General features: G+C 52.0%; 45 protein-coding genes (1 of these 45 cut by a window edge). 15 read left to right on the top strand and 30 right to left on the bottom strand.

Annotated features, from left to right (window positions below):
* The coding region (locus BFW38_RS18115; RefSeq protein ID WP_245686080.1) for a DASS family sodium-coupled anion symporter at positions 1–942 on the top strand (942 nt) is incomplete at its 5' end.
* A 96-nt stretch (positions 943–1,038) separates the two neighbouring features.
* Here BFW38_RS18115 and tal read toward each other — a convergent pair.
* Positions 1,039–1,977, bottom strand: coding sequence for a transaldolase (gene tal, locus BFW38_RS05560; RefSeq protein ID WP_068997487.1), 939 nt, complete (start codon positions 1,975–1,977; stop codon positions 1,039–1,041).
* A gap of 374 nt (positions 1,978–2,351) precedes the next feature.
* Positions 2,352–3,374: a tRNA dihydrouridine(20/20a) synthase DusA gene (gene dusA / locus BFW38_RS05565; RefSeq protein ID WP_084004475.1), complete on the bottom strand. Its 1,023-nt coding sequence runs from the start codon at positions 3,372–3,374 to the stop codon at positions 2,352–2,354.
* A 333-nt stretch (positions 3,375–3,707) separates the two neighbouring features.
* Between dusA and BFW38_RS05575 the strand changes: the two genes are divergently transcribed.
* Complete coding sequence (locus tag BFW38_RS05575; protein WP_068997489.1) at positions 3,708–4,436, top strand: hypothetical protein; 729 nt, start codon at positions 3,708–3,710, stop codon at positions 4,434–4,436.
* A 129-nt stretch (positions 4,437–4,565) separates the two neighbouring features.
* Here the strand turns inward: BFW38_RS05575 and eutC are convergent, their stop codons facing one another.
* The 5 genes from eutC to BFW38_RS05600 form a co-directional block, all read right to left on the bottom strand.
* Positions 4,566–5,408, bottom strand: a complete 843-nt coding sequence (gene eutC / locus BFW38_RS05580) for an ethanolamine ammonia-lyase subunit EutC (RefSeq protein WP_068997490.1) — start codon at positions 5,406–5,408, stop codon at positions 4,566–4,568.
* A 108-nt stretch (positions 5,409–5,516) separates the two neighbouring features.
* Positions 5,517–6,899, bottom strand: a complete 1,383-nt coding sequence (locus BFW38_RS05585; RefSeq protein ID WP_068997491.1) for an ethanolamine ammonia-lyase subunit EutB — start codon at positions 6,897–6,899, stop codon at positions 5,517–5,519.
* Between the two features lie 202 nt (positions 6,900–7,101).
* On the bottom strand, positions 7,102–7,740 hold the full coding sequence (locus BFW38_RS05590) for a LysE family translocator (protein ID WP_068997492.1): 639 nt from the start codon (positions 7,738–7,740) through the stop codon (positions 7,102–7,104).
* Positions 7,741–7,848: 108 nt separating this feature from the next.
* Complete coding sequence (locus tag BFW38_RS05595) at positions 7,849–8,697, bottom strand: AraC family transcriptional regulator (RefSeq protein WP_068997493.1); 849 nt, start codon at positions 8,695–8,697, stop codon at positions 7,849–7,851.
* Between the two features lie 217 nt (positions 8,698–8,914).
* Positions 8,915–9,964 carry an ion transporter gene (locus BFW38_RS05600; protein WP_245686081.1) on the bottom strand — a complete coding sequence of 350 codons (1,050 nt, stop codon included), beginning with the start codon at positions 9,962–9,964 and terminating at the stop codon, positions 8,915–8,917.
* 118 nt (positions 9,965–10,082) lie between these two features.
* Here BFW38_RS05600 and BFW38_RS05605 point away from each other — a divergent pair, with 118 nt between their 5' ends.
* The 4 genes from BFW38_RS05605 (at position 10,083) to BFW38_RS05620 (ending at position 14,090) form a co-directional block, all read left to right on the top strand.
* The gene (locus BFW38_RS05605; protein ID WP_068997494.1) at positions 10,083–11,087 is read left to right on the top strand and encodes an LLM class flavin-dependent oxidoreductase; all 1,005 of its coding nucleotides are present in this window, start codon (positions 10,083–10,085) and stop codon (positions 11,085–11,087) included.
* Between the two features lie 174 nt (positions 11,088–11,261).
* Positions 11,262–12,299, top strand: coding sequence for a protein-methionine-sulfoxide reductase catalytic subunit MsrP (msrP, locus tag BFW38_RS05610; protein WP_069000239.1), 1,038 nt, complete (start codon positions 11,262–11,264; stop codon positions 12,297–12,299).
* A gap of 110 nt (positions 12,300–12,409) precedes the next feature.
* Complete coding sequence (msrQ, locus tag BFW38_RS05615; protein ID WP_068997495.1) at positions 12,410–13,048, top strand: protein-methionine-sulfoxide reductase heme-binding subunit MsrQ; 639 nt, start codon at positions 12,410–12,412, stop codon at positions 13,046–13,048.
* 91 nt (positions 13,049–13,139) lie between these two features.
* Positions 13,140–14,090 (top strand): aldo/keto reductase, encoded by a 951-nt coding sequence (locus BFW38_RS05620; RefSeq protein WP_068997496.1) that lies wholly within the window; start codon positions 13,140–13,142, stop codon positions 14,088–14,090.
* Positions 14,091–14,173: 83 nt separating this feature from the next.
* Here BFW38_RS05620 and BFW38_RS05625 read toward each other — a convergent pair whose 3' ends face one another.
* The 6 genes from BFW38_RS05625 to BFW38_RS05650 form a co-directional block, all read right to left on the bottom strand.
* Entirely contained in the window at positions 14,174–15,598 is a 1,425-nt protein-coding gene (locus BFW38_RS05625) for a sensor histidine kinase (protein ID WP_084004476.1), read from the bottom strand.
* Positions 15,595–16,284, bottom strand: coding sequence for a response regulator transcription factor (locus BFW38_RS05630; protein ID WP_068997497.1), 690 nt, complete (start codon positions 16,282–16,284; stop codon positions 15,595–15,597). Before BFW38_RS05630 ends, BFW38_RS05625 begins: the two co-directional genes overlap by 4 nt.
* On the bottom strand, positions 16,281–19,481 hold the full coding sequence (locus tag BFW38_RS05635; protein WP_068997498.1) for an efflux RND transporter permease subunit: 3,201 nt from the start codon (positions 19,479–19,481) through the stop codon (positions 16,281–16,283). Before BFW38_RS05635 ends, BFW38_RS05630 begins: the two co-directional genes overlap by 4 nt.
* On the bottom strand, positions 19,478–20,707 hold the full coding sequence (locus BFW38_RS05640; RefSeq protein WP_068997499.1) for an efflux RND transporter periplasmic adaptor subunit: 1,230 nt from the start codon (positions 20,705–20,707) through the stop codon (positions 19,478–19,480). The genes BFW38_RS05635 and BFW38_RS05640 overlap by 4 nt, the downstream gene beginning before the upstream one ends.
* Positions 20,704–22,161, bottom strand: a complete 1,458-nt coding sequence (locus tag BFW38_RS05645; RefSeq protein ID WP_175400942.1) for a TolC family protein — start codon at positions 22,159–22,161, stop codon at positions 20,704–20,706. Before BFW38_RS05645 ends, BFW38_RS05640 begins: the two co-directional genes overlap by 4 nt.
* A gap of 207 nt (positions 22,162–22,368) precedes the next feature.
* On the bottom strand, positions 22,369–23,001 hold the full coding sequence (locus tag BFW38_RS05650) for a LysE family translocator (RefSeq protein ID WP_068997500.1): 633 nt from the start codon (positions 22,999–23,001) through the stop codon (positions 22,369–22,371).
* 276 nt (positions 23,002–23,277) lie between these two features.
* On the opposite strand from BFW38_RS05650, the gene BFW38_RS05655 reads away from it, so the two are divergent.
* Entirely contained in the window at positions 23,278–23,889 is a 612-nt protein-coding gene (locus BFW38_RS05655) for a PDC sensor domain-containing protein (RefSeq protein WP_139116564.1), read from the top strand.
* 72 nt (positions 23,890–23,961) lie between these two features.
* Positions 23,962–25,611: a methyl-accepting chemotaxis protein gene (locus BFW38_RS05660; RefSeq protein ID WP_068997501.1), complete on the top strand. Its 1,650-nt coding sequence runs from the start codon at positions 23,962–23,964 to the stop codon at positions 25,609–25,611.
* Positions 25,612–25,657: 46 nt separating this feature from the next.
* On the opposite strand, the gene BFW38_RS05665 is transcribed toward BFW38_RS05660, so the two are convergent.
* The 3 genes from BFW38_RS05665 to BFW38_RS05675 all read right to left on the bottom strand — a co-directional run bounded on the left by BFW38_RS05665 (position 25,658) and on the right by BFW38_RS05675 (position 28,204).
* A complete protein-coding gene (locus tag BFW38_RS05665; RefSeq protein WP_068997502.1) occupies positions 25,658–26,524 on the bottom strand; it encodes a YrhK family protein in 867 nt (288 codons plus the stop codon).
* 427 nt (positions 26,525–26,951) lie between these two features.
* A complete protein-coding gene (locus BFW38_RS05670) occupies positions 26,952–27,293 on the bottom strand; it encodes a hypothetical protein (RefSeq protein ID WP_068997503.1) in 342 nt (113 codons plus the stop codon).
* A 62-nt stretch (positions 27,294–27,355) separates the two neighbouring features.
* The gene (locus BFW38_RS05675) at positions 27,356–28,204 is read right to left on the bottom strand and encodes a hypothetical protein (RefSeq protein WP_068997504.1); all 849 of its coding nucleotides are present in this window, start codon (positions 28,202–28,204) and stop codon (positions 27,356–27,358) included.
* 68 nt (positions 28,205–28,272) lie between these two features.
* Here BFW38_RS05675 and BFW38_RS05680 point away from each other — a divergent pair, with 68 nt between their 5' ends.
* The gene (locus BFW38_RS05680; protein ID WP_068997505.1) at positions 28,273–28,554 is read left to right on the top strand and encodes a hypothetical protein; all 282 of its coding nucleotides are present in this window, start codon (positions 28,273–28,275) and stop codon (positions 28,552–28,554) included.
* Positions 28,555–28,773: 219 nt separating this feature from the next.
* On the opposite strand, the gene BFW38_RS05685 is transcribed toward BFW38_RS05680, so the two are convergent.
* From BFW38_RS05685 to BFW38_RS18010, 4 genes are all read right to left on the bottom strand, one after another.
* Positions 28,774–29,514, bottom strand: coding sequence for a hypothetical protein (locus BFW38_RS05685; protein WP_068997506.1), 741 nt, complete (start codon positions 29,512–29,514; stop codon positions 28,774–28,776).
* A 17-nt stretch (positions 29,515–29,531) separates the two neighbouring features.
* Positions 29,532–30,506 (bottom strand): hypothetical protein, encoded by a 975-nt coding sequence (locus tag BFW38_RS05690; RefSeq protein WP_068997507.1) that lies wholly within the window; start codon positions 30,504–30,506, stop codon positions 29,532–29,534.
* Between the two features lie 297 nt (positions 30,507–30,803).
* A complete protein-coding gene (locus BFW38_RS05695; RefSeq protein ID WP_068997508.1) occupies positions 30,804–31,232 on the bottom strand; it encodes a hypothetical protein in 429 nt (142 codons plus the stop codon).
* Positions 31,232–34,558 carry a DUF2345 domain-containing protein gene (locus tag BFW38_RS18010; protein WP_068997509.1) on the bottom strand — a complete coding sequence of 1,109 codons (3,327 nt, stop codon included), beginning with the start codon at positions 34,556–34,558 and terminating at the stop codon, positions 31,232–31,234. Before BFW38_RS18010 ends, BFW38_RS05695 begins: the two co-directional genes overlap by 1 nt.
* A 52-nt stretch (positions 34,559–34,610) precedes the next feature.
* Here BFW38_RS18010 and BFW38_RS05705 point away from each other — a divergent pair, with 52 nt between their 5' ends.
* Positions 34,611–34,910: a hypothetical protein gene (locus tag BFW38_RS05705; protein ID WP_068997510.1), complete on the top strand. Its 300-nt coding sequence runs from the start codon at positions 34,611–34,613 to the stop codon at positions 34,908–34,910.
* Between the two features lie 26 nt (positions 34,911–34,936).
* On the opposite strand, the gene BFW38_RS05710 is transcribed toward BFW38_RS05705, so the two are convergent.
* The 10 genes from BFW38_RS05710 to BFW38_RS05755 form a co-directional block, all read right to left on the bottom strand.
* A complete protein-coding gene (locus BFW38_RS05710) occupies positions 34,937–35,254 on the bottom strand; it encodes a hypothetical protein (RefSeq protein ID WP_068997511.1) in 318 nt (105 codons plus the stop codon).
* Position 35,255: 1 nt separating this feature from the next.
* Positions 35,256–39,095, bottom strand: a complete 3,840-nt coding sequence (gene tssI, locus BFW38_RS05715; RefSeq protein ID WP_068997512.1) for a type VI secretion system tip protein TssI/VgrG — start codon at positions 39,093–39,095, stop codon at positions 35,256–35,258.
* A 41-nt stretch (positions 39,096–39,136) separates the two neighbouring features.
* Entirely contained in the window at positions 39,137–41,845 is a 2,709-nt protein-coding gene (tssH, locus tag BFW38_RS05720; RefSeq protein ID WP_068997513.1) for a type VI secretion system ATPase TssH, read from the bottom strand.
* Positions 41,842–42,915, bottom strand: coding sequence for a type VI secretion system baseplate subunit TssG (tssG, locus tag BFW38_RS05725; RefSeq protein WP_068997514.1), 1,074 nt, complete (start codon positions 42,913–42,915; stop codon positions 41,842–41,844). The genes tssH and tssG overlap by 4 nt, the downstream gene beginning before the upstream one ends.
* A complete protein-coding gene (tssF, locus tag BFW38_RS05730; RefSeq protein ID WP_068997515.1) occupies positions 42,879–44,708 on the bottom strand; it encodes a type VI secretion system baseplate subunit TssF in 1,830 nt (609 codons plus the stop codon). The genes tssG and tssF overlap by 37 nt, the downstream gene beginning before the upstream one ends.
* Entirely contained in the window at positions 44,708–45,193 is a 486-nt protein-coding gene (gene tssE, locus BFW38_RS05735) for a type VI secretion system baseplate subunit TssE (RefSeq protein WP_068997516.1), read from the bottom strand. The genes tssF and tssE overlap by 1 nt, the downstream gene beginning before the upstream one ends.
* 107 nt (positions 45,194–45,300) lie before the next feature.
* Positions 45,301–46,815, bottom strand: coding sequence for a type VI secretion system contractile sheath large subunit (tssC, locus tag BFW38_RS05740; RefSeq protein WP_068997517.1), 1,515 nt, complete (start codon positions 46,813–46,815; stop codon positions 45,301–45,303).
* Positions 46,816–46,842: 27 nt separating this feature from the next.
* Complete coding sequence (gene tssB / locus BFW38_RS05745; RefSeq protein WP_068997518.1) at positions 46,843–47,376, bottom strand: type VI secretion system contractile sheath small subunit; 534 nt, start codon at positions 47,374–47,376, stop codon at positions 46,843–46,845.
* A gap of 113 nt (positions 47,377–47,489) precedes the next feature.
* Positions 47,490–48,308: a hypothetical protein gene (locus BFW38_RS05750; RefSeq protein WP_069000243.1), complete on the bottom strand. Its 819-nt coding sequence runs from the start codon at positions 48,306–48,308 to the stop codon at positions 47,490–47,492.
* A gap of 89 nt (positions 48,309–48,397) precedes the next feature.
* Positions 48,398–49,063 carry a copper resistance protein NlpE N-terminal domain-containing protein gene (locus tag BFW38_RS05755; protein ID WP_068997519.1) on the bottom strand — a complete coding sequence of 222 codons (666 nt, stop codon included), beginning with the start codon at positions 49,061–49,063 and terminating at the stop codon, positions 48,398–48,400.
* An 887-nt stretch (positions 49,064–49,950) separates the two neighbouring features.
* Between BFW38_RS05755 and tssJ the strand changes: the two genes are divergently transcribed.
* The 5 genes in view from tssJ to tagF are tightly spaced (at most 33 nt apart) and all read left to right on the top strand, a layout consistent with a single transcriptional unit that may run on beyond the window.
* Positions 49,951–50,550, top strand: a complete 600-nt coding sequence (tssJ, locus tag BFW38_RS05760; protein ID WP_084004477.1) for a type VI secretion system lipoprotein TssJ — start codon at positions 49,951–49,953, stop codon at positions 50,548–50,550.
* A 33-nt stretch (positions 50,551–50,583) separates the two neighbouring features.
* Entirely contained in the window at positions 50,584–51,933 is a 1,350-nt protein-coding gene (tssK, locus tag BFW38_RS05765; RefSeq protein WP_068997520.1) for a type VI secretion system baseplate subunit TssK, read from the top strand.
* The gene (icmH, locus tag BFW38_RS05770) at positions 51,930–52,730 is read left to right on the top strand and encodes a type IVB secretion system protein IcmH/DotU (protein WP_084004478.1); all 801 of its coding nucleotides are present in this window, start codon (positions 51,930–51,932) and stop codon (positions 52,728–52,730) included. The genes tssK and icmH overlap by 4 nt, the downstream gene beginning before the upstream one ends.
* Positions 52,731–52,749: 19 nt before the next feature.
* Positions 52,750–56,838, top strand: coding sequence for a type VI secretion protein IcmF/TssM N-terminal domain-containing protein (locus BFW38_RS05775; RefSeq protein WP_084004479.1), 4,089 nt, complete (start codon positions 52,750–52,752; stop codon positions 56,836–56,838).
* On the top strand, positions 56,835–57,671 hold the 5' portion of the coding sequence (tagF, locus tag BFW38_RS05780; protein WP_218186368.1) for a type VI secretion system-associated protein TagF. The gene runs 204 nt beyond the window's last position; only the first 837 of its 1,041 coding nucleotides appear in the window; its start codon is at positions 56,835–56,837; the stop codon falls past the right edge of the window. Before BFW38_RS05775 ends, tagF begins: the two co-directional genes overlap by 4 nt.

A 57,671-nucleotide genomic window follows, 5' to 3' on the forward strand; every position in this document is an offset into this window, starting at 1 on the left:
ACACCTTTGTATGATTCAAATCCGGGTGATGAGAGCCGCAAACGAATGGGGACTTTCCTCATGTGGACAGCGATTGCTTCCACTTGTGTGACCAGCTCATTGTTTTTGACTGCGTTAGCCCCGAACCTGTTGGCGATCGCTTTAACTGAAAGTGCTGTCGGTTTAAAAGTGACTTGGGGGCAGTGGTTCGTGGCGGCAGCGCCTGTTTGTATTTTGCTGTTGCTGGTGGTGCCGTTGATGAGTTATTGGTTGTGCCCGCCAGAGGTGAAATCAGGTTCTGCTGTCAGTGAATGGGCAACTAAAGAACTAGCTGAGCAAGGTCCTTTAACTCGTAATGAAGGGTTGCTGCTGGTGCTTGTTTTGATGGCACTGCTGATGTGGATTTTTGCGGGTGCGTTTATTTCCTCTGCGCTTGTGGGGCTATTGGTGATCAGTGCCATGCTGATCTTCAAGATTGTCACTTGGGATGACATCCTCAGTAATAAATCGGCATGGAATACACTGGTTTGGTTTGCGACTTTGGTGGCTCTGGCGGGTGGCTTGAGCAAAGTCGGCTTCGTTGGCTGGTTTGGTGATTTGGTCGGTGAACGGATTAGTCACTTCGGTCCGACTGTGGCTATGATTGTGCTGGCTCTGATTTTCTTCTTCTTGCACTACCTATTTGCCAGTGTGACTGCTCATGTGACTGCGTTGTTGCCGGTGATGCTGGCGGCCGCTTCAGGTGTTCCTGGCCTCGATATGACTACTTTTGTACTGCTTTTACTGCCGATGCTGGGCTTGATGGGGATTATCACTCCTTATGGGACTGGTCCAAGCCCTGTTTATTATGGCAGCGGTTATATTCCAGGGCCGCTCTGGTGGCGCTTGGGCGCTATCTTTGGGTTGGTCTATCTCGCGGCTTGGCTGTTAATTGGCCTGCCGTGGTTACAAATGATTGCCTGATCGCTCAGGTGGTATGACTCAATGGTGGTATGAGACAAAAAAACCGGCAGGGATATTCCCGCCGGTTTTTTGTTGAGAGCGTGTCAGCCTTGGGGCTTAAGCGGCTTGGCGCTCTGCGAGCTGAGATTCTAATTGTTCCAAATCAGCGATAAAACGACGAATACCTTCGGCCAGCTTTTCTGTCGCCATGGCATCAGCATTTAAGGCCAAACGAAAGCATGCCTCACTCATGGGGGATGGCGCGGTTTGATGTTCTGTGGTTGGATGAAGCTTTTGTGGGAGCGGGCGTTGATCTTGTTCCAGTTCGGCAAGTAATTTAGGCGCAATGGTCAGACGATCACAGCCTGCTAATGCCGCAATTTCGTCGCTGTTGCGAAAGCTCGCCCCCATGACAATTGTTCGGTAACCATGGCGTTTGTAATGCTGATAGATCTGTTGGACTGAAAGAACGCCTGGGTCATCTTCGCCATTGAAGGTGCGCTCTGGTTCGCGTGCTTGATGCCAGTCGAGGATGCGCCCGACAAAAGGTGAGATCAAAGTCACATTCGCATCAGCACAGGCCTGCGCTTGTACAAAGCTAAATAAAAGCGTGAGATTACATGCAATGCCTTCACGTTCTAATACTTCTGCGGCTTTAATGCCTTCCCAAGTTGCCGCCAGTTTGATCAGGACACGTTGGCGATCTCCGCCCAGTTGTTCGACCTGTGCGATCAGATCGCGAGCACATAAAATACTGGCGCGGATATCAAAAGAAGCACGCGCGTCAACTTCAATGGAGACATAGCCCGGTACGGTTTGGAGTAACTGACAAGCCATGCGTGCTGCAAAGGCCGTATATAAGTGTTCAGAATGGCCATTGGCCGCGGTAATGGCTTCATTCAGCATCTTTTGGCAATGGGGGAGCGCCAGTGCCTGTAATAAAAGCGAAGGATTAGTGGTGGCATCGGTCGGGCGGAACTCGCGGATGGCTTCAAAGTCACCGCTATCGGCAACGACAACCGTCATCTTACGTAGCTGTTCCAGGCGGCTGGACATGGATAACCTCAAGGTATTAGTTAAAATCGTAATGGTTTTATCAGGCGACTTTAATCTCAGTGTTCAGTCTGTCGATATTCAATGACAACAGCATGAAGAAGTAGAACATCAAAGCTTTTTCACGACATAAAACGTTTTTAGATAGAAATACGCTAAAAATTAAAATGCCACACAACACAAATTGGCGCTTCAAAACTATTAACGTGTTATGAATTGAAGTGCGACATTAATGCAACATCCTCTCAATGAATCGCACATCACAAGATCAGGATATAGAGCCAGATTTGAGTCAAGCTTGCAATGAGCCTTCTGTCTATATCTGTTCCTGCTTGACTTCATATCGTATTTAAAGCTATCAATCTCTCCGCTATCTGTTACGACCGTTCAATATGAAACTCGGGCACTTTGGCGAGGGCATGATCCAATACTTCCAGGCCCGCTCCCGTGAGATGAGCGTTTTCACTTAAGTGACGACGAAAAGCTCGAGCGCCAGGAACCCCCTGGAATACGCCTAATAGGGGTTTTAAGAGGGCATTTAAGCGTGTGCCTTGTGCGAGTTCTTGTGCAACATAAGCGCGGTATTGACGAATTGCCTCATGGCGGGAGGGGCGTTCGGTCGCATCGTTAAAGAAGGCTTGATCAATCGAGAGCAGTAGACCTGGGTTTTGATAGGCTTCACGGCCCACCATGATGCCGTCGACATGATCCAGCTGAGCTTGCATATCGGGCAATTGCTTAAGTCCACCGTTCAAGGCAACTGTGAGCTCGGGGTGTGCCTGTTTTAAGCGATAAACACGATCATAGTCTAAGGGTGGAATATCACGGTTTTCTTTGGGTGATAGCCCCTGAAGCCAGGCTTTTCTCGCGTGTACAATAAATATACGCCCACCGGCTGCAGCCACCGTCTCAATAAAATGAGTTAAATCCGCTTCGCTATCTTGATCATCAATACCGATGCGGCATTTTATAGTGACTGGGATCTTCACTTCGGCCTGCATGGCAGCGATGCAAGCAGCCACTTTGTCGGGGTGGGCCATCAAACAGGCCCCGATCAGATTGTTTTGTACTCGATCGCTAGGGCAGCCGACGTTCAAGTTGACTTCGTCATAGCCTGCAGCCTCTGCCATACGTGCACAAATTGCCAGTTCTTCCGGGACACTGCCGCCTAGCTGTAAAGCCAGTGGGTGCTCATCCGCGTGGTGGGCCAGAAATCGTTCAGGATCTTGGCCATGCAGTAGCGCACCTGTGGTGACCATCTCGGTATACAGCAAAGCATGACGGGACAATAAGCGCGCAAAATACCTGTAGTGTCGCGTAGTCCACTCCATCATCGGGGCCACGGAAAAACGAGGGTAGGGGGCTTCTCCCCAATGCGTATTGGGTAACGGCTGAGTCATAAGGACCTAAAGTTTACACGGCCAGTGACGATAACATGAGCAATGATAACGCCAGTGGCGATAAAAAAAGAAAAGCGATTATACCGGCTTACTGTGGGGGGTTCGAGTCTTTAGTGGCCGGTGCATCATCGAAACGATCTCAATGCTTAGCTGAACGGGATATGGTCAAAGTGTGTCACATTTTTGTTCAATACTTGGGTATGATTTTTCTTTAATATATTAAAATGAGGTTTATGTGGCTGAGTATTTTCCATTGACTGGCCCGAACAGTTTGATCTGACCGATTCATACTTAAAATGAACTAACTTTGGTTTTTTTAAAGAGATAACGATTATGGATATTAAAGGACTGAACTGGGGGGGCATGGTGTCCCCGTCACGTGGCTCGATCAAAGACATCTCGAATATGCCGCAACGCAATCAAAGTGACGAGTTACCCATTTCTAACGCTGATGTTGAAAAAGCCCCTTCTATTGAACCGCATTTCTCCTCGGAAAAAGATTTACAACCTGATCCCAATGATCCTTTTGGTGACTGGTTTGAAGGCCAGGGGTATATTCGTTTGGCGCTTCCAGCTTTGACCGCAGGTTTACAAGATTCAATGGAAAGTGTCGAAGCACAAGCTCGGCAGATTGTTGGCGATAAAGAATGGGATGTGTCGATTGATGAGAACAATGATCTGGTGATCTATGGCGATGATCTCACAGATGATGAACGTGAGCAGTTAGGTGCATTAGTTCACGAAGCAGGTGTCGATCAAAAGATGATCCAAATACGGGATCGTCTGATCGAGGCATTTGATGGGGTTCAACGCCATCCAGCCAATAACTTTCGTGTCGATATTTTCGATAATTTCACGATGGATAAGACTTCTTTTCAACAGGTCTTTCGTTTGCGTGAACACATAGAAAACTCTGATAAAAACCCATTTCACTATGCGGAAGTTATCAAGGGAGTCCAACATCTTTGGGGGGCTAGCGATTCTTTGTTTGATCAAATCAAGAAGCGAGGCGATGGTTTTGATCAATCATCGGAAGGCTATGTGGTTGATGTTCATGCCTAATGCCTGAGACACTAGGTTTGAGGGGGCATGTTCAATGAAGTTTGTCTCACTATCATTATTTAAATGCCCGCTATCGCGGGCGTTATTCTTTCTAGCTTTCTAGTCGTCTGACTCATTAACCTGATGGTTTTAATGCGGCAGCAGTAGGTTGCCCTGACGTCCATCCCCGAGTTGGGAGTCGACAATAGAGTCATCTTTGAGTTGAACACCTGAGAGTTGGCGTCGTTCGGCTTCTAACATTAAGTAGATCAATAGGTCTGTCGCTGCTGCGTAGGATTGCCCGGCCGGGCGTATGTTGGAAATACAGTTGCGTTCGCTGTCACGACGACCGCTATGGGGTGCCCAGGTGAAGTAAATACCGAGGCTGTCCGGTGAGCTGAGCCCTGGGCGTTCGCCAATCATGATGATGCTCATACGGGCTTTAAGCTTTTCGCCTATGGGGTCGCCAATCGCCACGCGCCCTTGCTCGACCACGGTGATGGGGCCTAGCTTCCAGCCCTGTTCGCTAATACGAGGGAGTAAAGTGTCCAGCATGGGGGCGATGTTGTCATGAATAGCGCGAGCCGAGAGACCATCGGCGATAATCAAGGCAATATCGCAATCTTCGCGATGCGTGTCTCGATATTGATCTAAATGTTGAATGGCCTCATCACTTAAACGCCGGCCCAAGTCAGGGCGTTTGAGGTATTCGGCACGGTCCCTGGCTGCACTGTGAAGGGGAATAGCGCGGTGTTGACGTTCATTGATGAGTGTCGAGAGCGCTTCAATATCGAGCGGTTGATGAACCGCATCTCGGGCACGGGCATGATCCAACTGAAAGGTTAAGTGAGCTTCAGTCGGTAAGCTATGCCCAGCCCGGCCTAGGCCAATACGGGCATCGGTATAATGTTTTAAACGGCTCCAGGGATTCGGCGTCACTGGGCTCGCATGGTCGGCTTTTGCTGAAGGTTGAGCTGTGATGTGCTTAGTCATGGTGCAGGCTCGCTTGATTAAGGTGCGGCATCAAAAACATGTGTACTGATCAGTGCAATATAAAGGCTGAAGGCAAGCGGTCAGAGCAATCAGTTCAGATCCAACGGCTCAGGGTGAAAGCGCTTGTTGGAATGCGGCGGGGAGTTGTTGCCCGACCAGTAATCGTTGCTGTGGGTCCATAATCGACATCGCCTCTAACCACTGTTGAAACTCTGGCGCCGGAGATCGCTGGAGGACGTCGCGCACGTATAATGCATCATGAAATGACGTGGTTTGATAGTTCAGCATGATGTCATCTGAGCCAGGAATGCCCATGATGAAGTTACAGCCTGCTGTGCCCAGTAACGTCAACAGCATGTCCATATCATCCTGATCGGCTTCAGCGTGATTCGTATAGCAGATATCGCACCCCATAGGGACGCCTAGTAGCTTGCCGCAGAAATGGTCTTCTAACCCGGCGCGGATGATCTGTTTACCATCAAAGAGATATTCCGGGCCAATAAAGCCGACCACTGTATTGACCAGAAGCGGCGAGAATTCTCGGGCTACGGCATAAGCGCGTGCTTCCAGCGTCTGCTGATCAATACCATGATGACCATTGGCTGATAATGCACTGCCCTGTCCGGTTTCAAAATACATCACATTCTGGCCAACTGTGCCGCGTTGCAGTGACTGGGCGGCATCGTGACCTTCCTTCAATAGGGCCAGATTAATCCCAAAGCCTTCATTGGCCGCTTGGGTGCCCGCAATGGACTGAAATACTAGATCGGTTGGGGCGCCACGCTGAATGGCTTCAATCGCTGTGGTGACATGGGTCAGAATGCAGCTTTGGGTTGGGATCTCATAATGCTGAATCACTTCATCCAGCATTTTGAGCAAAGTGGTGACTGCGCTGGTGTTATCCGTCGCCGGGTTGATGCCGATGACCGCATCACCGTTACCGTACATCAGGCCATCTAGAATGCTGGCGGCAATGCCGGTTGGATTATCGGTGGGATGATTGGGTTGTAAACGCGTCGATAAGTGGCCTTTTAAACCAATCGTATTGCGAAAGCGTGTGACCACTTCGCATTTGCTGGCGACCAGTATCAGATCCTGCAAACGCATGATTTTACTGACGGCAGCCACCATTTCGGGGGTTAGCCCTGGCGCGAGCGCTTGGAGTGTTGCCGTGTCGGCTTGATGAGATAATAACCAGTTGCGAAAGTCGCCGACTGTCATATGGGCAACAGGGGCGAAGGCATTGCGGTCATGCCGATCCATAATCAACCGGGTGACTTCGTCATCCTCATATGGAATTAAGGCTTCATTTAAGAAATCAGCCAAGGGCACATCTGCCAGCGCCCATTGGGCAATCGCACGCGCTTCAGCGTTTTGAGCCGCGACCCCCGCTAATTCATCACCTGAACGTAATGGTGTCGCCTGTGCCATTAAGGCGCCCAAATTACGGTAGCGATAACGCTGCCCGCCCATATCAATGATACGTTCCATTGCCGGCCTCCCTCTGAATATCCGCTGTGACTGGTGTGGGTCTGTACGTCATGACCGATCAGTACGGCATCTCTTCCTTAAGATGACACAATAGTCGTGACAGGTCAGTGTCTTAAAGCCCCACTTTGGGCGAATGGATATGCAAGCTTTGTACCGGCTATGTATTTTTACAGCGATGGCCCTTATCGCTACGCCCGTCAAGTTAAATCCATAAAGGAGACCACTGGTTCCAAAGTAACGCGAGTGCGGCATAGGCCAGAAACACGGCCATGACGAGATTAAATCCTTTCATTAAACGTGTATGCGTAGGGCCAGAGGATGATGTCGTGGTGAGAGCATTAAGACGTTGTCTCACCCAGTGGCCGGCCCAGGTATTGGCCGCAGGTGCACCAGCCCCCAATGTCGCCAGCAAAATGCAAGTGATGACGACCCCGTTGGCAGAGAGGTGCAAGGTGGGCATATATAGCGTCGTGATCGGTAGGCAAGCGATCATGCCTTTGGGATTCAGCAATTGCATCAGTAAACCATCGCGAAAACGTAACCGGGTGACGGGTTGAGCGGCGGCAGTGGGGACGGTGATATTGGCGCGGGCGATCTTCCAGGCCAGATAAATGATGTAGCCGCAACCCAGCAAGGTGAGCCAGCGTAATCTTTCAGGGGTGACCAGCTGTGTACCCATTAGGCTCAATACCGTCAGTGGAATGAACAGTCCTAACCCAACACCGATATGAAATCCCCAAATTCGATGGGATTGCCCCTGTAAACCGGCATTCAATGCCAGCAAATTAACCGGACCTGGGGTATACATAATGCCAAAGGCATAAGCAAAGAGTTGTAGCATCAAGCGATTCTCCTGGTGAGCGACAGGGGTCTGAAACGATGGCGTCAGATGTTACGAACAGATGTTTAGAAGCAGGGGCTGTTCACAGGGGGCCTGTTGAAAGTGATCTCAGCCTGTATTGAGATAAAGGTGCTTCTGATATTGAGCGGGTGTCATCCCATAGACTTTTTTAAAGCGTCGATTAAAGTGACTCAGATCGGCAAACCCAAAGCTATGGGCAATCGCGGTGAGCCCTTCGCCATGTTCAACCGCATGACGGGCAGCGCCTAACCGACAGCTGAATAAGTATTGGTGCGGGGTCATGCCGGTATGTTGTTTAAATAGCCGTAAAAAATGAAACTTGGAGAGGTGCACTTGGTCACTGATCTCTTCAAGTGTCAGGTTTTGGCGCAGGTTATCGCGGATAAACTCACGTGCGCGTTCAATCATGGCATCGTGTCGACTGGTCTGTGAGATACCGCTTTGAATGGGGGCTTGGTCAGTGTTCAGGCGGATAAAGAGTGACGCCACCTCAATCAGCTTTTGTTCCAGCGCCATGCCTGACCCGATGCCCTGTTGCAACATTTGACACAACTGTCGGAGGTTGCGATGCATTTGGGAATGCTGGATCAGTGTCTGGCGCGCATAAACCGACTGGCCGGAAGGGGCGCCTAATGCTTGAGCTAATGATTGCAAATAGTCTTCGTTGATATACAGCATGTGGTAATACAGAGGCGCCTGTGTACCGGCGTGGCCATCATGATCTTGATCTGGATTGAACTGGATAATGTGACCCGGCCGACTGCGGAAAAAGGTGCCCTGGCTGGCAAAGTGTTGCTCCCCGGCCAGGGTTAAACCTAAACCAAATTCTTCGTGAGCATGCTTGTCATATGAGAAGTCAGCCATACTGGCTTCCAGTACCCGTACGCCTGGTAGCGCTTGGTTCTGGCTGAACTGAAAATGATTGCCTGAGTGCATGGTTACACCTATCGCCTCTGACGGGCATATTCAATGTGATGCTCGCCGTTTTCTATCGAGTCTGATGTCGAAACCGTCTCTAATATCGACTGAATAAGCTTACTGTAATGGGTGGCATCGGTAGATGCTTGTACCAAATTGCGCTTCACTCGATCGAATTTGATAAGAGGCTTCATTGGCTGTTCATTTCATTGGTATCAGCCTGTTGCCATAGGTATTAATCGTCTGGGTGGGGTGAAGGGCTCTGCTTCCAGCGCTGGGTCGCGACTTGCTCTTTGAGTAAGGCCAGCATTTCCACCATCACCTCTTCGGTCACGCGATCACTGCGTTCATCAGTATGCAATAAACTATCCAGCCCACCCTCAATAGCGTGTTTCATCAACTGTGTGCACTCTGGTGAGCGCATGCTGCTGAGCAGTTCATGCGCCGATTGAGCTGCCAGTCGGCTGAGGGTTTGATCAAGCCCTCGGGTCAGTTGTTGGCCCATCGGTAATTTGTGCAGGCGTTTAATCTCTGGACTCTCGTAAAGCGTGCGGGTAACCAGGGCATTAATATAACGCGTCAACAGATCTCGGTTTTGAACGTGGAGTTGACTGACACCATGATGAAGGCGTTGGACGATTTCATCGACTAGCTGTGTTTTTCGTGGGGCCAGAATCTCTTTGCTAATACGGCTTGAGAGATGGTTACTGTGGCGGATTTCCTCCTGCAGGCTGCCGAGTAAACGAATGGCAACGCGATCGGAAACTTCTTCCAACAATACGCCGTAATATTTGTAGAGCCCGCGCACCAGATACCAGCGCCTCATATCAATCAGTGAAAGTCGCTGTAAACGATAGAGCAGCGAAATAATACGCAGTGCTCTGAGCCAGCGCAGCCCGCCTAACGGAATGCAACCCAGCACGTCATACCAGTGCACAAAGGGATAGAAGAACCAGCGATGGTAGCGTTTCTCAACAATCGCCATGACCCAGCCCAACAACACATCCAGTACGAAGATACTGACAAAAACAAGGTCAATGGTATAAAAGCGGGCGTGGATTGTTGTCGCGTAGAAGTGATCAAAACTAGGGCTGAGCGATGCGAGTGTCTGTTGAAAAGGCTCAATGAGATAAAGCGTATCAAACAATAATAAGCCGAGGTTGATCACCACCAACATGACAATCAACCCATCCCAAGCGAGCTGCCAACGCTCCCGAGATAAAGCTCGGGGTGCGAGGGCTTGGGTCTCATGCATTTGAGCCCCTTGTGTTTGAGAGCCTGGCATAGCATCTCCTTGTGATATGACGATAGCGCCCTAATCTTCTCTTCAAATCAACGAAGTCATACGGTACCGCTGTGCGTTTGCGTTGCGTATGGCTTCAATCATCAGGTTTGGAGGCAAAATGTCTAAATTGCAAGAGATTCCGCTGTCGGTGCTGGATTTAGTCCCGATTCGCGATCAAGGTAGCATTGCTGAAGCGCTTGATCAGAGCCGACAGCTGGCGCGTCAGGTGGATCAATTAGGGTTTAATCGTTTTTGGCTGGCTGAGCACCATAATATTGATGGAATCGCCAGTGCGGCCACATCGGTGTTGATCGGTCATATCGCGGGCAGTACTGAGCGCATTCGTGTTGGCAGTGGCGGCATTATGCTGCCGAATCACTCGCCGTTAGTGATTGCTGAGCAGTTTGGCACCTTAGAAACGCTATATCCTCATCGGATCGATTTAGGCTTGGGCCGTGCGCCGGGCAGTGATCATGCCACGATGCGCGCCATTGGGCGGCATATGGATGCTGGGGTGACGGATTTTCCTGAGAGGTTGGCCGATCTTCGCCGTTATCTGGATGATGCCCAGCCGGGGCAGCGGGTTAAAGCGATTCCAGGGCAAGGGACACATGTGCCCATCTGGTTACTGGGGTCGAGTGGCTATAGTGCTCAGCTCGCCGCTCAGTTAGGTCTGCCTTTTGCCTTTGCTGCTCAATTTGCCCCAGGTTATCTGGATGAGGCCCTACATCTTTATCGCCAACAGTTCCAACCCTCCGAAGTGTTAGATGAGCCTTATGCCATGGTGGGTATGCCGGTGATTGTGGCTGATACGGATGAGCAAGCGCGCTATTTGGGGACGACTGCGCAGCAGAAGTTTCTCAACCTCATTCGAGGGCAACGGACTCGCTCACTTCCGCCTGTGACACGCGTTGAAGCGAGCCCCCATGAAATGGCGATGGTGAACCAGCATCTTGGGGCTGCGGTTGTGGGCAGTGCCGAAACGGTGCGTGAGGGCCTGGAGGCCTTCCTTGATCGTACCCAGGCGGATGAGTTGATGGTCGTGACGGATGTGTATGATTCCGAGGCCCGGGCTCACAGTTTTGAGTTGTTAGCCCAACTGTGGCAGTCACCTGAGCGCTAAAAGTAAAGTTCAAGATGGCGTGTGAGTGTCTATTATCGAACGATTGTGGGCCGAATGACTCAAAAGAGGTTGTACTGATTCTAGTCTAATGCCTCTGGTCTAGTGACTCTGGTCTAATTGATGAGGGGTTATGCTTGATGAGTGGATCAACGCTTTTTTATTGGGAGCGGCCCGATGCTGATTAAAATAAGACGACGTAGCGAAGTGAAGCCCTCAGAGATTACGCCAGAGTCGGTGTACTGGAATCGACGACGTTTTATGCAAGGGGTGGCCGGGGTTGGTGCTGGTTTGGCGCTGCCCGGCCTGTCCCATGCGGCGGCGGTGTCTTCAGCGGCGAACCCTTATCCCGATGTTCCACAAGGGCGGGTGCCTCCCGCGTGGTTTGACGCTCAACGCGCTGAGATTAAGTGGCGCTCGGTGGTACCGGAAGATCCTAAACGAGATGAGGTGGCGCCTTTTGCGGCGGCGACCCAGTACAACAATTTTTACGAGTTTGGTGGCAGTAAAGATGATCCTGCGCGTTACGCGCACACGCTAAAGCCTGAACCGTGGGAAGTGGTGGTCGATGGTGAAGTCAACCACGGAGGCCGTATTGCGTTGGAAGACTTAGTCAGCCCTTCTCAGCTGGAGGAGCGTATTTATCGATTGCGTTGTGTTGAGGCGTGGTCGATGGTGATTCCTTGGTTGGGGATTCCATTAGCGGATGTGATTCGCCGCGCCGATCCCACTCGTAAGGCCAAGTACGTGCGCTTTGAGACGTTATATGACCCGCAACAAATGCGTGCTCAAGATTCCGCCTTTGGCTTAATTGACTGGCCTTATGTCGAAGGGCTGCGTTTGGATGAAGCCATGAACCCCCTGACCCTCTTGGCGGTGGGCATGTATGGTCGTGTCTTGCCCAATCAGAATGGAGCCCCTATTCGTTTGGTCGTCCCTTGGAAATACGGCTTCAAAAGTATTAAGTCGATCGTGCGTATCTCGTTGGTGGAAACGCAACCCGTGAATTCTTGGCAAAAACTACAGCCCAGTGAATATGGTTTTTATGCCAACGTGAATCCCCAGGTGGATCATCCTCGTTGGAGCCAAGCTCGGGAGCGCCGCTTACCCAACAGCCTTTTCAGCCCTAACCGTATTGATACGCTGATGTTCAATGGTTACGAAGATGAAGTCGCCAGCCTCTATCAGGGGATGGATCTGCGCCAGCATTATTAATCGTCCTGCGCTTGGCTTGGTTTAGATTGCGTGAAGCCAAGATGAGGGGTGGGCCGCATATCATGAGTGACGCTTGAATGCCCTGCGTTGAATATCAGAAAGGGTGCTGAATGTCAGAAATCCGCTTTTACCTGAATCCCCGCTTTATTTTAGGCTGGCGCTGGTTGGTGTTTGGGCTGGCGCTGGTGCCGTGGGCCTTGTGGGTTGGACAGGTGATGCAAGGGCAGGCAGGCCCTGAACCTGGACGTTATTTATTGCTGAACCTAGGGCATGGCGCCTTGTGGTGCTTGCTATTGACCTTAAGCCTGACACCGTTGACTCGGCTGACAGGATGGAAAGGTTTTCGTGTGATTCGTCGTCAGTTAGGGTTGTGGTCGTTGGCTTATGCCCTGATGCATTTGCTCTGTTATGTGCTCTTTATTTTGGGTCTGGAGTGGTCGCAGCTCGGTAAAGAACTGGTCGAGCGGCCTTATATCATTGTGGGCGCTTTGGCCCTAACCGGTTTGGTGGTGTTGGGTATCACCTCTAATCGTTGGGCGATGCAACGTCTTGGGCGACGCTGGAAGCCGTTGCATAAAAGTGTCTATGTCATTTTGATGTTGGTCATGCTGCATTTTTTATGGGTGGTGCGCGCCGATTTAAGTACCTGGAGTGCTTATGCACTCGTTGCGGCCGGTTTAATGCTACTGCGCTGGCCGCCTCTGGCGCGTCGTCTTTCTCGTCGGCCAAGACGTATGGCGAGCTCTTAATATCTGGATCTTCATGTCGGTACCTTGAAGATCCTGGCTGACGACAGTGATATTCAATGAAGTCAATCAATCGTCGAAGGAAGGATTCGTGATGCAAAAGCAATACTTAGGACAAACTGATTTACAAACGGCCCCCTTGATTTTTGGGGGCAATGTTTTTGGGTGGACGCTGAATAAACAGCAGTCATTTGACATGCTCGATGCTTGGTTAGATGCAGGGTTCAATGCGATTGATACCGCTGATGTTTATGCCCGCTGGGCTGATGGACTCGGCGGCGGTGAATCTGAAACAGTATTAGGTGAGTATTTCAAAACCCGCCGTAATCGTGATCAGGTCATGCTGACCACTAAGGTCGGTATCGAGATGGGAGCCCATCGAAAAGGGCTGTCTAAGGCCTATATTATTCAGGCGGTGGAAGACTCATTGCGTCGTTTACAAACAGATTATATCGATCTGTATTTATCTCACACCGAAGATACGCAGACGCCAATTGAGGAAACACTCGATGCTTATCATCAGCTGATTGAACAGGGCAAGGTCCGTTATATCGGCGCCTCAAACTATTCACCTGAAGGGCTGACACAGGCGTTACAAGCGGCCGAACAATCCCATCTGCCTCGTTACCAGGTGCTACAACCTTTTTATAACCTCTATGATCGAGAAGATTTCGAAACTCAGTTGGCTGAATTATGTCAGCGTGAAAGGTTAGCGGTCACGCCTTACTTCTCTTTAGCCAGTGGCTTTCTAACGGGGAAATACCGTCGCCGAGAGGATGCTCAGGGCCAAGCGCGTGAGCAGTTTGTCGAGAACTACTTTACTGATCGAGGCATGCGGGTGCTGGAGGCACTAGATCAAGTGGCTCAAGCGTATCAGGTCACGCCAGCCTCGGTGGCTCTAGCATGGCTGATGGCTCAGCCGGTCGTGAGTGCCCCCATTGTCAGTGCGCGTTCAAGTGAGCAGTTCAAGGCACTGGTCGATGCCGCCCACTTGACGCTGGATGAATCGGCACTGGCTCAGTTAACTGAGGCCAGTACCTATTAATCGCGTACTGGTTGTAATCGCGTGCTGGTTGGCCCGGTGATTTTGGTTAGAGATTCTTTCTGCAAGTACTGGTTATCCGGCCACTAGGTGATATTGGCCGGAATGTTTAGGTGTACACAGTGCCCATTGGCTTGTCGATCATGCTGGTGATACCAGCCGAGTCGTTGGGTTAAGCGCTGTGTGAGGGCCAAGCCAAGGCCGAAGCCGAGACTGTTGTCGACGGCATCCTGATGCGATGCCGTTGTTGCTTGTCGAAGGCGATCTCCTTCATCGAGCACGGCTTTGGTCTCATCATTTTGATTATGAATGGTGACCGTTAAGCCTTGTTGCTGAATCTCAACCCAGCCACTTTGAGTATGCTGAAAGGCATTACGGATCAGATTGCCCAATATGATCCGGGTTGCGGCTTCGGGCTGGGTCGTCATGCAGGGCGCTACCGTTACTGTTAAGCGAATGGGTTTGGCTTGAATCAGATAGCGCAATGACTCGGTGAGTTCAGTGAGCATCGCAGCTAAATCAAATGTTTGAGCGGGGAGGGCTTCACCTTCTTCTCGGCTCAGCCAGAGTAAGGTTTCAGTGAGGTCTTTCATTGTCATGCTGGCACGATCGATACGCCCCACTGCGGCTTCTACCCGAGAGGAGGTGGTTTGCGGCTCATGCTGTTGTAGTTTATTCAGTAACTCCACATTGTTTCGAATGACACTGATCGGCGTGCGCAGCTCGTGACTGGTGTGGCGCAAAAAAGTCTGCTCACGGATAAGTGCCTGATGGGCTGAACTCAGACTTCCTTGCACCCGTTCGGCAAAAGCATTGAGGTCGGGATAGATAAAATCCGGTACGGGCTGCTCCAGGTTGTCAGCATTCAGTTGGCGTGCCCACTGACCTAAGCGATGTACTGGTCTCGCCGCACGCTTGAGCAGCCACCAGACAATCAAGATCAGCGCCAGTAAACTGAGGCACCCCACCCACAACAGCTGTTGGCGACTTTGCCGAGCATTCAGCCCCACCAAGTGCGATACATGCCGACTCATCAACCTGTGTGAGATATAAAAGGTTTTCCCCTGCATTTGATAACGCATCACGAAGACCAGCTGAGGCGCCTGTTGGTCACGTTCTTGTTGCGTTATCGAAATAGCTTCATTGTCTTCAGGAATGATGCCTTTATAGAGCTGATTTTGCTCTTTGGGGGGTGTGCTAAAAGCGGCTCTGACGTCCTCTGGTTGAGTGTCCCAGCGACGGGAAACAAAGTCCGGGCTACGAGGATGATTACGGTCTCCATGCCGAACGAATTGGCGTACCGAGCCTACCATGTTGTCGGCAATCATGGTGTCAATGCCGCTGATAAATTGACGGCTGGAGAGCCAGCTATAACCCAGTACCAGGACTAACGCAAAGGATACAAATGACAGGACTAAGACCCCTTTGAGTGACAATAACGCCCGCAGCATGTCAGAAGACTTCAGACGCTGTCCGAGGGTACTGAGATAATATGATATTAATCGGCTCATGGTGTCGTGCTCGGCGATTCATCGGCTCTTAAAGCGAAGCCAAAACCGGGCAGGGTCTGTATCATCGCGTGCTCAAAGTGATGATCGACGCTTTTACGAAGGTGATGCATGTGTACTTTGAGCGTATTGCTATCGGGTTGGTCATCGCCCCAAACAGCGGTGACTAGGCGTTCTTTTGAAACGGCTTCAGGCGCAGCTCTGATCAGCACTTCTAGTAGGGTCCAGCCAATCGGCGAAAGCTTTAACGGTTGGCCTGCTCGGGTGACCTCATGGGCAGAAAGATCCATGATGAGATCGCCGATTTGGAAGCGCTTGATCTGACCACTGCGACGGCGGGTCAAGGCTTGTAATCGTACGATTAGCTCTTCCATTGCAAAAGGCTTGACCAGGAAATCATCGGTTCCGGCATGAAAGCCCGCTAGCTTATCCTGCAAGCCGTCACGGGCGGTGATCATCAGTATCGGGACATCATCACCTTGATCGCGTAGTGCCCGACATAGCGTTAAGCCATCGAGCCTGGGCAGATTCAGATCCAATAGCACAGCATCGTAACGCTGCGCTTGTACTTGGTTGAGGCCACTTTGTCCATTATTGGCATGATCACAGCGGATTGACTCTAATGCGAGGTAGTCAATCAGCGTTGCCGCCAGATCAAGATCATCTTCGATCAATAATATATCCATCATAATGATGACCTCGATTGATCTGTTGTGGTCTCGGAAGGTCTTGTCTCATGAGCGTCTAAGGGTTGAGTCTCTCGTGGTGATGACCATAACGTGTGCCACCTATCGGCTATTTCACTTTGAATCACAATCAACACTGGAATCAGGATCAGTGTGATGACTGTGGCAAATAGAATGCCATAGCCTAATGAAACGGCTGCGGGGATCAAGAATTGGGCCTGCCTCGATGTTTCGCTTAGTAAGGGCATCAGCCCGGCGTAAGTGGTGACGGATGTCAGCAGTACGGCGCGTAAACGACTGCTTCCGGCTTCCATTGCAGCTTCAAGCATGCTCATTTGATCAATGCGGCGCAGTTCATTGTAACGGCTGACGAGTAACAGGCTGTCATTCACCACGACGCCGCTGAGCGCAATAATGCCATTGAAAGAGAGAATGCCCAGCGCTAGATCATTCAGCCAGTGGCCCAAAATGGCGCCGACGATTCCAAAGGGAATCGCTGTCATAATCAGCACCGGCTGGGCATAGGATTTTAATGGAATGGCCAACAGCAGATAAATCACCAGCAATGCCAACCAAAACATATGGGCCATGGAGTGACTGGTTTCAGCCTGCTCTTCAGCTTCACCGGCAAAGTGAAGATCTAAAGTGGGGTATTGCCTTTTTAGCTCAGTGGCAATGCCTGCACGCAATTGGGCGACCAGATCGGTGGTCGACATTTGATCTTTATCGACATCGGCGGCAATGTAGACCGCACGCTGGCCATCGATGCGCGTAATGCTGTCTCGGGTGAAGCCAAACTCAGCCCTAGCCACGCTGGCGACTGGGATCACCTGGCCCTCAGGGGTACGAATTCGGGCGGCCAGTACTTGTGCGGCACTTTGGCGATCACTCTCGGGATAGCGGACCTTCACTTCGATTTCATCACTGCCCCGCTGGTAGCGTTGAGTAATTTGGCCGCTGAAGGCCTGATACAGCTGCTGGGCCAATTGCTCTGTGGTCATCCCTAAGGCTCGACCTTGAGAGGTTAACGCCAGGTAAAGCTGAGGTTGGCCGGGTGTCAGGTTATCACTGACGCCACTGATCGCGGCGTTTTGGTTCAAAGCCGTTTTGAGTGCTTCGCCTGCCGCATTCAACACCTCATCATCACGGGCTCTGAGCTCTATACGTAGCGCATCAACGCCTCCCCGGCGGCTTTGGATGCTGAGCGTGCGGGCGCCCTCAGGCTGGCCTGCGATCGCCCGCCAGCGGGCAGCAAAAAGGCGATTATTAAAAGGCGCATCGGCTTTGAGTTCCACCGTCAGGCTGCCGCTATGATCACTGCTGGAGACCACTTGCAAATGATCAATCGCGGTATCCCCTTGGCCGTGACGTAATTGTTGATCCAATTGCTGGGCTTGTTGGGCCAACTGCGCCAAAGCGCGGTGTGTCTGACCATAACTGGCATCGTTGCGCATGGTCAGGCTAACTCGCACCGTATCCCCTGGAATATCCGGAAAGAAGCTCATCCGCACGGCGCCATTGAAGGGCATCAATCCAACGCCTAATAGCAGCGCCAAGCTCAACACGACAACTGCATAACGGTGCTGAAGCGCTTGCTTGAGTAATGGCTGATAGAGTCGCGTACGAAACCAATCCAGGCCCCGGTCTGCGCCATTTTGAATGCGTTGCCAAAGGCGGGCAAGGCCATGGCGTCGAGCTTGATTCCGGTGGGTCGGTAAATGGACGAGGTGAGCCGGTAGAATCAGCTTGGACTCAATGACGGATAACAACAGGCAGATCGCGACCACACTGGCAAACTGGGCATAGAGATGGCCAAGCCCACCTTGCACTTGAGCCAGAGCGGTGAAGGCGGCTACCGTGGTGAGTACACCAAAAAGTGTAGGAATCGCGACTTTATGGGTGCCTAAAACCGTATTATTCAGTGTATCGCCGTAGCGGGCTCGTGTGGCGTAGACGCTTTCACCGACCACCACGGCATCATCCACCACGATGCCCAAGGCCATAATAAAACCAAAAGTGGTGAAAGAGTTTAACGTCAGATTGATCGCATCTAGCCCCATGATGAAAAGCGTGCCGAAGAAAATAAACGGTAGCCCCATCGCGACCCAGAATGCCACTCGAAGATTAAGAAATACGGCCAGCAGACAAAAGACTAGGATGACCCCGGTCGCGGCATTTTTGATCAACAAATCCAAACGCTGCTGAATGCTTTGGCTACGATCATTCCAACTGATCATCTGCACGCTGTCGGGCAGGCGTTGATTGTGCTGCCATTGCTGCATCACTCTCTGGGTGGCTTGTACTGAGCGTGCAATATCGTCTTCATCCGTGCTGACAACGTCTAGGGCAATGCTATCGTGGCCATTAAAGCGAGACAGCATCGGGGTATCATCCTGGAAGGTGTCACGGATGGTCGCGATATCTCCGAGTTTGACTTCTTCGCCACGCGTGCCTGAGATCAAAGGAATGTCTGCAAATTGCTGGCGGTAATAGGCTTGCCGATCGGCCTTAATTTGGAGATAAGCATTTTGCTGGCGCAGTACTGCAGTCGCGTTGTCTGAGGAATAGCGGTTTACCGCCGTCTGAACATCATTAAATGTTAGGCCAAAGGCCTGCAGCCGCGCCTCATCGATCTCGATGGCCATCATCGGATCAAGCCAACCATTGATGGTGACTTGATGCATATCGGGCTGGGCTAATAGGTCGTCTTTCAGTGTATCGGCTAATTGCTGCAAGGTATGACGATCGACATCACCATAGAGCTGCACCGTAATGGCATGGTCCTCACGACGGCCCTGCTTGATGACAGGCTGATCTGCTTCGACGGGCCAATTGGAAATGGCGTCAACCTGGGTTTTGACATCTCGAAGCAGGGTATCCAGATCATAAGCGGACCCTTTTTCAATCGTGACGGTCGTTCCACTGGGGGTTGATTGGCTGGTGATCTGTTTGATACCAACCACGCTTTCCAGTGATTCTTCGATTTTAATGGCCAGGGCTTCTTCCGACTGTTGGGCAGAGCCGGTTTTGTAAGACACTGAGACCGTGATGCTATCCGGTTGTCGGGAAGGGAAGGCCTCTTTGCGTAGGCCATCCATGGTGAGAACGCCAGCCATAATCACCAATAGCATCAGCAAATTGGCTGCCACTGGATTGGTGGCGAACCAGGCAATGAGCCCCTTAGGGGGTGTCGGTTTCATGCCTGAGGCTCCTGGAACTCGGTGTTAAGTTTTGAGCGATCAGCAGGCTGACTCGGCTTTTCGGTAGGTTGAATAAGCACCGGCGTGACGGCCATCCCAGGCGTATAGCTATGTAACGGTTGAGTGAGCACCTGTTGCGGTGCTATGGCTAATGGTTCTGGCGGCTCAATGAAAATCAGGCCGTGATGACTGAAACGGGGTTGGGCTTCAAATGCGGCCAAGGTTTGATCTTCGCGTAGATACCAGAGCTTGCCGGATTGGCTCAGCGCCGTCGCGGGTAAAGCCCACAATTGATTCAATGTCCGCCCTGGAATTAGGGCTTCAACAAAGGTCCCGGGAAGCAGGGGAGGTGTCTGTTCAAAAGGCTGATCTACGGCGAGGATCAGCGCGCGTTGACGTGTTGTGTCATCCAAAGTGCCTTCAGTTCGAATCACATGCCCTTGCCATTGAGACTGTGTTTGGGCATCTCGCAATGTGACGGGCCATTGGCCTGCATTGAGCTGATCTTCGCCGGGCAGCTGGGCCCAATCACTAGGCGGCAGTGAGACACGAATTTCCACGTAATCCGTACTGACCAGTTCGCCCAAGGTGGCCCCGCTTTGAACCTGCGTGCCGGGGCTAATCGCACGGGAGACCACCACTGCATCAAAAGGCGCTAAAACCCGGGTGTCTTTCAGTTGATGGCGGGCATTGGCCAAGGAGGCCTGAGCCTGTTGTAAGGTGGCTTGAGCCGCTGCCAGTTGAGGCTGACGCAGCACTAATGGTGATTCTGGCGCCCCCTCCAATCCAGAACGAGCCCATTCGGCCTCAGCTTGAGCCCCTTCTCTTTGTTCTTCCAGTAACGCGACTCGAGCACTGGCCAGCGCTTGTTGGGCCGAGGCCACTTCTGCCTGATAACGGCTATCTTCGAGTTGGGCCAGCAGGGTGTCTGCCTTGACGTGACGGCCTGAAGCAAACGCTGGATTGAGCCTTTTCACCTGACCACTGACTTGAGCGGTGAGCGTCACGGCATAATGGGCTTGTGCACTCCCATACCCCTTTAACTGAGCTTGATAGCTTTGTGGTACGACCTCCACAACGCTCACTTCTGGCCGTATGGAGACGGATGGCGCTGATCGTGGAGGCTGATCACCCGGTTGCAGGCTATACCACCCCCAAAGAGATACCGCGACTAAAATAAGAAACGCAATGCCCAGAACAGGGCCATATCGATGAGGTTGGGTCACGGGTCTACTCCAATACCCAGCGCTAACGCTAGGTTAATGCGATTACTGAGGCGATCGTGTGTCAGTTGATCCCATTGCGCCTGAAGATCGTAGGTTTGCTGTTGTACATTGAGTAGATCCAACAGGCTAATCACGCCATTACGATAACGGTTTTCATACAGCGCCAAGCTATTCTTTTGACGATCCAATGCATTGCGAATATGGGTCTGACGTTGACCGAGCGCGACTTCCTGAGCCAAAGCGTTACGCACATCCTCAATGGCGGTTAATAAGGTCTCGCGATAATCCTGATAGCGTTGAGCCGTGATCAGCGTCTGAATTTCCGCTTGTGCCCTAAGTCGCCCGCCCTGAAAGAGAGGTGCCGTGAGTTGCCCCAGCAAAGACCATACTGGATCGGTCAGCAGTGCTTCACGAGGCGAGTCTGCCACCTGTTGTAGGGCGGCTTGTAAGCTAAAACTGGGCAATAAATCTTTATAGGCTACTGCGGTGCGTCGGTCCGCCGCGAGAATAGCTTGGTAAGCCGCTTGTAAATCAGGGCGTTGGCGTAATGTGGTCTCAGTATTGGGAATGTGAGGAAGGGCCACTTCAGGGTAATCAGCAGGCCTCTCAAACGGCGTCGCGTCAAAACGCCCTAACAGCGTATTTAATGCGCGTTGGCGCATTTCCAGTGCATTTTGATATTGCACCAGTCGTGCTTGACTACTGGACGTTGCACTACGTGCGCTTTCGAGTGACTCCAGGCCACTGAGCCCTTGTCGGTAGCGCCCTTCGACAAGTGATTGAGTCTTTTCCAGCGTTGCTAAGCGTTGATGCTCAATGTCTAACGCATGCGAATCAGCGATCAGCCCCAACCACTGACTCATAACTTCGCCGGTTAACGTTGCCCGAGCACTCCGGTACAAAGCGGCTTGCTGGGTAACCTCGTACTCGGCCGCCTGCACTTGATCCGCCACTTGTCGCCAGATATCCAGTGTCCAGCTGACGGAGACGGAACCTGTATATTCAGTGTGCGGATGGCGACCGCTGTTATTATCGCCACTGTTCTGGCCACCTCCGCTCCGCTTGCCACTGAAACCCGCTGACACTTCAGGGTACTGTGCCGCACCGGCCTGCTCGGCAGTGAGTTGTGCCTGGCGCAACGTCAGTAGCGTATTTTGTAATCCTGGATTTTGCGCGAGGGCTTGCTGAATCCATTGATGAAGTTGAGGGCTATCCATCAAATCGGTTAACTGGGTGATTGATTGCCCTTTCAGTGAGGTTTGCCAGTGAGGCACCTGGGCCAGCTGCGCTTGGCTTTCCGTACTGTAATTAATCTCTGAACTCATGCTGGTGCATCCGCCCAGCGCTACCAGCCCAGCGCTGGCCCATAAGCGAACGCGGCGCGACATCACACCATGCTCACTTTTGAGCGGGGCATGACGTAACGTGTGATATCGTTTGGGCAATAAGGACATTATTAACACAAGCTCCTGGTGCATGACTTGGGCTCACCCGGCTGACACTTCACCGGATGAGAACACTATGCCGAACCAGGGGTTAAGAATAGGTTAATATGTCATCTGAACTCAGTAAAATGAACGTCTTGCTTGAAAAAGCCAAATCTAGGGTAGGGGTGATGGGTCTTAATTGAGTGTGACCGATGATGAACGAGCTGTCTGAGCTCAAATCATGAGTGCTGTCCACATGCCCAAGCCCAGTATGGCCAGCATGGCGCCACAAAGCCGCTCGATCAGTGTTAATCGTTGCCCCAATTGGCGGATAATTCTCGGGTGGCCGATCACCAGGGCCATGGCACAATCCCAAATCAATACAATACTGAACATCCACAGTCCGTACCCCCACTGTTGCCAAAGCGATGGACTCCCTAGAGCCGCCGCTAAGCTAATATAAAACAACGCATTTTTGGGGTTGAGTAATCCTGAAAGTAGGCCTGCCATAAGCCCCGGCGTGCCCTGATGTGGTGTCGATGCTTCAGATGGGGACTTAGTCTCGGTACTGGGAGCCGTTAATGTTGTCGCGCCTGCATAACGCCAGCATTGAATCCCCATATAGAGCAAATAACCGCCCCCACACCCCTGAATAAGCGTGGCAATCCACGGCGTTTGCGCGGCCCAAGTAAAGCCCGTAAAGGCTGCCGCTATCAGTGCACCATTGGCTAGAGCAACCCCCAGGCACACTTGAAACGCACGCCGATGGCCACTGGCGAGTGCACTTTTAGCAATAAGAAAAAAATCTGGGCCGGGGGAGAGTAAGGCCAGAAAGTGGGCACCGGCGACCCAAATAAACGTTTGCATTCAAGGCTCCTGTATAGGCTGAGTCCTGGACAGGACATTGATTAATCGACTGGATATTAAGGCCTGCTAGTGTGTCGATAAGCCCGATAGACGTCTTGAACAAAAACGAGACCATACTAAGTATGATCACCCGATGGGTTGATTGGGTCGAAAGATGAATTGAAAAGTGTCACCAGAGCGCTCTCATGGCCGCTCATAAAACCGTTGAAGAAGACTTCGGCAAAAAATAAAAGGGTGGTCTAGTCTGAACAAATCTTAATATGTTCAAGGAGCTGAATGATGGTGACATGGTCTATGAATCAAGACGGATGGGTGAATCAGTCCAAAGTTGCGTCACGATTGTGGGTTCCAGTGAGTCTCTTCTTGTTCTTGCTATGTCTCGGTATGGCTTCAACCGCTCAGGCGGAAGAGGCGCCCGAGAGTCTTAAATCTGTTTTGTTAGAGTTGCACCAGTGGGATCAGGATCCTGTTTTGATCGCGGCGATTGAGGAACAGAATGCAAAGAATGTGTCCATTGAGCAAATTAAGCAGCGTGATCACCAGTGGATGGCGACCTCTGATGTCGATGATTTTATGAATCAACTTATGAATAACGAGGCGGCCCAGCACTTATTTGAGTTGGAGTCCTCTCAGCCTTATTTCCTGGAAATGTTTTTAACGGCGAATCAGGGTGAAAACGTCGCGATGACGAATAAAACCTCTGATTACTGGCAAGGCGATGAGGCTAAATTTACCCAGGCGCAAACACCGGGACAACTGTATGTCAGTGATGTGGAATATGATGACAGTACTATGACTTACTTGGTTCAAGTGTCTATTCCAATGCTTAAAAATGATCAAGTCATTGGTGTCTTGGTGGTGGGCATTAACTTGGATGAGTTGCCTTAAATAGCACCAGATCAGCACCGCACCGCTCTGTAATTAAGGTGATGCAGATCTTATCTATAGGTGAATCGACTGATGATGAGCTGGTTCCTGAACTTGAGCTTTCGTTGGAAGTTTTTATTACCGCTATTGATCATGCTGGTGTTAGCGCTAGGCATGGCCACCAGTGGTTTTCTGGCCGAAAAACGGTTGGCAGAAAGTATTGAAACTGCGACCCGGTTAAATATTCCCACACTGAACTGGGTGCTTCAGGCGGATCGCGACTTCCAACAGGTGCTAGTGGCTGAGCGTAGTATGTTGACACAGCGTGTCGGTACCCCACGCTATCAATCGCTTCAAGCGATGCATCAAGAGAATATTGAGCAAATTCAACAGCGCATCGAAATGGCTTCTAAGTTGAATCAACCACCAGAAGCCCGGCAGTTATTGGATCAATTCTGGGAAGCTTTTCCAAAGTGGAAGCAGCTTACTGAGCGGATTGAACAAGAAAGATCCAGTGATACACGTGCAGGGCTTCGAGCGGCTACTGACTTGTCCTATAAAGAAGGTGCAGAGGCTTTTGAAGTTGCGCGGGGCTACTTGGATCAACTGTCTGATTGGGTCGTGGACTCAACAGAAAAACGAACTACGCAACTGGCACAAATCCACGCAGACAACACGGTGACACGAGCTATCTTAGTGGCTTTAGTACTGGTGTTATGTTTGACCGTAGCCTTGACCTTTCCAACGATCGTGTCGCGAGATATGAATCGCTTAATCATGCGCATTGGGGAACTCGCCCAAGGAGGAGGAGACCTGACCCAGCGTATTGGTAGTCAACGTAAAGATGAAATTGGACAGTTGGGGCGCAACTTGGATGCATTTCTGGCCTCCCTAGCGGAGCTGGTTCGAGAGGTCATCGATAAAGCCCAACAGAGCGAAGCGATGGTGCAAAAGTTGGCTCACAGTGCTGAGCAAGCCCGGCAATCGGTTGATCGGCAAGTGCATTCAGTTGATAACGTAATGACGGCCAGTCATCAGATGAGTCATGCAATTGGTGAGGTTGCTCATAAAACTATGGATGCAGCTGATACCACCCAACAAGCTGCAGGCGTGGCGGCAGAAGGGTTGGAAAAATCGCGTCATATGACACAAGACACCGAAGTGTTGAGTGAAAGTGTAGAAGCCGCTATGTCGGCGATTACCCAAATTGAAAACGTTACTGAGCATATTGGTACGGTGCTGACGGTGATCAGTGGCATTGCCGAGCAAACCAATTTATTGGCGTTGAATGCGGCCATTGAGGCCGCACGGGCAGGAGAGCAAGGTAGAGGTTTCGCGGTGGTGGCCGATGAGGTACGGGCTTTGGCGGAGAAAACCCAAGCATCCACAGAAAATGTTCGCAAAATGATCGAAGAGCTCAATGGCAGTGTGCAATCGGCTGTGGAGGTGATGGAAAAGGCAACTGTACATGCTGAGCAGACTAAACAATCATGTCAGGCGACGGAAACGACCATCGACACCATGATGAGCGCCATGGACGATGTGAATCAAATTGCAGCGCAAATTGCCGAAGTCTCCAGCCAGCAAAATGATACTGCACAGAGCATCAGTAACCATATCAGTGAAATACACGATGGTGCTCAACAGAGTGCAACGCAAGCTTATGAGGTTGATCAAGCTTGCCAAGCGATGACAGAGCTCAACCGTCAAATGCAGGATATTACGCGCAAATTTACCGTGTAATCTCTGCATCTCATGTCATTCATACAGGTTAAGGGAGAGTATGCCCTCAGCGATGCCCACTCAATGAATCGGGCACGGTTTTTGGCGTCAGGGATTGTGCCGTCCGTGACGCGACCCCCTTGTGCCCCCAAGCTTGTCGGAACTCCTCGGCACTGATTTCACCACGTAGGTAGGCCATCAGCATCGCGTCGTCATTGGCATGCTGGCTTGCACCATCGCGGCGCCGACGCATGAGCAGGAAGGCTCGGTAGTAGTTGAAGATCCCACCGAGAAAGAACAGCAGGCTGCCGATCAGGTATTGCCAAGCGAGAAAGGTGAACAGCCGCAGCTTATTGGCTGGGTCGTCGAAGCTCCACAAATAGGGGACCGAGGCGACCGCAAACAGCACCGAACCGACCACGAAGGTGACTGCGGTGAGATTCGTCATCTGCATTGACAGCAGTGACGGCGCCTGCACGATCTGCAGCACGTTAACGCCGGCTCCGAGCACAAACAACAACGAGCCAATGATGAAGCACCAAGCCCCTGCATCGACCCATCCCCACCAACTGAGAAAAAACAAACTGCCCACTGTGAACAGCAAAGTGCCCATCAAGTAGCTGCTGGCTGCGATCAGCTCGAGACGTCGGCCGGGAGCGTGGTGGCTCCGCTGACGCCAGAACTTGCGCAACTCCAGCATGTCGTGCCCGGTCACCACCAAATACAGTATCGAGCCGATGAAGAAAATCCAGGCGCCCATGTTCTGGTAGGCCTCGAAGCGCGGAAAAAATAACACACTGCCGATAATGAACAGAAAACCGCCGACTTTGTAGAGTATCGCATTGGCGGTTTCCCAGCGGAAATCGGCTTGTAGGTCAGGTGTTGAGCGAGTCAGATCTGATAGCTTAGTGCGGTTCGTAAATAGGTGGGGCACGGGCACATCCTTATTCGTGGCATAGCCAGAGCACGATGTTAGTCAGAGCGTGATTATTGTTTTAAGCATCATAGCAATATGCGTACCGCGAGACATCCACCCGTTGTGTGAGTCAGACGCGACCCGCTACCAGCAACTGTCATGATCACTGCGCTAGCCAGGGCGTCTCTAAGCCTTTTACGATGGGGTTTTTAGACTTCTTACCTCGAAGGGGGGGTGTCAGTACGCTAACTAACCGCGGAGTCCTATGTGGTGAGGCTGCTCGCAGGCGAATAAGCGGCCTGCAATCGCTTGAAAGCAAGCTCCTACCAATACCTTGGTGCTGCCAAGGTTGGTATCGACGGTGATGTGGATCTCTAAGCATCGGGTGACACAGAAATATGAACACCCTCCAAGTATCGGGTGGGAAATATTTTAACGCATACCGTTATGTTAAATTAGAGTGATGTATTTTAAATGCTGCAATTACTCTTGTTAACTGATGGTTTTTTTCTAGTTCTTTGCCCTCAATCTTATTCCAGATTGAATAATCTTTATTGTCCATATCTAAGTCGAAAAAATATAGTATGTCATTTTGATCTATTATTTTCCCACTATATGTATTGCTTCCATCGGGAAATATATTTATTAATGTTGACTTTGAAATTTCTATGCCTTTATGCTCTATTTGCTCATAAAAGTATTTATTTATAAGTTCTAGGTTTTTGAATTTTTCATTCATATTTTCTATATCTTTAACGATGTCGGCTTCTAATATTTTTTCACTCATGCTATATATCTCCCGGTGTAGCTGTAAGTAAATTCCCTTCTAAGTCTGTGACTATGGATAATTTATTTGTTTTTTCTCCCCCCCCACTTTTGAGCTAGACGCCCAATAGGTTCGTCCATTTCAATGGTCCTTGCATAATTTCCAGTTTCTAAGCTCCTGGCTGGTGATTGTATGATCTCTTTAGACGATAGTAAGCCTTTTAACTCATCTTCTGATATCGTGAATTGACTCTTATTTTGAGCCCTTGAACTATTAAAATGTCTGTTTAATGTATGTTCCCAGCCTTCATTAGAAACATTAATTCGTGACTGTACTCTACCTGGCACCCTTCTCGCTGCGGAGCGGCCTAACTGCTTAGAAGCACTTGCAACATCTTCCGCGGCGTCACTTGTTCTGCCTACTTTACGCGCTGCGCGGAAGGGAGGGAAGATGGAGGCGATGGCGAGGCCTGTCATGCCTGCCGCGGCGCCGTATTGCCCGGTGGAGAGGAGTTGGGCGATGTTTTTGGCGTCGGTTAAGGTGCCTAATCCGGGGACGACGAGTTCGGCCACTGCTTGTGCTTGTTGGCCGTTGTGGGAGGCGTATTGCACTTGGCGTGCCGCTTCTGGGCGCAGGTTGTTGGCGCGGTTGGCGGCGTCGTCGACGTCGTATAACGCGTCGGTGAGGTCGCCTGCTCGGGCGGCTTCGTTTAAGTCTTCCTGCAGTTGCTGGGTATCAGCGTTCAGTCGGGTGACTTCGTCTTGTAATGCCAGCGCTTCCTCGTGGCTTTTGCCATTGGGGTTGTTGTTGAGTTGCTCGCGCAGGTCGGTGGCCCGCTGGTTGTATTGGCCCGCTTTTTGTTTGAGCTGTTCAGCTGTACTGAGTGTCTCTTCCTCTTCTTCCGGCTGGCTGGGTGTCGGCTGCGCCAACATGGAGATGTCGGGTGGGCCTTCTTTGTCTTTCGGGAAGCAACTCCCGTCCAGGTTAATGGGGTCGGGTTGTGTATGGTAGTCGACGAAGGCGCAGCCGGGGGGATGCCGTCGAGGGTGGCTTTGCCTTGGCTGCCCAGTTGGCCGGTGCGGGTGCTGCCGTCGGGGAAGGTGGCTTGGTATTGGGCCAGGGCGACGGGTTCGTCGTTACCGTAGGTATGGTGCAGTTTGAGCTGAGTGTTTTCGGTGTCCGGCAGGGGCGGGAGTTCGTAGGCCTGCTGGGTCGGGCCGGTGAAGCTTTTCATGGCGCCGAAGAATTCCACTTTGCCAGGGACGGAGTCTGGCAAGTTTAAAGCCGAAACCTCATTTGGAGGACCGGTTGAAGTGCTGTGCTCAAGAATATATTTAAAATGTCTCTTTTTCTTAATGATTGAGTTTTGTTTTGACTTGACTTGTTTGATTTTTTATGCCTGTTATTATTTAAATGAAAGGTTCTTCAGTCAAATAATGCGGTTAGTCTAAAATTTCAAATGATTTTGTATTCACTGCCCAGAAAAATCTGGGCAGTGAATTTATTGGTTTGAAATATACTCCAAAGAGTTTCTGGCTTCCTCTGCAACTCCGGGGTTTTTGCTTAATGCGTACTGTTGCAATACAGTGAGAACTTCATGATTAGTACAATATTTTAATGCTTCTGCTATATTAGCAGCGGAGTCTGGGGTAGACTTGGGCAAGGCTATGAATTTTTGAACTGTCTGCCAGCCTTTTTCAGAATCTAGTTTAGTTAAAACTGGTAAGAGCTGGCTGGCTTGGTAATATTTTTTATTGAGTAGGGTTTCCTTGATTGCATTTTCGACGGAGGGGATAAGTTCAATAAATTGATTTTTTAGTAAGCTATGTTTGAGTTTGGACTCAAAGAAATATTTAGGATAAATTGATAAGATCTTTTTAAAAATTCTTAGCATATTGCTCCTATCTCCTCCCGATAATCCGTACAAATGAACTGCATATGATAACTCATCATATACATTGTCTTCATTTGTTATGCGATTCGGTGAAAAATCACTGTTTGAAACCTCCTCGTTGTTTACAATTTTTTCTAAGTTTTCAAGGCCGATATCTTTTCCCCAAGCAGTCAGAATCAACGTGGCTTGATATGATAGATAGTGATCAGACGAGTTCAATATTTTTGATAATAACGGTACCCGTTCTTCTAAAGGGGGGTCAAGAAGTTGGACCTCATCAAGTCCAACAACGTCTCCAAATTCATCTGTATAAAGTGCTTTATATTCTTCAGAGTGAGGTGACAACATACGGTCTCCAGTAATTTTTATTTAAAATTCAAATATTGACTAGGCACAATACCTTTTACCAACACTTCTTGATCTCGAATAGAGTTGCTCCTACTGAGTCTTGCTGCATCTAGTCGTTCTAAGTTCTTTGTCGATGGATGGCTATCATATCTTATCTGAGCTTTTTGAACGGCATCGTCGTGAATTTTCAACAAGTTGTTGTGGTCAACGACTTCAACATCATTAACTAATCCATTGTCGATGTCTGATTGCAAACGTTTTACATCTAACGAGAAAGACGTGTCACCGTATGACTTCCCAGAGGTTTGGGAAGATGAGAATGATGTATACGGGCTATCACTTTTGCGGGGCTCTGATCCTCTAATATGGTCAATGACTGTTGCTTTTCCATTAGGGTTGGCTGGAACCAAGTTTCCGTTATCATCGATATAAGACTTCAACCGCCCTCGTTTAGCACCTTGGCGTGCTCGGAAATTGTTATCACTTCGGAAAATAAGATCATCAGTATTGTTTTTACGTTCTACCCGGCCTGCCGCACTTGCTACATCTTCCGCTGCGTCACTTGTTCTGCCTACTTTACGCGCTGCGCGGAAGGGAGGGAAGATGGAGGCGATGGCGAGGCCTGTCATGCCTGCCGCGGCGCCGTATTGCCCGGTGGAGAGGAGTTGGGCGATGTCTTTGGCGTCGGTTAAGGTGCCGAATCCGGGGACGACGAGTTCGGCGACTTCACGTGCTTGTTGGCCGTTGGGGGAGGCGTATTGTACTTGGCGTGCCGCTTCTGGGCGCAGGTTTTTGGCGCGGTTGGCGGCGTCGTCGACGTCGTATAACGCTTTAGGGAGGTCGCTGCCGGTAATTTCGCCTGATCGAACGGCTTCGTTTAAGTCTTGCCGCAGTTGCTGGGCATCCGCGTTAAGTCGGGTGACTTCGTCCTGTAACGCAAGGGCTTCCTTGTGGCTTCTGCCATTGGGGTTGTTGTTGAGTTGTTCTCTCAAGTCAGTACAGTACCGAAAGGGTTTTTATATCATGGCACTGCTACCCAGTATTGAGACGGCTGTTGTTATTGGCATGCATTATGACAAACATGCAATCATAAAAGAAAAGCCCAGCTCATGCATGAACAGGGCTTTGTATTCTATCAATCTGAAAATGGCGTTGGCTTATCGCTGCAATTTCTGGTGACTACTTAGTCTGCCATAGTTAATCTCAGTCTTTTGCTAATTCCTAGGCTACCTTTAGCCAAGCATCAAAGATCCCTGATCTTCTCTTATACCTACTAACTGGAAGATACATTACTCAGTCCACATGCTGATGAATTCTTGATTGCCTGAAGACTTAGTCAGCCAGATAAAAAAATCTATGAAGTCTTCTTCCGCCCAAGGATCTATATCTATATCATCCCAATGGTCATATTTTAGATCAATTTTTATCTCTCCGTTATAAGTGAGTCTAAAATAGTGCTGTTCTTTTCCTTTTGAGTGCTCAAATTTCACTTTGGGGTCGTTTAATAAAATTTTTTGATTGTTAAAAAAGAAGCATGGTCCATCTGGTGTGGCATATACTCCATAATAAATTTTATCTAGTTTGATGTAGTTGCCTAGTTTTTCAATTTTTTTCTCTGGCACGTTTAAGGCCGAAACTTCATTTAGAGGGCCGGTTGAAGTATCGTACTCAAGAATATAGTTAAAAATATCTCTGTTTCTTAATAATTTAGTGCTCATTAGTTGATTCCGTCTAATAAATGTATGTGCTTTTGTATGTAGTCATCTGGTTGTTTTGATAACCATTTGCCAAACCCATCAAGTAATTTGTTTACATCAGGATTCGGTCGTGAAGCACTTTCAACTATTTGAGAATAAGTTTTACCTCTTTGAGCCAGTACATCCACGTTAGGCCCTAAAGGATCGCCGTAACGTTTAAGGTTAACATCATATATATAGTCTCGTAATGGTTCTGGAGTGAGATTTTTATACTCAACACCCAGCTGGCGACGGGCATTATTTGCCCTCTCTGCCAGTGCTTTTTCTGAGCCAGGCAAATTAGCCATATTTGCTACCGCCTTATCTCGAATAGAATGATCAGTGAGACCCTGTTGATATTTTGCCAGTTCAGCAACTTTAGCTTCGTACTCTTGGCGCAATGGGTTATTTTTTATATCACTTCCCAAGCGGGATATTAATTGTTGCTCCAGTTCAGCACGGTTCGAAGCAGTCACGACCCTAGAACTGCTTGGAACCTCATCAACCCGCTTTGCCGCACTTGCTACATCTTCCGCTGCGTCACTTGTTCTGCCTACTTTACGCGCTGCGCGGGCGAGTGGGAAGATGGAGGCGATGGCGAGGCCTGTCATGCCTGCCGCGGCGCCGTATTGCCCGGTGGAGAGGAGTTGGGCGATGTCTTTGGCGTCGGTTAAGGTGCCGAATCCGGGGACGACGAGTTCGGCGACTTCACGTGCTTGTTGGCCGTTGGGGGAGGCGTATTGTACTTGGCGTGCCGCTTCTGGGCGCAGGTTGTTGGCGCGGTTGGCGGCGTCGTCGACGTCGTATAACGCGTCGGTAAGGTCGCTGCCGGTGATTTCGCCTGATCGTGCCGCTTCGTTTAAGTCTTCCCGTAGTTGTTGGGTATCAGCGTTAAGCTGGGTGACTTGGTCTTGTAATGCCAGCGCTTCCTCGTGGCTTTTGCCGTCGGGGTTGTTGTTGAGTTGCTCGCGCAGGTCGGTGGCCCGCTGGTTGTATTGGCCCGCTTTTTGTTTGAGCTGTTCAGCTGTACTGAGTGTCTCTTCCTCTTCTTCCGGCTGGCTGGAGGAAGGTTGTGACAACATGGAGATGTCGGGCGGGCCTTCTTTGGGTTTGTTCCAGGGTTTGCCCTCGGGGTTAATGGGGTCGGGTTGTGTATGGTAGTCGACGAAGGCGCAGCCGGGGGGGACGCCGTCGAGGGTGGCTTTGCCTTGGTTGTCCAGTTGGCCGGTGCGTGTGCTGCCGTCGGGGAAGGTGGCTTGGTATTGGGCCAGGGCGACGGGTTCGTCGTTACCGTAAGTGTGGTGTAGTTTGAGCTGAGTGTTTTCGGTGTCCGGCAGGGGTGGGAGTTCGTAGGCCTGCTGAGTCGGGCCGGTGAAGCTTTTCATGGCGCCGAAGAATTCCACTTTGCCCGGGGCGTGGAGTTCGATGTTGCCACCTTTGATGCGGACATAAGCGCCGCCGCTGACGAGCAGGACTTCTTCCGCCGCCGCCAGGTCGATGTTGCTTTCGGTGGAGGTAGTGGTGTTGTCCTGTTTGGAGGTCAGTTCCAGGTTGTCGCTTTGAGCCTGAATCTCGACTTTTTGCTTGCCTGCGAAGAGTTTGATCCCAGCTTTTTCAACGAATAGCGAGAGTTTTTCGCGCGCAGCGGCGACCCAGTTTTTGCCCTGGCTGAAGTTCATGTCTTGCCCGGTGGTGGCACTGAAATCGTGGGTTTGGGCAAAGTGCAGGGATTCCGGGGTGCTCAGGGTGATGCCTGCCGGGGAGGCGAGGTGCAGCCAGGGGGCATCTAGGCCTTTGACTTGACCCTTGCCGCCACCATCGGTGGCCCCTTGAGCGGAGGTTTGATCGCCGCCGCCACCGCTGCGACCGTAAGTGGGGGTGGTGTGGTCGCTGGCGGTTTTTAAGTTGTCTTTAGCGGTCAGGGCCTCGGCGTTATGGGCCGTGGCGCTGTTGCTGAGGCTGTTTTTCAACTCATAGGCCGCATCCAGCTGGGTTTTGACTGGATCCAGTTCGAGCTGTTCACCGGCGGCTTCAGGCTGGCCAAAGCTGGTCAGGTAAAGGCCTTTGTTGGCCCGCACACTGCCGTAGGCATCGGTACGCAGATCAAAACCGGTACCGCGAAAAGCGCCACGGAAGTTGCCTTGCTGATGAATCAGATAACCCAAGTTAAGTTGGGTTTTTTTCTGTTCAGAGTTGAGCTTGATGCGTTCCTGGTCGGTGGCGTCGTCGAGCACCAGCTCGTTAAATAAACCGCCGCGATAGGTCTTACTTTTAAACCCGCTGAACAAGCCATTGCTGTGCCATTCCGGGGTTTGTTCGCCGTTATAAATGCGGCCGGTAATCAGCGGGCGGTCAACATCGCCTTCGAGAAAATCGACCAGCACTTCCTGCCCGATGCGAGGGGTAAACACACCGCCCCACTGAGTACCGGCGTTATTTTGCGCCACTCGCAACCAGCAGCTGTCATGATCATTGCGCTGGCCTTGTCGATCCCAATGGAAGTGAGCTTTGACGCGATTCAAGTGATCGCTGTAGACCTCTTCGCCTTCAGGCCCGACGATAATCGCGGTTTGTGGGCCACTGACAACCGGGCGTGGGTGGCGCAAGGGGTTGCGAAACGCATGGGTGCGTCGTTGGGCTTCGAAGTCGATCAGGAAGTGACCGGTCCCGCCGGTGCGATAAGCGTCGGCCTGAGCCTCATCGGTATCGTTTTCCGGGTCTTCTTGGGTTAAGCCATGGGCTTCTTTGGCGGCTTGGATTTCCGTTTGCAAACTGCCTGGCATCGGTTTGAGCTGGGCGGTCATCGGCAAGCTGTTTTCGGCGTGAATAGAGAGGCCCAGAATCAGAAATTCGCGCTCTTCACCACCGCCGGTGTCATGTCGGCTATGTTGGGTCAGCTCAAACCAAGCCCCGGTGCTGAGGTGGCGGATGCCGCCTGCGCCATAGAAGCGCTTGGCCCGAGATTCATGGGCCTCTAACCGGTTATCGACCAAGCGTTCGCCACGGTCGAATTCATGGTAGTAATATTCCCCGGCATAGTCGTACAGCTCGGTTTCCGGCAGGTTGCCTTGATCATCCTGAGTGTCGAGCGTTGTCCGTTTTTCAAGCGGCGGTTGCTTGTAATCAAAACTGCCAACGGTGACGCGTTTAGGCTGCAAACGGCGGACACCACGCCATTGCGTAATGGTGTCTTCGGTTTCCGTTGCATCCTGACGGTGGAAGCGAATTTGTTGCGGGCTGACCGGGGTACAGGTATCGACATCATCGGTGATAATATTGCCATCGACATAGCTGTGTACTGGCGGCATACTTAAAAATACAGCTAGCCAACTTTCAGTAAGCAACTAAAGAGTGTCAGATATGAACTACTCAAAAGATGAACTTATGCAATGCATCTGCGAAAGCATGGCAGACTCATTGCCTAGTAACTGGCAAAGCGCTTATATGCAAGCATCAATTAGTGGTAATGAGCTGGATGCTAACTTTCGTTATACCGACAGTGAGACAGAAACTGAAAAGCCTTTCCAGCCGGATAATTGCATTGCACCTATGAATGCAGCGAAGGAGTTACAGGCACTAATGAAGGCCGAAGGAAATACGTGGAATACCGTCACTGTTAGAATAACGAGCGACGGTAAATTTGAGGTTTTTACACAGTAGGAATATATCGGCTAACTGTCAAAAAGTTAGCCGCCTAATATATTCGGGTCTCCATACTCGTATTCAATTTTAGCTGAATGATCTTTGTGAACAGTTAAAATTAATACGCTCCAAGGCTTGTCCAGTTTTGGATGACTTTTTGATCGATAGTTATCAAAAAAATCCATCAAATCAAAACTACCAAAGTTAAATGGTTGCCAGTCCTGCTTATCATTAACTCTAGAGTATGTTTTGATTTTCATGGCGCCATCAAAGTATTGATAGCGCACTTGTAATTCAGACCAGTTCTCAGGAGCCTTTTTTAGAAGCAAGTTAATGGCTGTTTTAAATTCTTGTTTGCTCAATTTAACCTCCAGGCTTATTTAGTAAGCGATAAAAAGTTTCTTCACCATTTATTGTTTCAGTGATGTCGAAGCGAGCTGGGCGTAATGATGTGCCTTCATATACAGGACTGATTTTTACACCAACTGAGTCACCAGCTCTTATTTTATTTGCCCATTTTGTTTCAAGTTGACCAAATTGTCCCAATGTTCGAGAGTTACTATTGAGCGCCCGGTCCATTGCGACAATGTTAATACCTTCACCTGGCCCACCAAATTGAGAACCAAGCAAATGGCCTCCAACATCTGTATCTAATCGGTCTGCTCTGCCTGCTACTACTTGCTGATATGAGTTTCTTGCAGAAGTATTTAATCTTAATTGAGGTATATCGACTAAGCTTGTACGCCCAAGCTCATCAACCTGAAAGGTATTACCATCAATACGATAAATAGAGTTCGGAGTTGGATTATTTAATTCCTTGCTCCAGTTTCTACTCTTTCCAGCTTTAAAGTCACCTGCAAAGCTTGGTGTGCTAGCCCGCCTTGCCGCCCCCGCAGCATCTTCCGCCGCATGGCCCACGCGTCCTGCTGTGCTGACGGCGCCGGTGCCTTTGCCGCCGAGGAATTCTGAGCCAATCGCAAATGTGCTCATTTCGAGAGCGCCTAGGGTACCATTACGTTGCTCGGCTTCGTTCCAGCTGTCAATGGCGTTGTCTGCGACGTTGCTCCAGGCGTTTTTGGTTTCATTCCATTGTTCGCTGGCTGCGGCGGCTTTTTCTGGATCGCCGGTGACAAGGCCGATGGCGCTTTCGCCGAGGTCCAGAATATTCGGGCCGCTGAGGGCTCTGATGCCATTATATTGGTCTTTTACGCCTTGCCAAACGTCTGCACGGGCTTGGGCACGCGAGGCATCATCGCCGACAAAAGGTAGTGCTGCCACTCCAGTCGCGACGCTACCGGTGAAGCCATCCCATTTGTCGGATAAGACTTTGGTGGCTTCTTCGCCGAATGTGTATTCAGGCTCTGTTTCCGATGTTGTCTCTGGCTCGGGTTCTGGTGCAGGCGTGTCCCGTTGCGCCAGCATGGAGATGTCGGGCGGGCCTTCTTTGTCTTTCGGGAAGCAACTACCGTCCGGGTTAATGGGGTCGGGTTGTGTGTGGTAGTCGACGAAGGCGCAGCCGGGGGGGACGCCGTCGAGGGTGGCTTTGCCTTGGCTGTCCAGTTGGCCGGTGCGGGTACTGCCGTCGGGGAAGGTGGCTTTGTATTGCGCCAGGGCGACGGGTTCGTCGTTACCGTAGGTGTGGTGCAGCAGAAGTTGGGTTTTTTCGGTGTCCGGCAGGGTCGGCAGTTCGTAGGCCTGTTGGGCCGGGCCGGTGAAGCTTTTCATGGCACCGAAGAATTCCACTTTGCCGGGGGCGTGGAGTTCGATATTGCCGCCTTTGATGCGGACATAGGCGCCACCGCTGACCAAAAGGACTTCTTCCGCGGCGGCCAGGTCGATTTTGCTTTCGGTGGAAGTGGTGGTGTTGTCTTGTTTGGAAGTCAGCTCCAGGTTGTCGCTTTGGGCCTGAATCTCCACTTTTTGCTTACCTGCGAAGAGTTTGATCCCGGCTTTTTCAACGAATAGCGAGAGCTTTTCACGCGCAGCAGCGACCCAGCTTTTGCCTTGGCTGAAGTTCATGTCTTGCCCGGTGGTGGCACTGAAATCGTGCGTTTGGGCAAAGTGCAGCGACTCCGGCGTGCTGAAAGTGATGCCAGCCGGGGAGGCAAGGTGAAGCCAGGGGGCGGCCAAGCCTTTGACTTTACCCTTGCCGCCGCCATCGGTGGCCCCTTGGGCGGAGGTTTGATCGCCTCCGCCACCGCTGCGGCCATAAGTAGGGTTGGTGTGCTCGCTGGCGGTTTTTAAGTTGTCTTTAGCGGTCAGCGCCTCGGCGTTATGGGCCGTGGCGCTGTTGCTGAGGCCGTCTTTCAACTCATAGGCCGCATCCAGCTGGGTTTTAACTGGGTCCAGTTCGAGTTGTTCACCGGCGGCTTCGGGTTGTCCAAAGCTGGTCAGATAGAGGCCTTTGTTGGCCCGTACACTGCCGTACGCATCGGTGCGCAGATCAAAACCGGTACCGCGGAAGGCGCCACGGAAGTTACCTTGCTGATGAATCAGATAACCCAAGTTGAGCTGGGTTTTCTTCTGTTCAGAGTTCAGCTTGATGCGTTCCTGATCGGTGGCATCATCGAGGACCAGTTCATTGAATAAACCACCGCGATAGGTTTTGCTTTTAAACCCGCTGAACAAGCCGTTGCTGTGCCATTCTGGGGTTTGTTCGCCGTTATAAATGCGACCAGTAATCAACGGGCGGTCAACATCGCCTTCGAGAAAGTCGACCAGCACTTCCTGCCCGATGCGAGGGGTAAACACACCGCCCCATTGGGTGCCCGCGTTATTTTGTGCCACCCGCAACCAGCAGCTGTCGTGGTCATTGCGCTGGCCGAGCCGATCCCAATGGAAGTGGGCTTTGACGCGATTCAAGTGATCGCTGTAGACCTCTTCGCCTTCGGGCCCGACGATAATCGCGGTTTGTGGGCCACTGACGACCGGGCGTGGATGGCGCAAGGGATTGCGAAACGCATGGGTGCGCCGTTGGGCTTCGAAATCAATCAGGAAGTGACCGGTGCCGCCGGTGCGATAGGCTTCGGCCTGGGCTTCATCGGCCTCGCTGTTGGGGTCTTCCTGAGTTAGGCCATGAGCCTGTTTGGCCGCTTGTATCTCGTCTTGTAGGCTACCGGGCATCGGCTTAAGTTGAGCCGTCATCGGTAGACTGTTTTCAGCATGAATCGTGAGGCCCAGAATTAAAAATTCGCGCTCTTCACCGCCACCGGTGTCATGTCGGCTATGTTGGGTCAGCTCAAACCAGGCGCCAGTGCTGAGGTGGCGGATGCCGCCTGCACCGTAGAAGCGTTTCGCCCGGGATTCATGGGCTTCCAACCGGTTATCCACCAGGCGCTCGCCGCGCTCGAATTCACGGTAGTAATACTCTCCGGCATAGTCGTACAGCTCGGTCTCTGGCAGATTGCCTTGGTCGTCTTGAGTATCCAGTGTGGTGCGCTTATCGAGCGGCGGTTGTTTGTAATCAAAACTGCCGACGGTCACGCGTTTGGGCTGCAAGCGTCGAACGCCACGCCATTGGGTGACGGTGTCTTCGGTTTCCGTCGCATCCTGGCGGTGGAAGCGGATTTGTTGCGGGCTGACGGGGCTGCAGGTGTCGACATCATCGGTGATGACGAGGGTATGCTGGCCGGCAGTATGTTCGAAATAGTAGAAGAGGCCTTCTTCTTCGAATAAGCGGCTAACGAAATTGAAATCGCTCTCGCGGTATTGCACGCAGTAACTCCGCTCGGGATAGTCCCGGCGGGTATCAAAGCGAAAACGGCCTTTGGACACCGCATGGCCTTGGAAGACCTGGGTGGCAATGTCGATGACATTCAGATTCTGGAAGATCCGGCTGTCTCGGCCCAGTTTCAACATGGCGAACCAGGGCACTAAGGTCAGCTGGTAGTAATAGACGCCGCCATCTTCACCCAGCATCACGGCTTCTTCGACCAGGCCATGTAAATCGCGATAACGGCCATCAGGCAGCATGATCGAGAGGGTGGCTTCCTGCGCCATCAGGGATTTGAGTTCAATATCCCCTTGTTGTGACAAGCAATCCAGGCGGTAGCGGAAAGTGGCGCCGAGCGCTTCCTTCCCGACCAATCGGTGGGGTAACAGATCCCCCGCGGCGGGGACTTGTAGCCGCAGCAGACGTTGGTGCTGGGATAGCGCCACGTCAAATTGTTCCAGCAGGCTATCGACAAAAGACAGTTCAGCCATGACACATCTTCCCTTGATTAATCACAGGGCAGGGCCCCCGCTTAAGCGGGGAGCGCCTGCGTATTATCGACCTGAGGGCTGTTATCGGTATCGGCGTCTTGGGTGCTGTAGGCGAAGTGGCCTTCGTCATCCAAGCTCACGGTCATATGCGCGACGGGGTCGCCCATGGCCATACGATCGAGCACATAAGCGGCCAGCTCAGGCATCAAGGTGCCGGATAGAATGTTATCGATGCTGCGAGCGCCACTGTCACTGTCGGTACTACGTGCGGTGATGGCCTCAATAACGTCTGGCGTGAACTCAATATTGGCACCATGGTTGCGCTGGAAGCGTTGTTGGATGCGCGCCAGTTTAAGCTCGACAATGCGTTGCAGGATGTCGCCATGCACCGGGTAATAAGGCACGATGCTTAAGCGGCCCAGGAACGCCGGTTTGAAAGCGGTATTTAAGGTGCCGCGCAATTCATCGACGATGCTGTCAGGGGTGGGGCGTTCATCTTTACCCAAGCAGCGATCCATAATGGCGTCAGTGCCCACATTGGAGGTCAGCAAGATGACGGTATTGCGGAAGTTGATTTCACGTCCTTCACCATCATCTAGCACGCCTTTGTCGAAGACCTGGAAGAACAGCTCTAAGACATCCGGGTGGGCTTTCTCAACTTCGTCCAGCAGCACAACACTGTAGGGGCGACGGCGGACGGCTTCAGTGAGCACACCCCCTTCACCATAACCGACATAGCCCGGCGGTGAGCCTTTCAGGCTGGAAACGGTGTGGGCTTCTTGGTACTCGGACATGTTAATGGTGATGACATTACGCTCACCGCCATAGAGGGTATCAGCCAAGGCCAGGGCGGTTTCTGTTTTACCCACGCCACTGGGGCCGAGGAGCAAGAATACGCCAATCGGTTTGTTTGGATCTTCAAGCTGCGCGCGGGAGATGGCGATCCGTTGACCGATCGCCTCTAGCGCATGATCCTGGCCGAGGACACGCTCGCTGAGCAGTTGAGGTAAACGTTGTACCGTGCTGATTTCATCGCGCAGCATTTTACCCAATGGAATACCGGTCCAGCCGGAGATGACTTCGGCGATGACATTGGCATCGACATGGCCGTGCACCAGCGGTTGATCGCCCTGAACGTCAGTCAGCTCCTGGCGAATAGTGCCCAACTCACGGGCCAGTGTGGCGGCTTCGTCGGGATCTTGGGCATCGGCGAGGGCCTGTTCCTGTGCGTTGAGCCGTTCCACAATGGCTTGTTGAGCTTGCCAGCGTTCGGTTAGGGCCGTGGCTTCCTGCTGGGTCGTTTCCAGTGCGTCAGCCAATGCCTCGAGCGCATCGCTGTGGTCGTGACCTTCAAGGGCTTCACGTTCGAGACTGGCGATTTCCGCTTCCAGGTTGTCGATGCGACGATAGGCATTTTCCAACGCGCTGGGCTGGGTCGATTGCGCCAGTGCGACGCGTGCGCAAGCGGTATCCAACACACTAACCGCCTTATCGGGCAGTTGGCGCCCGGTGATATAACGGTGAGATAACCGAACGGCTTGACGTAAGGCATCATCACGTAGCGTGACGCCATGGTGCGCCTGCATCCGTTCGGTCAGCCCCCGCAACATTTGGATTGCAGTGGCTTCATCCGGCTCTTCGACTTTGACGACCTGGAAGCGCCGTGCCAGGGCGGCGTCTTTTTCAAAGTACTTTTTGTACTCGGCCCAAGTGGTGGCGGCAATCGTGCGCAGCTCGCCACGCGCCAGCGCAGGCTTGAGCAGGTTGGCGGCATCGCCTTGCCCGGCCTGACCGCCGGTGCCGATCAAGGTGTGGGCTTCATCAATAAAAAGGATGATCGGGTGCAGGCTTTTGCGCACTTCTTCAATCACGTTTTTCAGGCGATTTTCGAATTCACCTTTGACGCCAGCCCCTGCTTGTAGCAAGCCAAGGTCTAATGTGCGTAACTCCACCGCCTGTAAGGGAAGCGGTACATCGCCTTGGGCAATCCGGAGGGCCAGCCCTTCAACTACCGCTGTTTTCCCAACCCCTGCTTCACCCGTCAGAATCGGGTTGTTCTGACGGCGGCGTGTCAGAATATCAATCATCTGACGGACTTCATCTTCGCGGCCCAGTACTGGGTCAATGCGGCCTTCGCGGGCACTGGCAGTGAGATTAATGGTGTACTGATCCAGCGCTGGGGTCCGGGCATCGTTTTTGGCGGATGATGTGCCCGAAGCCGCCTGAGGGTCGCTGTTGGATTGGGCGAGGGGATCGGCGCCGTCTTGTGTTTGGCCCGTTGTGTGCGGGGCGTCGCCGAGAAAGTCATCCAAGTGGGCTTTCAGATCATCCACCTGAATTTTATTCAGTTCAGGCGCATCGTTGCGGGCGACTCGGCTCAGTTCATGGTCGTCCAACAAGGTCAGCAGCAGATGGCCGCCGCGTACTTTCGGTGCACTGTAATTGATCGAGGCGGTGACCCAGGCCTGTTCTAGCCAGTGGGTCAGTCGGGTGGACAGCACTGGGGTGCGGTCATTGCCGGTTTTAAAGGTGGCAATGGTGTTGTCTAGCTGGGTCAACAATTGTTCCAAGCTGACATCGTAATAACGGAAAATCGCCAGCACATCGTTGTTGTCGTCATCAATCAATTTGAGGAGTAGATGCTCAATGTCGACGTCGAATTGATTGTGCGAGTGGCATAGGGCGGCGGCGCCTTCACTGGCTTTGAGGCAGTCCGCATCCAGCTTGTCGAATAAGGATTTAAGATTCACACCGTGGCTCCATCATAGGCAATTTTGAACACACCATGGCCGTCCTGGCGGGCAGGCCCGGTTCCTCGTTTAAGCCAGCCCAAACCGCCCAAAACGACGCCCTGGGACTGGCTCAGGCAAGGGCGGGGCAGGTGATGTCGATCGAGTATCAGTTCAATTTCAAAATCCAGCTGAGCACCCGCAAACAACCGGATCATGCGCACAAGTTGCGCATGCAAGGGTTGGCCTGGCAGCAGCTGGCGGTAAGCGTTTTCAGTCATCGGGCCCACCGCGACCCGAAAACAGGATTGGTGATCGCGGACACGGTGCCCGGCGATGGCTTCGGTGCCGAGGGCACTATTACGTTGGCCCAAACGCGTGCATTGATCTTTGGCCAGCGTGATCCAGCGACCGACAAAAGGTTGCACTTGGGCGTTTTGCTGGGTCAGGTGTGCGACCATCGCTTTCAGGTTTTGATGATTACGCGGCTTTTGGCACCAGTGACCCGCAAACCAGTGGAAGTGGTCCGGTTTCAGCGCGCCCAGTGAGCGACGATCGGTGAGTTGTTTGAGTGAACGGGCGGTGAGCCCTTGCAAGTGGCGTAACGATTTTTCGAAGTTGCTGCTGCCATGGCGTTCATACTCAATATAAAACCGATATTTCTGCCAGGCTTGATAAAACAGCGCCGTCATCCGGTGTGAAAACAGATCGAAGAATTCGTGGGCCGCATCGTCTCGGCTATCGATGTGACGTTCGATCAGCATTTCCGTATAAGGGCGCGGTAATACCCCTGAAGGGCCGACCAGCCCCATAAAGGTGACTTGAATATCGGTCAGCGGTTCGCCCCGCGCGGATTCCCGCCGTGGGTCTTCAAAGCGCAGATCACTGACCTCGCTGGGGGGAAAGCTCAGCGAGAGCAAAGATCGAAAACGCAAGGGGTCCTGGTGAGGACGGTTTTCAGGGTCGATCCGGCCACTGCGGCTGTAATGCAGCCGCATCAAGCGCACCAGCTGAAAGAAGCTGAAGCGCCAAGGCTCGGAGCGTGCCTGGTCGATTAGACCAGGGGCTGTGTGCCGCTTCGGGGTGGCCATGTCACTAAACTCGCTTCACGCTGACGCGACCGTAAGGTCAGCTGGGTAAAACTGTTTAAGGTGCAGTACTGACCGAAAAAGTGGTCCAACACCTTACCGAAAAGATAAATACCGCTACCGGTAAACTGGCTTTCATCCATCTCCACCGTAATGCCGACACCACGAACAAAACTGGGTCTGGGGTGGCCGATACGGGTCATCACTGGGGCACTGTCAATCGATAGAATGCCGTTGATTTGTTTACGCGTGGCCGATGCCTTGCGGTAGTTGTAGAGCGAGAGCATCTCCAGCAGATTGTCGCGTCCCTGACTGACCAGTGAGGTGTGGTTCAGCGAGAGGTGTGAGACCAATCGCCAGACCATGCCTTTGCCCAACGGCGGGCGGATGCTCGGCGTGGGCTTGCGTAAGCAGCGGATATGCGGAATCACTTGCTCGCGCTCTAATGTGAAATCGCCTTCAGGGGCGCCAAAACTCATCAACTGTGGGAGATCCCGATTGCTACAGGTGAGTTTTAAGCTCAAGGTGTCGCTGCTGGCATCGAGCATTTCCAGCTCACTATCGACCAAGCGCAAGCGCATATCGTTGGCCTGGTCTTCCTCGTTGCTAACGCGGCGAGCTGTCCAGTAACTTTTATGCTCATCGTCATTGCCATCGTGTGGGTGGAATAACGGCTGGCAGGGCAATACCCGGTCTTCCTGGGCGGTTTTGATCACGCGAAGCACTTCATCGACCGAGATGATCTCGGTCGCTTTGGCATGTCTGACATCCGGCACCACCGGATACTCTGGCCGGGTATGCGTGAGTCGAATCGGTTCCGCCTGCTGTGGAAACAAGTTCACAATGGGCGTGCAACCTAGTTTGAAATTATTGCGATCGATGTTTTGCGCTAAACGTGCCAGCGGTTCGGCTTGCTCAAACTCACTGAACAGCAGGTCGATTTCGATCTGTGTTGCCGGGTGAGTGCCAATGGCTTTATGTAGGTCGGTCAGATCCAGAAAGAGAAACTTTTCCGGCAGCAAGAAGTACTCATGGAGTAACCGATAACCCAGAAAAGAGCGCTCGTCGTAATCAATCAGCCCTTCATCTTCGGCAAAGCCCACCGGCTGAATGGCGGATGGCGGTAGTCGTTTGGTGCGCTCGTGGCCTTGATCCACGAAACGGACTTGAATTTGGGCCGTGTTATTCAGCAGCAGCTCGTAGAGCGGGTGCATCAAACTGCCTTCGCCATCTAAAAAGAAGCGCAGTGTATCGATATTGAGCTTGCTGAAGTCGGTGTTGCCAATGGTTTTGAGCCCCAGCGTCAGGCGCGCCACATGTTCATTACCATGGCTATTGAAAGAGGAGCGCTCCAACCGAGTCAGCCGGGCATGATGGAGTTCAATGGGCCAGACATCGACCGGGTAACAGGTTCGAAAACGGCATGGCGTGCCGTCAATCGGTCGTGAATGCAGACGGGTGTGCCGTGGTAGATGGTAGCGCCCGGTCAAGGTGGTCGTAGGGCCCGGATCAAACTGGGTGATGGAGAGCGCTGGCGTGGGCCGCAAATAGTGCGGATACAGCGTTTCCAAAAATGATTCCACAATCTCTGGGAAATCATCATCCAGTTTTTTATGAATACGCGAACTGAGAAAGGCAAAGGATTCGATCAGCCTTTCCGCATGCGGATCTTCGCAGTCATCGCCGTTCATCAATAAGCGAGATGCGATCTTGGGGTAACGATTCGCGAACTCCTGGCCTAAAAAGCGCAGGTGAGAGAGTTCACGTTCGTAGTAGGGCAGCAGGTCGTCGATCATCAGCGCAACTTCTGAACTTTGTATTGACGGGTACTGGTTTGCAACACAGCATCAAAGGCGACAAATTCACTGGACTCATGCAGCACCAACAGCGCTTCAATACGGAATTGCACGATGCGATCGCCCCGGTCGACATCGACCAGTTGCACATGAACGCTACGAAAGCGGTTATCGCCACATTCGATAGTGCGCTCTAGCTCACGTTGAATCCGGTGGCGGTCGACGCTGCTGTGTAGGCCTCGGCTGGTGAAGTCGGGCAGGCCATATTCCAGTACTGACCCTTGCAGAGAAGGAAAGGCATCCAGCTGATAAGCCAGTAGATCGCGTCGGGTGTTGACCAGCATTTCCAGGTCTCGCACTACGCTACTGCGGTAGTGATCCACTGAACAGCGATGCCCAGGCGTCGGGTCGTGCGGCTGTTGGGGCATATCGTCGATCAGACGATCCAACAGACTGGGGACCATTTGTCGGTGACTGAGTGACATGACGTGATTCCTTTCCAGGCCTGGGGGTTAAATCAGGCGACAACTCACCAAGATATAGGGCTCAGTGAGTGCCGCCTGCCGACTACTCTGCTCGCATCGGGTGCCGATCAGTTGCCGCGTGCCGATTGCGGCAGCTCTGAGACCAAACGCAGTGAAGCGGTCAATTCATCCAGCTGGTAGTGCGGACGCAAGAAAGTCACTGCTTTATAAGCGCCGGGTTTGCCCGGAATCTCAGCAACTTCAACGCGTGCTTCGCGCAGTGGATACTTGGCCTTAGCTTCTTGGCCAGCGTTGTCATCCAGCAGGACATACTGGGCTAACCATTCATTGAGGAAGCTTTCGACGTTTTGACGTGAAGCAAAGCTACCCACCTTGTCACGCATGATGGCCTTCATGAAGTGAGCAATACGCGAGGTGGCGAAAATGTATTGCAGCTGTGAAGACAAACGCGCATTAGCGTTGGCGATGTCGGTGTTGTACTGCTTGGCTTTTTGCGCGGATTGCACCCCGAAGAAGGCGGCATAATCGGTGCCTTTACAATGCACCAGCGGGATAAAGCCCAAGTCAGACAGTTCTTTCTCACGACGATCCGTAATGGCCAGCTCAGTAGGGCATTTCAGCGCCACTTCGCCATCGTCAGTCTTGAAGGTGTGGGTGGGTAAGTCTTCGACCAGGCCACCGCCTTCGACCCCACGAATCGCCACACACCAGCCATAACGAGAAAAGGCATCGGTGACACGCGCCCCCATGGCATAAGCGGCATTCATCCAGAGGTACTTGTTATGCTCGCGACCATCGACGCTTTCCGTGAAGTTAAATGCTTCAACCGGGTTGGTTTCTTCACCATAAGGCAAGCGGCCCAAAACATGCGGCAAGGTCAGGCCGACATAGCGGGAGTCTTCTGAGTTACGGAAGGATTTCCACTTGGCGTATTCGACCGTGTCGAAGATCTTGGCCAGATCACGCGGGCCACTCATATCGGTAAAGGAATCCCAGCCGAATAGCTCAGGGGAAGCCGAAGAGATAAAGGGCGCGTGAGCCGCTGCGGCGACGTGTGAAATTTCTTCCAGCAGGTAAACATCTTGTGGGTGACGACCAAACTCATAGTCACCAATCAACATGCCATAGGGCGCGCCACCGAAGGTGCCGTATTCCTCTTCATAGACCTTTTTGAAGAGCGCGCTTTGGTCGAATTCAGATGCGGATTTCAGGTCTTTCAACAGATCCTTTTTCGACGCATTGAACACATGGATCTTCATGTTGGTGCTGGTTTCGCTCTGATCGGTCAGGTATTTCAAGCCACGCCATGAGGCTTCCAGCTGCTGGAATTCGTTGGCGTGCATGATTTCATTGAGCTGATCTGATAACAGCGAATCAATTTCCGCGATCCGAGAGTCCAGCACGGCAATCAGGTCTTTACTGGGGGTGAGTTCTCCTTCCAGCACCTGGTTGACCAGTTCATCAATCAAATCACGTGTGCGCGAGCGCTCGCTATCTGAGCGGGCAACACGGCTTTCCGAGATGATACTGTCCAGCAGTGATGATTCCGGCGCAAAAACTTCCGGGGTTTCTTCTTGCTGCTGCGCATCTAATGTCTGAGTGTCGGGCTGGGATCCGGCCATGCTTCAGTCCTCCTGTCTACTGTGCCGTTACTCGGCATCCTGTTGGGGTTTTACGGCCGCTTCCCGGCCCAGTTCCTGTCCGAGAGTGTTCAGTTTCTCGGTGTTCTGCAGTACATCTTTGAGCAGCTCTTCTAAGCGATCATTGCCGCCCATTTTGTTGCGTAGATCGGCCAGCTTGTTACGTACTTCCAAGAGCTTGCGCAAAGGTTCAACTTGGCGCACGACGTTTTCCGGCTCAAAATCTTCCAACGCATTGAAGTTCAGCTCGACCGGCAGCTGGCTGTCATCATCCGCCAAGGTATTGTTCACCCGATAGCTGAGGCGGGGTTTCATGCCTTTGAGTACGCTGTCAAAGTTGTCACGATCGATATTGACGAACTTGCGATCCTTCAGGCGTGGCAGGGGCTCCAGCGGATTCCCTGAATAATTACCCATGACGCCAACCACAAAGGGCAGTTCCTTTTTCTCGATGCTGTCTCCAATCTCGACGTCATAGGTCAAGTGGACACGAGGCGCGCGTACGCGTGAGAGTTTTTGCTGTGTGCTTTCGCTTTTAGCCATGCCTTACTCCTGTAAGTCTCCTGGGCGCTTCTTATGGGTCTTCATCATGTCGGTCTGACTTTTTAAATCTCGATCTGACTTAAATCTCGGTCTGACTTAAAACTCGGTCTGACTTAAACCTGAGGTGTTTCAAACAGCCCCAGGGCCTCCAGCAGTTGTCCTTTCAGGTCATCCTCCATGTCCGTGATATCGCGTTGGCGAATCAGTTCTTCGAAGGTATGGCTGCCGGAAATTTCGGTACTTTGGCGAATCACTTGCTCTTCTGGGAGGCGTGCTCTTACTGGCGCATTGATCACGCAAAAGGGCAGTTCTCCAAAGTCTCTTAAACGCTGGAAAGTCACCGGGTAGCGCAGCCCTTTAAACAGGCGTCCGAGGTTGCCTGAATGGCTAAAGCAGTAAAACGCCATCAGGTAATGCACGACAAAGCGATGCAATTCGGAGTTGCTGCGATTGGGGTCACGAATAATCTGGCGAAAACGCGCCAGTTCGAAATGTTTGTAGCCTACGACCCAGCGAGTCGGGCTAATAATTCGAATCGGTCGGCTCAGGCCTTCAATCTGTAGGTCGTACTCCAGTGGAAAGAGCGTTGGCGTGGAGTCGATCAAGTCAATCGGTGTTTCCAGCTCGTTCATCAAGTTAAAGGGCTTGGCGCTCCCGTGTTCTTCATACAGGGCTTTAAGCCCTTTGAAATGGTGATGCGCTTCACGCGTGCTGCCTCTGGGGGCGCCGGTGAGATATTCACCAAAAAGCGCTTGGGGCTTGATCAGTGGCGTGACCGTATTCAGGAAATCCGCCGCCTGAGATTTCATCAGTTCAGAGACAATACGCGTCTGCTTGCGTGACTGAATGAAGCTCTCAATATTGAAGCCTTCCTTGAATACTTCGCTGTAAGCGCGCTGATCCCCCTGGCGAGGGTCGAGGGAATCCGTCATGGCGGTCTCTCCTTGCGTCGTGACCTCGTCAGTGCCAGGCCCTTGTTCGCCCCAGGCACCCTCAAAGGGTATATTGAATTCAGGCTGCATCAGTCGTCCCATCCCCAACGTGATTCATCGGTACGCGGCCGCGCATGGCGATAGGCTTCATCTTTGGCTTCAGAGCGTGCGCGTTGGCGTACCGCTTCTTGCTGCTGTTCCGCTTGTTTCTTGGCTTGCTGTTGTGCTTCTTGCTGCTGTTTTTGGCTCACTTGGGTCTGTGATTTCAATTGTTCGCGCCCACGTTCGGTGAGCAGCAATGGGCTATCTAACGGGCCCATGGGCGCGAGGGCGCGGCCTCGCGCATTGATCGGCTGTAAGCCGTTTTTGTAGCGCTCAAAGTAGCGCTCTTCACCACGTTCGGGGATCAGGTGGTAAATGGCGCGATTACCACGAGAACGGGCTTGTAATATTTCCCATTCGCCCCAGCTGGAGCGGGTGCGTTCACCGCCGGGCGCATCGATACGTTCTTCGTTTAATAAGAACTCAGTGGGGTCCAGGGTGTCGGCATCGCGTTTTAAGACCAGGTCCTGGCGTAGGCCGCTGCAATCCTTGCACGGCAGTATCCCGGTAAACCGTTCAGTGACGTCAGGTGCCTGTTGAGGCTGAGTATCCTGGCCGCCACATCCACTGAGTAGCGCCACTAAAGCGCCGCATACGATGAGCTTGGATGTCCCGTTTAAGCGCGGTTTTGGCAATGTCCTGAGCGTCTTCATAACGTCTTCCGATTCATCCTTTTAAGCGGACGTTGTCTTCCGCTTGTTCTCCCCATAAAGGGCTTGTTCTCCCCCGCAAGGGGCTTGAAAGTTGGCCTGGTAGCACAGCCTTTTCATTCAAATTAAATGCTTCATTGGGCTGTCGGGTGTATCGCGTTTCATATTGCATTGACAGCGAATTTCATTAAATGATGCCAATTGGTGTCATGAATAATGGCTCATTATTAGGTCTAAAATAGGGCTGATGAAGACATTGTCATTAATTTTTTAAGATGATTCATTATGCTCAATGACCGTCTCATTACAGCGTCTATTGGATCGAATAATGAGTCATTATTCTTGAATCTTTTCTTGGTTAATGATCCTTGCAATAATCTCGACCCTTTCTTTTGGTCCGCTTATAACAAGGCTTTCAAGCCTATCGTCAGTCAGCACCCTGTAACATTTTGATCGGCAAAGATGTCATTTTTATGCGGCTAATGAGGTTTTTTAGATTCCACTTTAGTCCGCTTAAAACGCCGATTAATTCATCCCTTTAATCATCCTAAAAGATGGATAATTAAAAATCTTTTGTGGACGACTGGAGACACTATAAACAGGAAAAAGGTGACAAGTATTCTGTTGCTTTATGAAGACATGGGGTTTTGGCGTGGAACGGTGGTTATGATTTTTGAGTGTTGCTTAAGTAAGACAGTAGTGGTGATGATGTCTGCATATTAAGGTGCTGGCGTTGCCTCCTAAAGACACTGATTTTGGCGACATTGATTTTGGCCAACAGTGTTTAATCTTTATGGCGAGTGTTCGGGGTTATGGCGAGTGTTCGGGGTTATAGAGAGTACTCGGGGTTATGGCGAGAGTCGTCAATAAATACAAACAGGGTGCGATCAATGGCAAGGGGTGTCATTCAAAGGAAAGCTTATTTATTGCGGCTGATCGCAGCGATTGCGTTGCTGTCTGCGAGCTTGTCCCTGGTCGGTTGTGGTGTGGCCAGCCGTATGGGACAGCAAGTCGATGGTTCCTGGGCAGGCGATATGTTGTTTAGCGACTCGCCGCAAATGAATGTCGCCATTGAGGCCGATGAAGCGGTTAACCCTGATCCGATGGGGCAGCCACTCTCGGTGGTGTTACGCATTTATCAGCTACGTGAGTTGCAGGGGTTTGCTCAAGCCTCGATGGATCAGCTGTGGTCGGATGATGAGCAGGTGTTAGCGGATGGAATGGTCTCGCGCCGAGAGGTCACGGTGTTGCCGGATGAGTCAGTTGAGGATTCCGCCAAACTTTCTCCGCAGGCGCAGTATGTTGGCGTGGCTGCTTTTTTCCGCAATCCGGCGGGCGGTTCATGGCGGGTAGCGTTTGATGCGGATGCGATCAGAGACGATGGCATTTTATGGTCATCGGACGGGGTTCGTTTGCGCCTAGAAGGTGATCGTATCGAGGTCGTCGAAGGGGCTGATTTACAAGTGACCAGCGGTGCCATGGGGCACTGAGGGTGTTTTTTCCGACAGTTCAGGAAGGCTGACGTGAATAAGCAAAATCGAGTTATGTGGTCAGAAGGTATGTTCCTTCTACCTCAGCATTTTCAACATCAGGATGAGTTTCATCAGCGCACAGTGAGTGAGTTGGCTCAGCGTCAGGCGCCTTTTTATTGGGGTGTTCAGCGTCTTGAGTTCGATCAAGGCGCACTGGAGCGGGGCACCTTGAGGTTGACCCGACTAAAAGTCGTGTTACCGGATGGGACTTTGATTGATGCGCCTCAGCATGATCCGTTACCTCCTGCACGTGATTTAAATGGCTTGGCGATAGAGGGCGAAGTCAGGCTTCATATCGCTTTGCGTTTGTTGGAGCCTTATGCGCCGAGTTATACCCACGAAGATGATGTCGGCCATCAAGGCCAGCGTCGATATGTCCAACGTTTTGAAACCCTGCCTGACCTGAATGAAGGGTCTCAAGATAACGAGCTGGAAATGCTCGAAAATGCCACGGTGCTGTTGCTCGAAACGGATGAGTTAGATGGTTATTCTCATTGTCCGATCGGCTTGATGGTGCGCAATGCCAGTGGTCGTTTGGATGTCGATAGCCATCGTTTTATGCCGCCCGCTTTGCATATGGATGCGGTGACGTTGCCGGGCGAAATCATTAACCGGCTATTAGGGTTGTTGGGCGCGCGCAGCGATGTATTGTCCAGCCGACGTCGTGAGCATGCTCATTTGGCCGCTGAGTTTGGCTCTTCCGATGTCACCTTGTTCTGGTTGCTTTACACCATCAATCAGGCGTGGCCTGAATTGGCCCACATGAAGGCCAATCCGCAACTGCACCCCGAGCAACTGTATCGCTTCTTGGCGCGTTTGGCCTCAGGCTTGATGACGTTCTCGATGGGGCACCAGTTGAGTGATATTCCAGAGTATCAACATGGTGATCCAGCGCCGTCATTATTGCGTTTGGAGAAGCTGGTGCGTGAGCTGCTGGATATTGTGATTCCCAATCAGTATGTGTCGATTCCGCTGGAGCAAACGCGACCCTCTTACTATATCGGTCGCTTGCATGATGAGCGGCTGGTGGATGCAGACTTCTTTATTTGTGTGCATGCCGATATGCCGGGCGCTCAGCTGATTGATTTGGTCCCACGGGCCTTTAAAGTCGGCTCACCTGAAGAGATTGAGGTGGTCGTGAATACCGCGATGCCTGGGGTAACGCTTGAGCATGCGACACGTCTGCCTAGCGCTATCCCGGTCCGCTTGGATAACCATTATTTCTCGCTGGAGCCCCATGGCAGCGTCTATGAACGGATGATGGCCGCTCAGGCACTGGCCTTCTATGTCCCCAGTGGTTTCCGTAACCTCAGCATTGAACTTATGGCGGTGATGAAATGACTTCAGCTCAGCCCGATTCCACATTGGATGTTAAACACCCGGTCAACGCCGACGCCAGCTCAGAGTCGAGCGCCGCTAGGAGCGAGCGCGAGCGTGCCGCCATCGTTGAAGGAGTGCCTGACAATACGTTGGCGATGTTAGCCCGGGATTTTTTATCCATGGTGTTGATGGTCCGCCAGGGTGAACAGGCCACCAGTGTTGAGCGCTTCTTACAAAGTGTTGATGACTGGTTTAAGACGTTTGAGCGTAAGGCTCGGCATGAACGCTATAGCGTGGATGCGGTGAAAGATGCTCAGTATGCGCTGTGCGCTTTTTTGGATGAAAGCGTGTTGCGTGCCGGTGGCGGCAATATCCGTGAGCATGTTGAGCTGACCCCGTTTCAATATAAATATTTCGGCGTGCATTTGGCGGGGGAAGGCTTTTTTGAGCGGCTTGAGGCATTGCGCGGTGATGTTAAAGCCAACCTCGATGTGTTGGAAGTGTATCACCGCTGCTTGGCATTAGGCTTTGAAGGCAAGTATGGCTTAGAAGGTCGTGATCATCTTCGTTATCTGGCCAATGGCCTGGGGCAGGATATTGCGCGCTATCGTGATTATCCCGAAGTCTCAGCAACCACATGGAAACTGCCGGATCAAGTGAGCCAGCTTTTACGCCATGACATTCCGCTTTGGGTTTATCTCGCTTTGATGGTGCTGTTGTGCCTGTTGGTGTTTGGCGGCCTTAACTTATGGCTAGGACATGAAAGCCAGGCACTGATCGAACGGATTAACCAGTTGTTTGACCTGACCCGCCAGTGACGGCGCATAGGTGGATGTAATGGATCGAATGAAGCGGATGCTTAAAGCGCTGACACGTTTTTGGCCAGCGGCGATTCTCCTCTGGTTGACCGGGCTTGCGCTATGCGTGCTGGTGTTGCCGTTATGGGTCGCCGAGCGTGAAACGTTATTTCAGTGTATGGCGTTATGGACCGCCTTTTGGATGTTGGTGGTGGTGTTGCGCCTCTATTACCGGATTCGGGCTGAGCGCAGTATTGAGAATCTGGTTGAGTTAGAAGTTCAGCGTGATGGTGCCGAGCAGGCAGGTGACTATCAGGTATTGCGTGAACGGCTGAAGCATGCCATTGCGATGCAGCGTGCCGCCTTGGGCGATTCACGCAGTGGGGCGTCACTTTATGAACTGCCCTGGTATCTCGTTATGGGGCTTTCTGCGGCGGGCAAAACCTCGCTGCTGAGCCGCTCGGGGATGACCAATGGCATGGCCGGACAAGCGGATGCAGCGGCCATGAGCGGTACCCGCCATTGTGATTGGTATTTCGGGCGTGAGGCCGTGATGATCGATACGGCCGGTCGCTATTTGGTCGAAGACCAGCCCGCGGCAGAATTTGCAGATTTTTTGAAAACGCTGCGACGTAAACGCCGCAAGCCCGCCATCAATGGTTTGGTCTTGGTGGTCAGTTTGCCTGAGCTGTTGCGCGAAAGCCGCCAAGAGGCGCAGCATTTGGCCGATCAGCTGGCGTTACGGATGCAGAGCTATCGCGAGTGCCTCGGGGTTAATCCGCCGGTTTACCTGTTTTTCAGTAAAGTCGATTTATTGCCCGGCTTTGCTGACACCTTCTCATCGTTGGATGCTGAGGCTCGTCAAACCCCTTGGGGGATGACATTCGCTCGTGATGAGATCCGCCAGCAAGGCGTTCACGACAGTTTTAATCAACATTTCCAGACCCTCGTGAGCCAACTGCACCATCATGTCGATCAGGCGCTTGAAGCCCAAGGCGTTGAGGCCTCCAGTGCTTTGCTGCGATTCCCTGATTATTTCGCTGAATTGGCTGGGGTGTTGAGCGATTTTCTTCGTCGCTTTGACCAGCGTGTTCATCCTGAAGATGCACCGATGTTGCGGGGGCTTTATTTTACCAGTGCGCTGCAAGAAGGCTCACCGTTACCGGCGCTATTCGATGAGCAGTGCCGTCAATCTTTTGCTTTAAGCCCCCAAACCTCCCTTTCAGCGTCTACTGGGCCGCTTGCAAGCGCACCATTGGCCGGTGGGACTGCAGCAGAGCCCTTGTCGGCTGATGGATTATCCCATACCGGTTCATTCAGTACCTCGCGTGATTACTTTATTCGTGATGTGTTTACCCAGGTCATTTTGCCGGACCGTAATCTCAGTCGTCAGAATTTGCTGCAACGGTGGTCCCCGACGTTGACCGCAGGTGGGGCGGGCTTGTTGTTGCTGATGGTGGGGTTGCAGGCCAGCTCGACTTGGCATAACCGCCAATGGCAGCAAGAGATCAGCCATTCTCTGGCGACGATGCAAGTCCCTGGTGATTTGACCGATGAGCAGCAGCTCAGGCTGCTGCAGCAATGGCCGGTATTGTTAGAGCAGCAAGAGACTTTTCAAAGTGAAGGCGTGCCGATCACTTGGGGAATGGGGCTATATCAGGGGCAGTCGGTTGGGCCGACCTTGAAACAAGCGTGGGCCACCATGATGCGAGAGCAAGCGTTGGCCCCGATGTTGAGTCACTTGAAACAGCGCTTGCAGGCGGTCAATGCATTCACGGCTCGACTCAACGTGCCTGAACGGCGTGATGAGTCTGCCACTGATCTAGAGATGACCGACGAGCAGCGTCATAAAGTGAAGCAAGCGGCTGATGAGGCCCGTCAGCAGGCTCAGTCGATTGCTGAAAAAGCGGCTCAGCAAATGCAGGAGCAGGCCACTCAAGGGCCGACATTCAGCCGTCCGAGGAGCCTGTCTGATGTGCGCAGTAGTGTGCGCAATGATTTGGAAGAAAGAACGGTCGATAACGCCCGTCAAGCTTGGTGGTCGACACGCAGTGATGCACGCAATGAAATGCACCAACGTTTAGATCGTGTAGGGGAGGGCCAGTCTACGCCTCAAGCACCCACCTTGGGCCTTGGTGATGATCCCCGTTTTTCTGGTGAATCCGGCCAGCGGCAGGGGCCGGTGGTGTCTGATAGTTTGATGACCCAGTTAACGTCAGCCCAAGTCGCGCGTTTGATCGAAGGTTATTCCAGCCTGAAGTTGTACCTGATTCTGACCGAGCCGGAAGCCCACCCTGATCAAGCGCCCTTTGTCGCGGAAGTCATGCCCAGGTTATTGCAACAGTTATCCCTTGAGTCTTCTGATGGCGGGCTAAGCGTTGGCGCCTTAAAGGATTGGGATGAGGCGACGATTCAGGCCAATAGTCAGCTTTATGCGCACTATCTGGCACAAAAAACGGCGCCTGAAATGCCACAGGATGAATTTCTGGTGGCCCAGTCTCGTAAAAGCCTGAATGCCTTTTTGATGGATAGCAGCCTGGTTGATCGCACCTATCTGCAGTATCAGCTGGCCGTTGAACAACGTTATCGTCCTTTGACGCTGGCCGATATGGCACCGGATACACCGAATCAACTGCTGTATGCCGGGCGTTCTGTCCCCGCTTTTTATACCCGACAGGTCTGGGAAGACTATGTACGGCCAGCCATTTTGGAGACGGTTTCCGGCGATTTAGAGCAGCAATCAGATTGGGTCTTGGATGATGAAGCCATGCAAACGGCGGTGCAATCCAAGGCACGTTTTGTACGCCAATTAATGAAACGTTATAAGCATGATTATGCGGTCGCTTGGGAGCGCTTCCTGGGCAGTGTTCATGTCGCTGATTTTGACACCTTAAAGCAAGCCAGTGGTGGCCTAGCGCCGTTGGGCGATGTGCAGGCCTCGCCCTTACGTCAATTGCTTGAAGCGGTGGATCAGAATACGCGTTGGGATCAGCGCCTCAGCGAGAAAGCCGATGAAGCCGCCGGTGGTGACCAGGGCTTCTGGACGCGTGTCACCGGGGCTTTTGAGGCGGAAAGTGAATCTGCCGGTGTCGCTTTGTCCGATCTGCCGCGCATTAATGATGGGGCTTTGACCGCGCATTTCCGCCCGGTTCGTCGTTTGTTAGAAAATGAAGGCGAGTCGCAAACGGCCGAAGGCTCTTTGTTGAACCATTATTTACTGGACTTACGTCAGCTCAAGGCGCGCATCGATAATATTCAATCCGCGCGCAACCCGGGGCGACGCAGTAAACAGCTGATTGCCAGCACTTTAGTGGGCGATAAAACAGAATTTACAACATTGCGTGATTTTGTGGCGGCTCAAGTCGATATTTCGCGCTCCTCATTAGTGGCTTCACTTAAGCCCTTGTTTGAGCGCCCTGTCGAGAATACTTGGCAGGCGTTGAATGGCCCGGCGCGGCATCAGTTGAACCAAGCCTGGGATGCGCAAGTGCATGATCCTTGGGAGGACATGATTGCTGGGCGTTATCCCGTCGCCGACTCGGTTAACGAGGCGTCAGTTCGTGATATGCGTCATTTCATCGATCCTGATGCCGGGGTCTTGGCGAAATTCCGCAAGGATGAGCTCGGGGCTTTGGTCGATGGCCAGGAAGGCGCCCGCTCGGCATTGGTGGATCCGCGCATGTTGCGCAGTATGGATAAAGCAGATGCCTTGGGGCGTGTCATTGAAAGCCTGTCGGATCTGCGTAATGGGTTTGAAGTGCGCATGGTGCCCACGCCTGGGGTGACGGATATTCTGCTGACCATTGATGGGCAGACGCTGCACTATCGTAATAACCGTCAGGTTTGGGAACGCATGGTGTGGCCGGGTGAGCAGGAAAAAGCCGGGGCGCGGTTGGACATCGTCACTCGCACTGGGCGTCGCCATACCGTTTTTGACTACCCCAATCGCTGGGGGCTGTTACGCATGATTTACAGTGCCCGGATCACGCCGCTGGATCGAGCACGTCAACGCTTTAGTTGGGAGACGTTTGCGGGCGAAATCAGTTTTGAAGTGCGCAACTTCGGTGGTGTCTCAATGACAGATTTGAAACAGATTCGCTCGTTGGATATGCCGAGGTTAGTGCGATGAGTCAGTCGATGCCGGGTCGCTTGGGTTGCTTCGGCAAGTTGCCATCGCATGCGGATTTCATCGGCATCAATGCCCATGATGAAACGGTTAGAGCGCTTGATGGTTGGTTGCAGCGTAGTCTGGTGGACTGGGCGGAGACTGAACCTCATTGGGTGGCGCAATTCGATGCCTTGCCACTGAATTTCTTTAGTTTTGTGGATGCGGCTGGACATGGTTTGTTAGGCGGCATGATCAGTTCTCAGGATGCCAGTGGTCGGCGTTATCCTTTTTTCGTTTTTCAACGGCTGGAGCCTTCCATTGTGGCGCAAACTGAAGGGTTAGGGCTGCATACGTTGGCCGAGACTTTATCCGGTCAGATGAGGTCTTTGTTGATTAACGCGGTCCATGGTGGCCTTCAGCCCGAGCAGGTCATGGATCACTTAAGGCCTATGAGTACGCAAGACGTGAGCTTGTACCAACAAGTGCACATGCGATTTCTGCAGGATTTTAGTTTTGCTGATATTGCCGCCAGCTTGCAGCGTGACTGGCCTGAATTTATTCCTGAGGCCACCTTGCATCGATTAGCGGCGCTTATGATGCGCTGGCGCGAGCAGCCTGAACGGGGAATGGCGCTATTACCGTTACCTGCAGAGCGCGGATTAAAGCGATCGGTCGCTGATCTCTGGTTGCGCTGGTTACAGCGAGGGCTGCCGACCGATTCGTACGGGTTAAGCGGTCACGTTTCAAAAGGTCACATTTCAAAAGGTCACATTTCAAAAGGTCACAACGGGCCTGAATACAGTAGCTGGCTATTGGATGACTTTATGCGGCCACAATTATTGATTGTGCCGCCG

Source organism: Terasakiispira papahanaumokuakeensis, assembly GCF_001709345.1.
Taxonomy (GTDB): domain Bacteria; phylum Pseudomonadota; class Gammaproteobacteria; order Pseudomonadales; family Halomonadaceae; genus Terasakiispira; species Terasakiispira papahanaumokuakeensis.

Excerpts from the sequence above, each read along its gene's own strand:
- BFW38_RS05600 (WP_245686081.1), bottom strand. The coding sequence starts at position 9,964 with ATGCCAGGCTCTCAAACACAAGGGGCTCAAATGCATGAGACCCAAGCC.
- tssB (WP_068997518.1), bottom strand. The coding sequence starts at position 47,376 with ATGGCTAAAAGCGAAAGCACACAGCAAAAACTCTCACGCGTACGCGCG.
- BFW38_RS05595 (WP_068997493.1), bottom strand. The coding sequence starts at position 8,697 with ATGCACTCAGGCAATCATTTTCAGTTCAGCCAGAACCAAGCGCTACCA.
- BFW38_RS05630 (WP_068997497.1), bottom strand. The coding sequence starts at position 16,284 with ATGATGGATATATTATTGATCGAAGATGATCTTGATCTGGCGGCAACG.
- msrQ (WP_068997495.1), top strand. The coding sequence starts at position 12,410 with ATGTCAGAAATCCGCTTTTACCTGAATCCCCGCTTTATTTTAGGCTGG.
- tssF (WP_068997515.1), bottom strand. The coding sequence starts at position 44,708 with ATGATCGACGACCTGCTGCCCTACTACGAACGTGAACTCTCTCACCTG.
- BFW38_RS05670 (WP_068997503.1), bottom strand. The coding sequence starts at position 27,293 with ATGAGTGAAAAAATATTAGAAGCCGACATCGTTAAAGATATAGAAAAT.
- msrP (WP_069000239.1), top strand. The coding sequence starts at position 11,262 with ATGCTGATTAAAATAAGACGACGTAGCGAAGTGAAGCCCTCAGAGATT.
- tal (WP_068997487.1), bottom strand. The coding sequence starts at position 1,977 with ATGTCCAGCCGCCTGGAACAGCTACGTAAGATGACGGTTGTCGTTGCC.
- icmH (WP_084004478.1), top strand. The coding sequence starts at position 51,930 with ATGACTTCAGCTCAGCCCGATTCCACATTGGATGTTAAACACCCGGTC.
- tssG (WP_068997514.1), bottom strand. The coding sequence starts at position 42,915 with ATGGCCACCCCGAAGCGGCACACAGCCCCTGGTCTAATCGACCAGGCA.
- BFW38_RS18010 (WP_068997509.1), bottom strand. The coding sequence starts at position 34,558 with ATGCCGCCAGTACACAGCTATGTCGATGGCAATATTATCACCGATGAT.
- BFW38_RS05620 (WP_068997496.1), top strand. The coding sequence starts at position 13,140 with ATGCAAAAGCAATACTTAGGACAAACTGATTTACAAACGGCCCCCTTG.
- BFW38_RS05585 (WP_068997491.1), bottom strand. The coding sequence starts at position 6,899 with ATGGAACGTATCATTGATATGGGCGGGCAGCGTTATCGCTACCGTAAT.
- BFW38_RS05625 (WP_084004476.1), bottom strand. The coding sequence starts at position 15,598 with ATGAGCCGATTAATATCATATTATCTCAGTACCCTCGGACAGCGTCTG.
- tssC (WP_068997517.1), bottom strand. The coding sequence starts at position 46,815 with ATGGCCGGATCCCAGCCCGACACTCAGACATTAGATGCGCAGCAGCAA.
- BFW38_RS05750 (WP_069000243.1), bottom strand. The coding sequence starts at position 48,308 with ATGACGGATTCCCTCGACCCTCGCCAGGGGGATCAGCGCGCTTACAGC.
- BFW38_RS05590 (WP_068997492.1), bottom strand. The coding sequence starts at position 7,740 with ATGCTACAACTCTTTGCTTATGCCTTTGGCATTATGTATACCCCAGGT.
- BFW38_RS05650 (WP_068997500.1), bottom strand. The coding sequence starts at position 23,001 with ATGCAAACGTTTATTTGGGTCGCCGGTGCCCACTTTCTGGCCTTACTC.
- tssJ (WP_084004477.1), top strand. The coding sequence starts at position 49,951 with ATGGCAAGGGGTGTCATTCAAAGGAAAGCTTATTTATTGCGGCTGATC.
- BFW38_RS05645 (WP_175400942.1), bottom strand. The coding sequence starts at position 22,161 with ATGTCCTTATTGCCCAAACGATATCACACGTTACGTCATGCCCCGCTC.
- BFW38_RS05635 (WP_068997498.1), bottom strand. The coding sequence starts at position 19,481 with ATGAAACCGACACCCCCTAAGGGGCTCATTGCCTGGTTCGCCACCAAT.
- BFW38_RS05775 (WP_084004479.1), top strand. The coding sequence starts at position 52,750 with ATGGATCGAATGAAGCGGATGCTTAAAGCGCTGACACGTTTTTGGCCA.
- eutC (WP_068997490.1), bottom strand. The coding sequence starts at position 5,408 with ATGACTAAGCACATCACAGCTCAACCTTCAGCAAAAGCCGACCATGCG.
- tssI (WP_068997512.1), bottom strand. The coding sequence starts at position 39,095 with ATGGCTGAACTGTCTTTTGTCGATAGCCTGCTGGAACAATTTGACGTG.
- BFW38_RS05605 (WP_068997494.1), top strand. The coding sequence starts at position 10,083 with ATGTCTAAATTGCAAGAGATTCCGCTGTCGGTGCTGGATTTAGTCCCG.
- BFW38_RS05575 (WP_068997489.1), top strand. The coding sequence starts at position 3,708 with ATGGATATTAAAGGACTGAACTGGGGGGGCATGGTGTCCCCGTCACGT.
- BFW38_RS05675 (WP_068997504.1), bottom strand. The coding sequence starts at position 28,204 with ATGTTGGCGCAGCCGACACCCAGCCAGCCGGAAGAAGAGGAAGAGACA.
- BFW38_RS05655 (WP_139116564.1), top strand. The coding sequence starts at position 23,278 with ATGATGGTGACATGGTCTATGAATCAAGACGGATGGGTGAATCAGTCC.
- BFW38_RS05660 (WP_068997501.1), top strand. The coding sequence starts at position 23,962 with ATGATGAGCTGGTTCCTGAACTTGAGCTTTCGTTGGAAGTTTTTATTA.
- tssE (WP_068997516.1), bottom strand. The coding sequence starts at position 45,193 with ATGTCACTCAGTCACCGACAAATGGTCCCCAGTCTGTTGGATCGTCTG.
- BFW38_RS05685 (WP_068997506.1), bottom strand. The coding sequence starts at position 29,514 with ATGTTGTCACCTCACTCTGAAGAATATAAAGCACTTTATACAGATGAA.
- BFW38_RS05705 (WP_068997510.1), top strand. The coding sequence starts at position 34,611 with ATGAACTACTCAAAAGATGAACTTATGCAATGCATCTGCGAAAGCATG.
- BFW38_RS05695 (WP_068997508.1), bottom strand. The coding sequence starts at position 31,232 with ATGAGCACTAAATTATTAAGAAACAGAGATATTTTTAACTATATTCTT.
- dusA (WP_084004475.1), bottom strand. The coding sequence starts at position 3,374 with ATGACTCAGCCGTTACCCAATACGCATTGGGGAGAAGCCCCCTACCCT.
- BFW38_RS05755 (WP_068997519.1), bottom strand. The coding sequence starts at position 49,063 with ATGAAGACGCTCAGGACATTGCCAAAACCGCGCTTAAACGGGACATCC.